Origin of the sequence: Nostoc sp. FACHB-892 (assembly GCF_014698795.1) — a bacterium.
Classification (GTDB): Bacteria; Cyanobacteriota; Cyanobacteriia; order Cyanobacteriales; family Nostocaceae; genus Nostoc.
In genome coordinates, this window is record NZ_JACJTR010000012.1 from 1 (window position 1) to 57,671 (window position 57,671).

53 protein-coding genes, 1 tRNA gene and 1 pseudogene are annotated in these 57,671 nt (G+C 41.5%); 32 read left to right on the top strand and 23 right to left on the bottom strand.

Going from position 1 to position 57,671, the window contains the following annotated elements:
• Window positions 1–891: 891 nt before the first annotated feature.
• On the top strand, window positions 892–1,263 hold the full coding sequence (locus tag H6G96_RS17245) for a DUF2237 domain-containing protein (RefSeq protein ID WP_190912592.1): 372 nt from the start codon (window positions 892–894) through the stop codon (window positions 1,261–1,263).
• A gap of 156 nt (window positions 1,264–1,419) precedes the next feature.
• Here the strand turns inward: H6G96_RS17245 and H6G96_RS17250 are convergent, their stop codons facing one another.
• Together H6G96_RS17250 and H6G96_RS17255 are read right to left on the bottom strand one after the other, a co-directional pair.
• Window positions 1,420–3,462 carry a response regulator gene (locus tag H6G96_RS17250; RefSeq protein ID WP_190912593.1) on the bottom strand — a complete coding sequence of 681 codons (2,043 nt, stop codon included), beginning with the start codon at window positions 3,460–3,462 and terminating at the stop codon, window positions 1,420–1,422.
• 4 nt (window positions 3,463–3,466) lie between these two features.
• Window positions 3,467–4,039, bottom strand: a complete 573-nt coding sequence (locus H6G96_RS17255; RefSeq protein WP_190912594.1) for a chemotaxis protein CheB — start codon at window positions 4,037–4,039, stop codon at window positions 3,467–3,469.
• A 701-nt stretch (window positions 4,040–4,740) separates the two neighbouring features.
• Between H6G96_RS17255 and H6G96_RS17260 the strand changes: the two genes are divergently transcribed.
• The 5 genes from H6G96_RS17260 (at window position 4,741) to H6G96_RS17280 (ending at window position 9,238) form a co-directional block, all read left to right on the top strand.
• A complete protein-coding gene (locus tag H6G96_RS17260) occupies window positions 4,741–5,241 on the top strand; it encodes a DUF2231 domain-containing protein (RefSeq protein WP_190912595.1) in 501 nt (166 codons plus the stop codon).
• Complete coding sequence (locus H6G96_RS17265) at window positions 5,238–5,855, top strand: DUF2231 domain-containing protein (RefSeq protein WP_190912596.1); 618 nt, start codon at window positions 5,238–5,240, stop codon at window positions 5,853–5,855. Before H6G96_RS17260 ends, H6G96_RS17265 begins: the two co-directional genes overlap by 4 nt.
• 80 nt (window positions 5,856–5,935) lie before the next feature.
• The gene (locus tag H6G96_RS17270; RefSeq protein ID WP_190912745.1) at window positions 5,936–6,862 is read left to right on the top strand and encodes a cytochrome c oxidase subunit II; all 927 of its coding nucleotides are present in this window, start codon (window positions 5,936–5,938) and stop codon (window positions 6,860–6,862) included.
• Between the two features lie 13 nt (window positions 6,863–6,875).
• The gene (gene ctaD, locus H6G96_RS17275; protein ID WP_190912597.1) at window positions 6,876–8,537 is read left to right on the top strand and encodes a cytochrome c oxidase subunit I; all 1,662 of its coding nucleotides are present in this window, start codon (window positions 6,876–6,878) and stop codon (window positions 8,535–8,537) included.
• 98 nt (window positions 8,538–8,635) lie between these two features.
• Entirely contained in the window at window positions 8,636–9,238 is a 603-nt protein-coding gene (locus tag H6G96_RS17280; RefSeq protein WP_190912598.1) for a heme-copper oxidase subunit III, read from the top strand.
• 145 nt (window positions 9,239–9,383) lie between these two features.
• Here H6G96_RS17280 and H6G96_RS17285 read toward each other — a convergent pair whose 3' ends face one another.
• From H6G96_RS17285 to H6G96_RS17300, 4 genes are all read right to left on the bottom strand, one after another.
• Window positions 9,384–10,163 carry a hypothetical protein gene (locus tag H6G96_RS17285; RefSeq protein ID WP_190912599.1) on the bottom strand — a complete coding sequence of 260 codons (780 nt, stop codon included), beginning with the start codon at window positions 10,161–10,163 and terminating at the stop codon, window positions 9,384–9,386.
• A 373-nt stretch (window positions 10,164–10,536) separates the two neighbouring features.
• Window positions 10,537–11,373 carry a protein-glutamate O-methyltransferase CheR gene (locus H6G96_RS17290; protein WP_190912746.1) on the bottom strand — a complete coding sequence of 279 codons (837 nt, stop codon included), beginning with the start codon at window positions 11,371–11,373 and terminating at the stop codon, window positions 10,537–10,539.
• 222 nt (window positions 11,374–11,595) lie between these two features.
• Window positions 11,596–12,132: a hypothetical protein gene (locus tag H6G96_RS17295; protein WP_190912600.1), complete on the bottom strand. Its 537-nt coding sequence runs from the start codon at window positions 12,130–12,132 to the stop codon at window positions 11,596–11,598.
• 248 nt (window positions 12,133–12,380) lie between these two features.
• Complete coding sequence (locus H6G96_RS17300; protein WP_190912601.1) at window positions 12,381–12,947, bottom strand: HD domain-containing protein; 567 nt, start codon at window positions 12,945–12,947, stop codon at window positions 12,381–12,383.
• A gap of 370 nt (window positions 12,948–13,317) precedes the next feature.
• On the opposite strand from H6G96_RS17300, the gene H6G96_RS17305 reads away from it, so the two are divergent.
• From H6G96_RS17305 to H6G96_RS17320, 4 genes are all read left to right on the top strand, one after another.
• The gene (locus H6G96_RS17305; protein WP_190912602.1) at window positions 13,318–14,058 is read left to right on the top strand and encodes a DUF2993 domain-containing protein; all 741 of its coding nucleotides are present in this window, start codon (window positions 13,318–13,320) and stop codon (window positions 14,056–14,058) included.
• A gap of 38 nt (window positions 14,059–14,096) precedes the next feature.
• The gene (locus H6G96_RS17310; protein ID WP_190728000.1) at window positions 14,097–14,648 is read left to right on the top strand and encodes a DUF2231 domain-containing protein; all 552 of its coding nucleotides are present in this window, start codon (window positions 14,097–14,099) and stop codon (window positions 14,646–14,648) included.
• 228 nt (window positions 14,649–14,876) lie between these two features.
• Window positions 14,877–15,293, top strand: a complete 417-nt coding sequence (locus tag H6G96_RS17315; RefSeq protein WP_190912747.1) for a DUF2809 domain-containing protein — start codon at window positions 14,877–14,879, stop codon at window positions 15,291–15,293.
• A complete protein-coding gene (locus tag H6G96_RS17320) occupies window positions 15,271–15,498 on the top strand; it encodes a DUF167 domain-containing protein (RefSeq protein ID WP_190912603.1) in 228 nt (75 codons plus the stop codon). Before H6G96_RS17315 ends, H6G96_RS17320 begins: the two co-directional genes overlap by 23 nt.
• Window positions 15,499–15,617: 119 nt before the next feature.
• Here H6G96_RS17320 and H6G96_RS17325 read toward each other — a convergent pair whose 3' ends face one another.
• Window positions 15,618–16,229, bottom strand: a complete 612-nt coding sequence (locus H6G96_RS17325) for a glutathione S-transferase family protein (RefSeq protein ID WP_190912604.1) — start codon at window positions 16,227–16,229, stop codon at window positions 15,618–15,620.
• Between the two features lie 196 nt (window positions 16,230–16,425).
• On the opposite strand from H6G96_RS17325, the gene H6G96_RS17330 reads away from it, so the two are divergent.
• The 5 genes from H6G96_RS17330 (at window position 16,426) to H6G96_RS17350 (ending at window position 20,340) form a co-directional block, all read left to right on the top strand.
• Entirely contained in the window at window positions 16,426–17,127 is a 702-nt protein-coding gene (locus H6G96_RS17330; RefSeq protein ID WP_190912605.1) for an SOS response-associated peptidase, read from the top strand.
• Window positions 17,128–17,262: 135 nt separating this feature from the next.
• Entirely contained in the window at window positions 17,263–17,784 is a 522-nt protein-coding gene (locus tag H6G96_RS17335) for a photosystem I assembly protein Ycf3 (protein ID WP_190728005.1), read from the top strand.
• A gap of 76 nt (window positions 17,785–17,860) precedes the next feature.
• A complete protein-coding gene (gatC, locus tag H6G96_RS17340) occupies window positions 17,861–18,151 on the top strand; it encodes an Asp-tRNA(Asn)/Glu-tRNA(Gln) amidotransferase subunit GatC (protein WP_190912606.1) in 291 nt (96 codons plus the stop codon).
• A gap of 56 nt (window positions 18,152–18,207) precedes the next feature.
• Entirely contained in the window at window positions 18,208–19,176 is a 969-nt protein-coding gene (locus H6G96_RS17345) for a glutathione S-transferase family protein (protein ID WP_190912607.1), read from the top strand.
• A gap of 651 nt (window positions 19,177–19,827) precedes the next feature.
• Complete coding sequence (locus tag H6G96_RS17350; protein WP_190912608.1) at window positions 19,828–20,340, top strand: hypothetical protein; 513 nt, start codon at window positions 19,828–19,830, stop codon at window positions 20,338–20,340.
• Between the two features lie 81 nt (window positions 20,341–20,421).
• Here H6G96_RS17350 and H6G96_RS17355 read toward each other — a convergent pair whose 3' ends face one another.
• Window positions 20,422–21,003 carry a thioredoxin family protein gene (locus tag H6G96_RS17355; protein WP_100898998.1) on the bottom strand — a complete coding sequence of 194 codons (582 nt, stop codon included), beginning with the start codon at window positions 21,001–21,003 and terminating at the stop codon, window positions 20,422–20,424.
• Window positions 21,004–21,149: 146 nt separating this feature from the next.
• Window positions 21,150–21,365, bottom strand: a complete 216-nt coding sequence (locus H6G96_RS17360) for a chlorophyll a/b-binding protein (RefSeq protein WP_190912609.1) — start codon at window positions 21,363–21,365, stop codon at window positions 21,150–21,152.
• 200 nt (window positions 21,366–21,565) lie between these two features.
• Here H6G96_RS17360 and thyX point away from each other — a divergent pair, with 200 nt between their 5' ends.
• Both thyX and H6G96_RS42835 read left to right on the top strand, forming a co-directional pair.
• Window positions 21,566–22,288, top strand: a complete 723-nt coding sequence (gene thyX, locus H6G96_RS17365; RefSeq protein WP_190728010.1) for an FAD-dependent thymidylate synthase — start codon at window positions 21,566–21,568, stop codon at window positions 22,286–22,288.
• 125 nt (window positions 22,289–22,413) lie between these two features.
• Window positions 22,414–22,734 (top strand): annotated as a pseudogene (locus H6G96_RS42835) (DUF2887 domain-containing protein); the annotation flags it as partial.
• A 209-nt stretch (window positions 22,735–22,943) separates the two neighbouring features.
• On the opposite strand, the gene dcd reads toward H6G96_RS42835, so the two are convergent.
• On the bottom strand, window positions 22,944–23,513 hold the full coding sequence (gene dcd / locus H6G96_RS17375) for a dCTP deaminase (RefSeq protein ID WP_199326633.1): 570 nt from the start codon (window positions 23,511–23,513) through the stop codon (window positions 22,944–22,946).
• A gap of 92 nt (window positions 23,514–23,605) precedes the next feature.
• The gene (locus H6G96_RS17380) at window positions 23,606–24,142 is read right to left on the bottom strand and encodes a P-loop NTPase family protein (protein ID WP_190912610.1); all 537 of its coding nucleotides are present in this window, start codon (window positions 24,140–24,142) and stop codon (window positions 23,606–23,608) included.
• A 331-nt stretch (window positions 24,143–24,473) separates the two neighbouring features.
• Between H6G96_RS17380 and H6G96_RS17385 the strand changes: the two genes are divergently transcribed.
• The 5 genes from H6G96_RS17385 (at window position 24,474) to H6G96_RS17405 (ending at window position 29,189) form a co-directional block, all read left to right on the top strand.
• The gene (locus tag H6G96_RS17385) at window positions 24,474–25,097 is read left to right on the top strand and encodes a nucleoside monophosphate kinase (RefSeq protein WP_190912611.1); all 624 of its coding nucleotides are present in this window, start codon (window positions 24,474–24,476) and stop codon (window positions 25,095–25,097) included.
• Between the two features lie 166 nt (window positions 25,098–25,263).
• On the top strand, window positions 25,264–26,007 hold the full coding sequence (gene rph / locus H6G96_RS17390) for a ribonuclease PH (RefSeq protein WP_190912612.1): 744 nt from the start codon (window positions 25,264–25,266) through the stop codon (window positions 26,005–26,007).
• A 273-nt stretch (window positions 26,008–26,280) separates the two neighbouring features.
• The gene (gene pgl, locus H6G96_RS17395; protein WP_190912613.1) at window positions 26,281–27,003 is read left to right on the top strand and encodes a 6-phosphogluconolactonase; all 723 of its coding nucleotides are present in this window, start codon (window positions 26,281–26,283) and stop codon (window positions 27,001–27,003) included.
• A gap of 234 nt (window positions 27,004–27,237) precedes the next feature.
• Window positions 27,238–28,104 carry an FHA domain-containing protein gene (locus H6G96_RS17400; RefSeq protein ID WP_190912614.1) on the top strand — a complete coding sequence of 289 codons (867 nt, stop codon included), beginning with the start codon at window positions 27,238–27,240 and terminating at the stop codon, window positions 28,102–28,104.
• 341 nt (window positions 28,105–28,445) lie between these two features.
• On the top strand, window positions 28,446–29,189 hold the full coding sequence (locus tag H6G96_RS17405; protein WP_190912615.1) for a M50 family metallopeptidase: 744 nt from the start codon (window positions 28,446–28,448) through the stop codon (window positions 29,187–29,189).
• Between the two features lie 136 nt (window positions 29,190–29,325).
• On the opposite strand, the gene H6G96_RS17410 is transcribed toward H6G96_RS17405, so the two are convergent.
• The gene (locus H6G96_RS17410) at window positions 29,326–30,330 is read right to left on the bottom strand and encodes a 2-hydroxyacid dehydrogenase (RefSeq protein ID WP_190912616.1); all 1,005 of its coding nucleotides are present in this window, start codon (window positions 30,328–30,330) and stop codon (window positions 29,326–29,328) included.
• 207 nt (window positions 30,331–30,537) lie between these two features.
• Between H6G96_RS17410 and H6G96_RS17415 the strand changes: the two genes are divergently transcribed.
• Together H6G96_RS17415 and H6G96_RS17420 are read left to right on the top strand one after the other, a co-directional pair.
• Window positions 30,538–30,622 (top strand) — tRNA-Ser (locus H6G96_RS17415).
• A 240-nt stretch (window positions 30,623–30,862) separates the two neighbouring features.
• Complete coding sequence (locus H6G96_RS17420) at window positions 30,863–32,035, top strand: CapA family protein (RefSeq protein ID WP_190912617.1); 1,173 nt, start codon at window positions 30,863–30,865, stop codon at window positions 32,033–32,035.
• A gap of 56 nt (window positions 32,036–32,091) precedes the next feature.
• Here the strand turns inward: H6G96_RS17420 and H6G96_RS17425 are convergent, their stop codons facing one another.
• On the bottom strand, window positions 32,092–33,702 hold the full coding sequence (locus tag H6G96_RS17425; RefSeq protein WP_190912748.1) for a serine/threonine-protein kinase: 1,611 nt from the start codon (window positions 33,700–33,702) through the stop codon (window positions 32,092–32,094).
• 378 nt (window positions 33,703–34,080) lie between these two features.
• Complete coding sequence (locus tag H6G96_RS17430; RefSeq protein WP_190912618.1) at window positions 34,081–36,159, bottom strand: outer membrane protein assembly factor; 2,079 nt, start codon at window positions 36,157–36,159, stop codon at window positions 34,081–34,083.
• Window positions 36,160–36,393: 234 nt separating this feature from the next.
• Between H6G96_RS17430 and H6G96_RS17435 the strand changes: the two genes are divergently transcribed.
• A complete protein-coding gene (locus H6G96_RS17435; RefSeq protein ID WP_190912619.1) occupies window positions 36,394–37,755 on the top strand; it encodes a lipid-A-disaccharide synthase-related protein in 1,362 nt (453 codons plus the stop codon).
• Window positions 37,756–37,848: 93 nt separating this feature from the next.
• Here H6G96_RS17435 and H6G96_RS17440 read toward each other — a convergent pair whose 3' ends face one another.
• The gene (locus H6G96_RS17440) at window positions 37,849–38,574 is read right to left on the bottom strand and encodes a response regulator transcription factor (RefSeq protein WP_190912620.1); all 726 of its coding nucleotides are present in this window, start codon (window positions 38,572–38,574) and stop codon (window positions 37,849–37,851) included.
• A gap of 1,050 nt (window positions 38,575–39,624) precedes the next feature.
• On the opposite strand from H6G96_RS17440, the gene H6G96_RS17445 reads away from it, so the two are divergent.
• Window positions 39,625–40,920: an ATP-binding protein gene (locus H6G96_RS17445; RefSeq protein ID WP_190912621.1), complete on the top strand. Its 1,296-nt coding sequence runs from the start codon at window positions 39,625–39,627 to the stop codon at window positions 40,918–40,920.
• Between the two features lie 68 nt (window positions 40,921–40,988).
• Complete coding sequence (locus H6G96_RS17450) at window positions 40,989–42,113, top strand: hybrid sensor histidine kinase/response regulator (RefSeq protein WP_190912622.1); 1,125 nt, start codon at window positions 40,989–40,991, stop codon at window positions 42,111–42,113.
• A 38-nt stretch (window positions 42,114–42,151) separates the two neighbouring features.
• On the opposite strand, the gene H6G96_RS17455 is transcribed toward H6G96_RS17450, so the two are convergent.
• Window positions 42,152–42,607, bottom strand: a complete 456-nt coding sequence (locus H6G96_RS17455) for a response regulator (RefSeq protein WP_190912623.1) — start codon at window positions 42,605–42,607, stop codon at window positions 42,152–42,154.
• Between the two features lie 1,309 nt (window positions 42,608–43,916).
• Window positions 43,917–44,039 carry a hypothetical protein gene (locus H6G96_RS42395; RefSeq protein WP_277932928.1) on the bottom strand — a complete coding sequence of 41 codons (123 nt, stop codon included), beginning with the start codon at window positions 44,037–44,039 and terminating at the stop codon, window positions 43,917–43,919.
• Between the two features lie 742 nt (window positions 44,040–44,781).
• Here H6G96_RS42395 and H6G96_RS17460 point away from each other — a divergent pair.
• The 4 genes from H6G96_RS17460 to H6G96_RS17475 all read left to right on the top strand — a co-directional run bounded on the left by H6G96_RS17460 (window position 44,782) and on the right by H6G96_RS17475 (window position 49,247).
• Window positions 44,782–44,976, top strand: coding sequence for a heavy-metal-associated domain-containing protein (locus H6G96_RS17460; RefSeq protein ID WP_190912624.1), 195 nt, complete (start codon window positions 44,782–44,784; stop codon window positions 44,974–44,976).
• 104 nt (window positions 44,977–45,080) lie between these two features.
• On the top strand, window positions 45,081–47,411 hold the full coding sequence (locus H6G96_RS17465; RefSeq protein WP_190912625.1) for a heavy metal translocating P-type ATPase: 2,331 nt from the start codon (window positions 45,081–45,083) through the stop codon (window positions 47,409–47,411).
• Window positions 47,412–47,430: 19 nt separating this feature from the next.
• Window positions 47,431–47,658: a hypothetical protein gene (locus tag H6G96_RS17470; protein ID WP_190912626.1), complete on the top strand. Its 228-nt coding sequence runs from the start codon at window positions 47,431–47,433 to the stop codon at window positions 47,656–47,658.
• A 500-nt stretch (window positions 47,659–48,158) separates the two neighbouring features.
• Entirely contained in the window at window positions 48,159–49,247 is a 1,089-nt protein-coding gene (locus tag H6G96_RS17475) for an aromatic ring-hydroxylating dioxygenase subunit alpha (protein WP_190912627.1), read from the top strand.
• Window positions 49,248–49,665: 418 nt separating this feature from the next.
• On the opposite strand, the gene H6G96_RS17480 is transcribed toward H6G96_RS17475, so the two are convergent.
• The 3 genes from H6G96_RS17480 to H6G96_RS17490 all read right to left on the bottom strand — a co-directional run bounded on the left by H6G96_RS17480 (window position 49,666) and on the right by H6G96_RS17490 (window position 52,778).
• Window positions 49,666–49,911, bottom strand: a complete 246-nt coding sequence (locus H6G96_RS17480) for a hypothetical protein (protein ID WP_190912628.1) — start codon at window positions 49,909–49,911, stop codon at window positions 49,666–49,668.
• Between the two features lie 86 nt (window positions 49,912–49,997).
• A complete protein-coding gene (locus H6G96_RS41415) occupies window positions 49,998–50,420 on the bottom strand; it encodes a hypothetical protein (RefSeq protein WP_242063304.1) in 423 nt (140 codons plus the stop codon).
• A gap of 363 nt (window positions 50,421–50,783) precedes the next feature.
• Window positions 50,784–52,778, bottom strand: coding sequence for a heavy metal translocating P-type ATPase (locus H6G96_RS17490; RefSeq protein ID WP_190912629.1), 1,995 nt, complete (start codon window positions 52,776–52,778; stop codon window positions 50,784–50,786).
• A gap of 537 nt (window positions 52,779–53,315) precedes the next feature.
• Here H6G96_RS17490 and H6G96_RS17495 point away from each other — a divergent pair.
• A complete protein-coding gene (locus H6G96_RS17495) occupies window positions 53,316–53,690 on the top strand; it encodes a hypothetical protein (RefSeq protein ID WP_190912630.1) in 375 nt (124 codons plus the stop codon).
• Window positions 53,691–53,799: 109 nt separating this feature from the next.
• On the opposite strand, the gene H6G96_RS17500 is transcribed toward H6G96_RS17495, so the two are convergent.
• The 3 genes from H6G96_RS17500 to proC all read right to left on the bottom strand — a co-directional run bounded on the left by H6G96_RS17500 (window position 53,800) and on the right by proC (window position 57,608).
• A complete protein-coding gene (locus tag H6G96_RS17500; RefSeq protein ID WP_190912631.1) occupies window positions 53,800–53,976 on the bottom strand; it encodes a hypothetical protein in 177 nt (58 codons plus the stop codon).
• Window positions 53,973–56,648: a DEAD/DEAH box helicase gene (locus tag H6G96_RS17505; protein WP_190912632.1), complete on the bottom strand. Its 2,676-nt coding sequence runs from the start codon at window positions 56,646–56,648 to the stop codon at window positions 53,973–53,975. Before H6G96_RS17505 ends, H6G96_RS17500 begins: the two co-directional genes overlap by 4 nt.
• A gap of 141 nt (window positions 56,649–56,789) precedes the next feature.
• A complete protein-coding gene (gene proC, locus H6G96_RS17510) occupies window positions 56,790–57,608 on the bottom strand; it encodes a pyrroline-5-carboxylate reductase (protein ID WP_190912633.1) in 819 nt (272 codons plus the stop codon).
• Between the last annotated feature and the right edge of the window lie 63 nt (window positions 57,609–57,671).

The window sequence follows — 57,671 nt, forward strand, 5'->3', positions numbered from 1 at the left end:
GTTGGCGCTTGAGCGCTGTTGTAAGGTTGCTGTCATGGTTTTATAAGTGCGGTTAGTTATTTATAAATCAGGCGGTTTTGTTTTTGCCTGTGAAACTACTTTACAATGCTTTACATTTTTTAATCAACTTTTATTACTTTAGTAAAGCTGATATAGCTTATTACTTTTTCTTATTTAAGAGTAAACAACGAGGTCAGGGTATACCGAAACCTCTTTTCCCGGATTTATTAACAAATTTATGAAACTCAAGTCCAGAGGCTGTAGGGGCGAGTTCACGAGATATTCGTGAATGATTGAAGCATATTTGTGAACCCGCCCCTACCGTTTTGTGAGAAATGCGGGTTTTGTATGACATCACAATGTAAAATTCTGATTCTGTTGCTTACTGACTCTAGGAATAATAGCTTTGTAGATTAGCGCTATTCCAAAAAACTAACCCCCAGTTTACCACCTACGGTGTGTACACAAGTTCTAAAATCCTTGTTTGGTGAGATATAAGTCTTATGGGGCAAGGTTTTGAGTTAAATCTTACTAATTATCAATAGTGTCAGATTATTGATAGAGGTATAACGGAAAATCAAGGATCTTAAAAATAATTTTCCGTTCTTTTCTGTCCATTTGATTCTCGACTCGACTTGTGTATACACGGTAGGGTTTACCACTGGGGGCTTCTTTGTTTGGCAAAATGGCATATCTCTGAATTAGACCGTTGCTATGGTATTTGAGTAGGATACATTCCATGCGAAAAAGTACTGACTTGCATTACCCCTGGCTAATTACCAGGGGTTTTTATTGGAACTTTTACTGAAATATTGCACCATTCTTAGATAGTGATTTTAAGTCAATATAGGCTTATATTGAGACCAAAAAATCAACTACAACGAATTAATCATGACGGAAGCTAAAAACGTAATCGGTGGAAACCTAGAAGTCTGCTGCACTTCTCCTATAACCGGGTTTTACCGCGACGGTTTTTGTCGCACAGGTGGTCAGGATTTCGGGTCGCACGTCGTATGTGCCGAAGTGACATTAGAATTCCTGGAGTTCACCAAATTACGGGGAAACGACCTGAGTACACCTGTTCCTGATTTTAATTTTCCTGGATTGAAGCCTGGCGATCGCTGGTGTTTATGTGCTTCTCGCTGGCAAGAAGCTCTCGAAGCTGGCGTTGCTCCACCTGTTATCCTGTCTGCAACCCATGCTAGAGCTCTGGAAATGGTTTCCCTAGACGAACTCAAAAAACATGCCTTAACTTCTTCTTGATTTGAAATTGGGCATTGGGCATGGGGCATAGGGCATTGGTCAATAATTAATAGTTATTCTTCGTTATTTTTCCTCTGCTCCCCCTGCTCCCCCTGCTCCCTCATCTCCCGCCACTCCCCACTCCCCACTCCCCACTCCCCACTCCCCAATTCAAAATCAACTCACTGCAACTTCCACAGGCAGCTTTAATACATTGACAACCATAGCAATTAATTTAGTGGGGTCTATTGGCTTAGATAAATGCTGCTGAAACCCGGCTGAAAGCGCTTCTAAGCGGTCTTCTTCTCGCGTGTATGCTGTTAAAGCGATCGCTGGAATACATCCGCCTTTTTCTGGTTCTAAAGAGCGTAGTTTCCGAATCAGCGTATAACCATTTTTCTCAGACATACCGATGTCGCTAATCAGGATATCTGGTTTTGCTTGTTCAAGTATTGCTAGGGCTTCATCAACTGATGCTACCGCAGTGGCACAAGCCCCATACTCTTCAAACATAAAACTGAGAAAGTTACGGGTATCTGTTTCATCATCTACAACTAAAACTCTTAATCCAGCAAGGGGTGTCGATGCCACAGGGGAGGAAATTTCTCCTGTGGTTTCTCTACTCGCTCTGCTACCCCTATTGTCTTGTAGCAGTGGCAGTTTCACAGTAAAGGTTGCTCCTTCTCCTGTACCTGGACTTTGGGCAAAGATTGTACCCTTGTGCAGTTCCACTAAATGACGGACGATCGCTAATCCTAGTCCTAGCCCATTGTGCGATCGCGTTGTGGTGCTGTCTGCTTGCCGGAAACGCTCAAATACTTTGGGTAAGAACTCGGAACTGATACCAATGCCGGTATCGATTACTTGAATTTGGGCGTATTTATGAGTTGTTTGTTCTTCACCACAAATTACTGACAGATTCACATCTACCCTGCCACCCTTAGGAGTAAACTTAATAGCATTAGTTAGTAAGTTCCAGACAATTTGCTGTAACCGGGCTGGATCGCCATAAACTGACCCTACCGAAGTATCCAAGGCGATATTCAACTTAATATCTTTTGGTTCTGCTAGGGGACGCACTGCCTCTAAGGCTGCCTCCATTACCGTGATCAGATTCACCGCAGATACATTTAACCGCAGTTGACCTCGGATAATCCGGGATACATCTAAGATATCTTCAATTAGTTGCATCTGAGATGTAGCGTTGCGTTCAATCGCCTCTAAGGCGCGGGAAGTGGCTTTTTCGTCAAGTTTCTTAGATCGGAGGATTTTTGACCAGCCTAGCATTGAGGTTAGGGGCGTGCGGAGTTCGTGGGAAAGAACGGCGAGAAACTCGTCTTTCATCCGATTTGCTGCTTCTGCTTCGGCTCTTGCCGTCTGTTCTCGAATTACTTGAGCGCGGACTTCTTCTGCTTGCTTGCGTTCAGTGATATCTTCGAGAGTGCCTACATATCCTAGCAATTCCCCTTGACCGGAAAGCATCGGTGATGAGCGAACTTGAACCCAACGGACGATACCGTGAGCAGTTTGAAAGCGAAACTCTTCAGAGTAATCACGACCTTGATAAATGTAGTTAGACCAACTGGCGATTGCTCGTTCTCTATCTTCTGGATGAACAGATTCTAGCCATCTTTTTTCTAAACTCTCTGCTGCTTTCAAACCACAAATTGCCTGATAGCGGGGATTAGTATACCTACATCCCCCTTCAGTATCAATTTCAAAAATCCCAACGGGTGAACAGGTACTCAGTGATCGAAATCGTTCTTCACTTTGTCTGAGTTCTGCATTCACAGCTACCAGTTGCGCTGCTTGTTGCTTGACAGCTTCTGTTTTCTTAAATAGTTCTACGAATACTGTGACTTTAGAAGTCAAAATATTGGGGTCTAATGGTTTGAGCAAGTAATCAACTGCACCCAAGGCATAGCCTTTAAAAAGCATTTGATCGCTGCTGCTAAAGGCGGTGAGAAAGATAATTGGAGTGTGACGCGATCGCCCCCGATTGCGAATCAAGGTTGCAGTTTCAAAGCCATCCATCCCTGGCATTTGCACATCTAGCAAAATCACTGCAAAGTCTTGATGTAGCAGACACCTCAAAGCTTCTTCCCCAGAAGTAGCTCTCACCAAATTCTCTCCCAGTTTTTCCAGGATTGCTTCTAGTGCCAGCAAATTTTCTAGTTTATCATCCACTAGGAGGATGTTTACTTTGGGTTCCATCTGCATGGGTTTATTTCCGTGATGAGTGACAAAGCTTGACCATTTGGGAAGCAATGTTTGAGAGTGTCAAAATCCAGTCTACAGCAACAGCAGAAATTGCTGCTTCTGGCATAACTTCGCTCTCAGCTGTGGCAGGTTCTTGTACGATAGTTAGCCCTCCTAACGATTTTATTTTCTTAAGACCTTCCATACCATCTTGGTTTGCTCCTGTCAATATTACACCAATAACTTGCTGGGTGTAGACATCGGCTGCTGACTCAAACAGCACATCAATTGATGGTCTAGCATAAGAAACAGGTTCATCAGTAGAGAGAGCAAAATGACCTGGTTCAACCAACAAGTGATAATCTGCTGGAGCTAGGTAGATATGTCCTGGTAATATTTCGTCTTTGTCTTCCACTTCTCGAATCGGCAACGAAGTATATTCTTGTAATAACTCCTGGAGTGTGTTGTTAGACTCCTTGTGACGGTGTTGCACAATCGCGATCGGCACTAGGAAGTCGGCTGGTAAGTTTTGCAGAAGAATTTTTAAGGCTGATAATCCGCCCAAAGAAGTACCAATCACCACAATTTTAAATGCCACTTGTTTAGTCCTCACACCTGTTATGTGACTTGATGGCTTTTGACATCCTTTCAGCATTCTCCAGTTCCACCACAGCTACTAAATTACCTTGACTTGCTTTTATACCCATTAACCAAAATTATATATTTTTGTTATTTACATTACAATTAAAGATTTTATCATTGTGAAATATTTTACATAAAAAATATAGTTTCTATGGTTTTTTTGAATTTTAGTTAATGCCAGAATCGATACATTATAAAAATATATTTTTGCTAAATTACTAACTTTTAAAATTTTAATTATTATTGTTTTGACAATTCATAAAAATTTACTTAAGCTAAAGATAGGTTAAGCAAATCAACAAACGACAGCGATTTGGTTTAGCTACATCAAAAATTGCTGTTGCAGACTATTGGCATGAGGAAATAATCGCAACAAAAGTCTTTCCATAAAGGCAATTTTACTAAATTTGCCTACAAAAAGCTAAGACATGATTAAGCGTATTGCGCCGCGCACATATTGAACAGATTGCGGTCAATTATGGATAGATACTTGTAGTGGTGTTAGTGAGTATCCATCAATTATTGAAGTTGAACTAGCAATTTTGGATTCAGGTCTTCTGGTTTATATCTCGTCAGGGATGGAATAAATCGAAAATCCAAAATTGGCAATCCTTAATTAATTGACCAAAGTGCGGTAGATATGTCCAGGAGAATACAATGCTTGAGTATTTTACATCATTGAACGACCACAATTTACCTTATCCAGATACGATTCATCCCATCGTTGTCCACTTCGTAATTGCGATGGTGTTGTTTTCCTTTTTCTGCGATGTAGTTGGCTATTTTACTGGTAAATCCAGTCTTTTTGAGGTGAGTTGGTGGAACATGGTAGTTGCCACGATCGCCATCTTCGTTGCAATTATTTTTGGTCAGTTTGAAGCGGGTTTAGCACAGCCTTACAGCCTAGCTAAATCGGTGCTGAATTTGCATACACTGATTGGTTGGTCGCTTTCGGGAATCATCACGGCAATTACAGCTTGGCGCTATGTAATTCGTGCCCGCAACCCGCAAAAACTACCAATTTATTATTTGGGAACCGGGCTAGTTTTAACTTTGATAGTTGGCTTGCAAGTATATCTCGGAGATGAACTTGTTTGGGTGTATGGATTGCATACAGTGCCAGTTGTGGAAGCAGTAAAGGATGGTCTGTTGCGATGAACTCAGAATTAATTGATCAATTGAGCGGCTCTTTAGGCGCAAACGGATTACCTTACACAATTCCCATTCATCCCAACTTAGTTCATCTAACAATAGGTTTGTTCATCATTGGAATGACCTTTGATATTGTTGGTGTTCTGTTTCCCTTTGAAAAATGGGTCTTCAAATTTTTAGCAATTACTGTGGAACGTAACAACTTATTTGATGTTGGCTGGTACAACATGCTAGCTGCCAGCATCATCACATTTTTCACAGTAGCAGCAGGCTTTTACGAAATGCTGTTGGCAACACCACCAGCTGATATGAAAAGTGCCTGGGGATTGCAGGCAATGGAAACTATGCTTTGGCATGGTGTGGGTGGTGTGTTCTTATTAGCGCTGATTGTTGTCTTGACCATCTGGAGAGGATGGCAGCGCTTCGTTTGGGCCAAACAAGAATATAAACAGACAGATAGAGAAGTGCAATGGATCTATCTGTTGGCAGGCATAGCAATCATGTTCATTCTCTACGTCCACGGGACACTAGGGGCGCAAATGGCTGCCGAGTTTGGCGTACACAATACAGCAGATAATTTGCTGCGATCGCACCAAGACCTCAATACAACACTCAAATAGTCATTTGTCAATTGTCCTTTGTCATTTGACTAATGCCCCATGCCCAATGCCCAATAACCAATGCCCAATGACCAATGACCATGAAAATCCAGAAGATTTTAAATATTTTGACGCTGCTTACAGGCGCGATCGCAGTGACTATTACGAGTCTCTGGATCGGGCAGCAGGCTTACTCCTGGCTTCCCCCCCAAGCAGCAGCCGAATCCGTACTAATTGATGATTTGATTAGCTTCTTAGTAACCCTCGGCGCTTTCATCTTCTTGGGAGTAACAAGTACTCTGATGTATTCTGTGATCTTCCATCGGGCAGTCAAAGATGACTTTACCGACGGCCCCCCAATTGAAGGTAATATCACCTTAGAAGTTGTCTGGACAGCAATTCCAATTCTGTTAGTGTTGTGGATTGCGGGCTACAGCTACCAAGTTTACGAACAAATGGGGATTCAAGGCCCATCGGAAATAGTTCACTTGCATAATCCATTGGGAATGGAATCGGCTTATGCAGAACCAAAAGATGCACCAGCTAATGCTTTAGCGGAACCTGTAGAAAAAATCGACGTACTAGCTAAACAGTGGGCGTGGGTTTTTCATTACCCAGAAAGAGATATTACCAGTACCGAATTGCATTTACCGAGCGATCGCCGGATACGTTTAGCGCTGAAATCACAAGACGTTCTCCACGGCTTCTATATACCTGCATTTCGCCTCAAGCAGGATATTATTCCTAACCATGCGATCGACTTTGAATTTACTCCCATCCGCGCTGGCAAATACCGATTGACCGATTCCCAATATAGCGGTACATACTTTGCGACGATGCAGGCGAATGTGGTTGTCGAATCTCCTGAAGATTATCAGCAATGGCTAGCACAAGCTGCAACCCAAAAACCATCCGTAGCAAATAATCAGGCAGCTTCTGAGTATGCCCAAACATCCAATCAATCAGTTCAAACTGGTTGGGTTACAGTTCCACCTGCTGCACCTCCTCTAGTCAATTCACCTGGTTGAAAGGAAACTAACCATGACTAATGTTCCTATTGAAGGTATCCTTCTCCCTGATGAGAAGCATAACCACGAATCTCCAAGTAACTGGAAAGAATACTTCAGCTTTAGTACTGACCACAAGGTAATTGGTATCCAGTATCTCGTTACCTCCTTCTTCTTCTTTCTCGTCGGCGGTATCTTTGCGATGGTGATGCGGGGAGAACTGATGACACCCGAATCAGATTTAGTCGATCGCACCATCTACAACGGTATGTTCACCATGCACGGCACTGTGATGCTGTTTTTGTGGACATTTCCCTCACTCGTTGGTTTTGCCAACTATTTAGTACCCCTGATGATTGGGGCGCGAGATATGGCATTTCCCCGCCTCAACGCCGTCGCCTTTTGGATGGTGCCAGTAGTCGGAATTATCATGATGGGTAGCTTCTTTGTCCCTGGTGGCCCAGCCCAAGCCGGTTGGTGGTCTTATCCGCCAGTCAGTCTTCAGAATCCCACAGGTAACTTGATTAATGGTCAAGTTCTCTGGCTCTTAGCGGTGGCAATATCCGGCGTATCCTCAATTATGGGGGCAGTGAACTTTGTCACCACAATCGTGAAGATGCGGGCCCCAGGAATGGGTTTCTTCAAAATGCCCTTGTTTGTCTGGGCAGTATTTAGCGCCCAGATTATCCAACTATTCGGACTACCTGCATTGACAGCTGGTGCGGTGATGCTGCTACTCGATCTCACAGCAGGCACTGCCTTTTTTGACCCCGCCAAGGGTGGTAATCCAGTAATGTTTGAGCATTACTTCTGGTTCTACTCCCACCCCGCTGTTTACGTGATTATTTTGCCCATCTTCGGCATTTTCTCGGAAATATTTCCAGTTTATTCACGTAAACCCTTATTTGGTTACAGAGTAGTTGCCGTTTCATCCATTTTGATTGCGATCGTCAGTGGTATTGTTTGGGTACACCACATGTACGTCAGTGGTACACCCGGCTGGATGCGGTTGATTTTCATGCTGACGACGATGTTTGTATCTGTCCCCACAGGAATTAAAGTATTTGCTTGGGTAGCAACTATTTGGGGCGGTAAACTGCGGCTAAATACCCCCATGCTGTTTGCCTTGGGTGCATTAATCATGTTTGTCTTCGCAGGAATCACAGGCATCATGCTTTCTTCCGTGCCCGTTGATGTCCACGTTAACAATACCTACTTTGTAGTGGGACACTTCCACTACGTCCTCTACGGCACAGTGACGATGGGCTTGTATGCTGCCATCTACCACTGGTTCCCCAAAATGACCGGGCGAATGTACTCCGAAAGCTGGGGTAAAATCCACTTCTGGTTAGCCTTCATCGGCACCAACCTCAACTTTTTGCCCATGCACCCATTAGGATTGCAAGGAATGCTACGCCGAGTTGCTTCCTACGCCCCAGAGTACACATCCTGGAATATCATCGCCAGCCTGGGCGGATTTCTCTTAGGAATGTCCACCTTGCCCTTTATATTCAACATGGTGATTTCTTGGATGCAAGGCGAGAAAGCACCCGCTAACCCTTGGCGGGCAATCGGACTAGAGTGGTTAGTTTCTTCACCCCCCCCAGTAGAAAACTTTGAAGAAATCCCCATCATCATCTCCGAACCCTACGGCTACGGCAAATCAGAACCCTTAACATCCAACCTCCCAGAATAAACGCAAACTATCGGGAAGACGCAAAAACCCTCCGCGTCCCTCTGCGCTTCCCTCCGCGTCCCTCTGCGTTTCAAACTCCCCCTCAAACCAACACCAAAATGGACACCTATATCAATCCCCACGAACTGCACCACACACCCGCAGAACATACCCACGACGAAGAAGGCAACAAAATGTTTGGCTTCATTGTCTTCCTCCTCTCAGAAAGCGTCATTTTCTTAAGTTTCTTCGCCGGATATGCCATCTACAAAACAACAACCCCTAACTGGCTACCAGCTGGTGTTTCTGGGCTAGAAGTAAAAGAACCGACAATCAACACAGTAATTCTTGTCGCCAGTAGCTTTGTAATTTACTTAGCAGAACGCGCCCTTCAACGCCATGACTTAGTAAAATTTCGCCTGTTTCTCTTGACAACAATGGCGATGGGTACTTACTTTTTGGTTGGGCAAGCGATTGAATGGAACGGCCTCGATTTTGGCTTCACCACAGGGGTATTTGGCGGGACGTTTTACCTGCTAACAGGTTTCCACGGTTTGCACGTTTTCACCGGCATTCTGTTGCAGTCAATTATTTTGGTACGTTCTTTCATTCCTGGCAACTACGACACAGGCCACTTCGGTGTCAACGCGACTTCGTTGTTCTGGCACTTCGTCGATGTTATCTGGATTATTTTGTTTATCCTAATCTACGTTTGGCAGTAAATGAGAACGAGGGAGTAATTTCTCCCTCTACTTATTTCTCTTTATGCCAATTCAATTAATCATTGCAACACATCCTTGGGTAAAGACGCAATGAATCGCGTCTCTACAAATGGTCTATTTCTCGCATTCTTTTTTCAAATTGGTATTAAACTAAATAACTCGTATTTGGCACGATCGCAAAAAAGGCATACTCATACCAAGCAGTCCAAATGAAACTGCGAATCCATCGCTGGCGCTTTTCGGGACTCAATTCATATTCAAACGCGCCACTAGATACATCAATGGAAGATAGGTGAGAGTTACAACCACAGCCGTGTTGATAAGTAAAACCGTATTTAGAAGCAATACTTTGCACCTTCATTTGAATCGCAAACACTTTACCTGCATGCAGTATGGCATCCCAAGCCCGTTTGTGTTCGATATCGCGCTGATCAAATCTTAAGGCGCGTTCTTCAAAAACATGATCGCGGTAAATTGGTGCTAGATGCACATGATAAAAGCTGGCAGGTAGTTCATAACCAAACTCGTTGAATAAATCTATGCCAATGCGAGCGACTTTTACTTCATCAGCATAGTCTGTGCCCTTTGACTCCACATCACGGAGAATTTCTATAAAGTTTGGATAGCTGTGTTTGAGAAAGTCTTGCCCAAAAAACTCTAGGGTTTCCCATGCCAATTGTGTAAATAGCTGGGAGAATGATGGTATTAAGTGAGCTAGTTGGGGGCGATCGCTAAATAAGTCAACGTCACCATGCTGTAATTTGTATAGGAACAATTGTGCCATCTCAACATAGCTTTGGGAATGGGAAAGTCCGACACTCGTGGTTCCCCTAGCAATGTCTTGCCATGTAGAAGGTAGTTGAGAAACGTGAACCGCATTTTCTCCGGCAATGACTGCAACAGGAGGACATTCGAGAAGCTGCATCGACAATCTCCTTTAAGGCTTTAATGTATAATTTACCTTAAGCGATCGCTGTATCTATCTTCTGAACACAATTAAAAATGTTTGACAGACTGTCTTTTGACAGCGACCATAGCTTTATTCATAATATTTTTTCTGAAAAACATTTAGTGCTAATTAAAATATACTTTTAGTGAGACTCTATACTTTACGGTCAAATCCACCTAAATCAACGTGAGTTCGACAGGTCAGAAAGACCTCTCCCTGCTTTTGCTGTGCAAAACTTGTCCCTCTCCGAGTCGGAGAGGGACAGACTTAAAATTTAGTTTAAGTCAGGGAGAGGTTTGTCGAACTCGCGTTAAATCATGTTCATCTAATGGTTCAAACGGTCTAGATTTTAAGTAGCAGCTATTTTCTTATATATTTTTTCACCTTTGACTATCTCTTCATAGTACTGCTCATACGGGGTGAACCTGATAGATTCTTGTCTACCTAAACCCAAAATGCCAAAGTTGCCAAGGCTATTATAAAAGAGTTCGTGTACTCGCTTTTGAAGTACCTGATTGAAATATATAAGGACGTTACGACAAAGGATGACATTAAACTCATTAAAAGAGCTATCAGTTGCTAAATTATGCTGGGCAAAAACAACATTCTCTCTTAAAGATGCTCGAAAAATAGCATTGTCATAAGCTGCTGTATAATATTCTGAGAAAGACTTTTTACCGCCTGCTTTTAGATAAAGCTGAGTATATTCCTGCATCATTTTTAGAGAGAAAATTCCACTTTTGGCACTTTGTAATACCTTTTCATTAGTATCAGTCGCATATATGCGGCAACGGTGATAAAGCCCTTCTTCTTGTAGTAGAATTGCCATTGAGTAAACTTCTTCACCAGTTGAGCATCCAGCGTGCCAAATGCGAATAAACGGATAGGTTTGCAAGAAAGGGATAACTTGATTTCTGAAGGCGTGATAAAAGCTGGGATCACGAAACATTGATGTTACATTCACTGTCAGAGCAAGCAAAAATCTTTCCAAATAGGCACGGTTGTGAAGTAATTGTTCTTGCAATGCAGATACATTTGCTAACCCCTCTAATTGCATGAAGCCCTGAATACGGCGCTTGAGTGAGGAGAGAGCATAATTACGAAAGTCATAACCATAATACTGATAGATTCCTTCCAAGAGCAGATGTATTTCTATATCCTCCAAGGTAGGCTTGGGCAAAGTCATAGTAGGAATTAGCATATATGTTGAGCCAGTTATTTAAATGTGCTGGCAATAAAACGAGGTAAGCTGTTTGAAGTTATCCAAATAAATATTCCCCAAAACACCTAATGGAGAAAAATTTAAATAAATTTTCAACTAGTAGGTTTTTTATAGCCCAAGTGAATCTTACGCCGAAAATAGCTTGCTGGCTCGATTAAATTTGATAACTGTGCTATATATTGACTTTCAATTTAACCTAGTAGCTGTTATTCCTAAAATAGCGATCGCTATTATTGAAATACCAGCTAGCAATCTGACTTGAGAGCGTAGATTTTTAACCTCTTGGCTTAAATTTTCTCTCTGTGGGATGGGATATGGTTGAAGTTCTGCAACTTCAACAGCTACTTCTTGGTGTTTATTTTGGATACTTTCAAAAGTCACCTGCGTGTGTAGCCAATTAGTAATGAGTTGAGGACAGTTTTTCTTAAACCAATTTAAAGCCAAGGCTCTAAAAACTGGTTTGGACATTCGCGCAATTAATTTCATCACCCTGTTCACGGGTTTCAAGCGAAGCTTTTGGTTGATCAGGTTGACTGAGCCAACATCATACAGACAATCCAGAATTAGTTTAACAGTGGCTTCTTCACTGTTAATTAAGTTTTTCAGTAAAAGCAGAACATCGCGCATACGCTCTGCTTCAATAATTTTTTCTGTCAAGGTTTCTGGAGAATTTACTGAAGAACTTACGGTTGTATTTAGGGCGTTTTGTCTTACTATCGTCATATTAGTAACATAGCAGCCATAATAATGTAAGTATACCTGTCTATCGGGAGAAAGATTTTTTATCTAGAGAAATAATCTAAAAGCCAAAACTTTTTCGTGAGATACATGATTAGATCGTATCTGTAAAAAAAGCCATTTCTAGTTTCCATGAAACTTTTATTTACTTTTGAATAATTGAACTAAAGCTGTAAAGTAGAACCTGCTAGGTTCAATGGAAGTATAGGTTTTATAAAATATATCTTCATTTTTTATTTAGATGCTAATACCTCAATTTGTGCAACGACCCGTTCTAAGTCGTCAATAATTATAATAGTTCCAGTCTTCTTGAAGGTATCCACAAGCGCCCGATAATACCAAAGAGTTCCTTCTTTACCCCCATGAAAACGTTCCCAAAGTGAGTCGCCCAAAACGCGATAATCTTTAAGAATAGATTGGGCGTTGTAGAGTTTATCTGCTAATGACACGAGCAGCACTGATGGCGAAGCGGTAGGAATATGAGCAATGTAAGCCTCCTTTCGTTCTCGCCAAGAGGGTTTTGGAGTTGTATCAGCGTCAGTACAACCATCTACAATTGCCGTTACATTGTTACCAAAGCGGCGGCGAATTTCTTCCCGTGTTGCAGCGCCACCTTGGTCTTCGATCGCATCGTGTAACAGAGCTGCGATCGCTTCATCTTCATTTGCTCCATATTCTAAGGCAATACTGGCAACACCTAATAAATGAGCAATGTAGGGAACACCTGAACCTTTACGAACTTGGTTGGCGTGCAGTTGAGTAGCGTAGGTAAGGGCTGTGGTAAAGCGTTCTGAAAGCATTGTTTTGAAAGAATAATAATGTAAATGCGTAACAGCTTGTAGCTAGCGTACTGCTATTAACGTCAATTTTATAACAAACCACTCCAGACACAAACAATGTAGTCAGTACAGAAGTAATTGAATCTCAGCCTAAATTATCAAGACAACATCTTTCTTTTGAGCGATATTTAACGAGAAGCTGCTCTAAGTCTGCACTGCAAAACTTTTGCATAGAAAAGTCAAAGTTTTTATTAGATATAAACTGTAATTATACTTTTAGATAGACAATACTTGAAACCTAGATTCCATCGCCAGATAGATAAGATTTCAATGATTCAATGATTAAAATTAGTCAAGAATTTGCTATTTTAAAGTAGGAGTTAGTTTAATAATGCCAGACAATCCTGGATTAGGAGAGCAGGCGCTGAATAAAGCGGCAGAAATAGGATTATCTAGCCAATTAGATGAAGTAGAAAATTTAGATGTAGACATCAAAACTGATCCCTTAAAACTGGTTCAGGGAGAGGTGGATGCAGTCACGATTCAAGGTGAAGGCTTGGTTATGCAGAAAGACCTCCGTATGGAGGAACTGCAAATGCAAATGAATAGTGTTGCCATCAATCCTCTGAGTGTGGCTTTTGGCAAAATTGAACTTACTAAACCTACTGAAGCTAAAGCACAGGTTGTGTTAACCGAAGCTGATATTAATCGCGCCTTCAACTCAGAATATGTGCGATCGCAACTGCAAAGCCAAAAAATCCACGTTAACGGGCAACTAAGGACAATCGAACCTCAAAATGTAGACTTTCGACTACCGGGTAATGGGAAAGTAGCACTAAATGCCAGAATGAAATTAGTAGAAACTGGTGAAAATCAGCAAGTTGCTTTTTCCGCAGTCCCCAAGATCAGTGGCAATGGAAAAACTGTTACTCTGGAAAATGTCGAGTATGGCGAAAGTGAGGAAATATCGCCAGACCTGACACAAGCTTTGATAGATCAAACTAGCAAAATTCTAAATTTGAGTAACTTCGATTTAGATGGAATGAGTCTGCAAGTTAACCAACTAAAAGTAGAAGTAGGCAAACTAACCCTACAAGCTGAAGCTTATGTAGAAAAAATTCCTTCAGCTTAAAAATAAATAGGACGTTAATAAATTCAGGATACTAAATAATGGAAACTACAGACACAACGCAAACAGGTTCAACACCTTTCCCTAATATTCCACCAGTTATTGAAAGTAACGACAGTGAGTATGTTGATAGCGGCGTACCTAGCACAGTTGCGATCGCAGGACATCCCCTACATCCCTTAACTGTGATCTTCCCCATTGCCTTTTTAGCCGCCGCCTTGGGAAGTGACTTTGGCTACTGGTTAACTCGTGATTTCTTTTGGGCTAGGGCTTCATTCTGGTTAATCGGACTCGGATTAGGTTTAGGCTTGATTGCAGCAGCAACCGGTCTGAGCGACTTTTTGAAAATTGAACGAGTTCGCAAGCGCACCGCCGGTTGGGTGCATTTGATACTTAACGTTTCTATCCTGGTTTTATCACTCATCAACTTTCTCCTGCGTTTGGGCGACGCTGAGTCTAGAATACTCCCTTGGGGACTGTTGATTTCCTTGGTTGTTGGTACCCTGACTAGCGCTTCCGGCTGGTTCGGAGCTGAACTCTCCTATCGCCACAAAATCGGTGTAGTAGGCGCTGGTAGCAGAAGATATCCATAATGAACGCTGTGTGCAATTTTTACTCGAACCTAACCCCCCAGCCTACCAGGGAAGGGGGAGAATTCAAAGCCTCTCTCCTTGCAGGAGAGAGGTTTGGAGAGAGGTCAAAAATTAAGTTGCACATCGCGTTAATGATGAAGTAATTCGTAATTAAAATTTAAAATCACGAATTATTAAGAAAGAGCAATGCAGAGGCTAAAATTTTCGTTAGTCTTTAGCCTTGATACAATGCGCCGAAACCTTAACCAAACAGTATTTATTATTCTTTCTCTGCTCATCGTTGTACCGATGGGCTTTTTGTTTAAGTACTACACTGGGTCTGCCCATCAGTGGTTTAATGACTACGGAGCAGCGATATTTTATGAAATATTTTGGTGTCTGTTCGCATTTTTGTTTCTCAGAAATCGGGCGGCGATAATCCAAATTCCTATATGGGTTTTTGTCATCACCTGTATACTAGAATTCTTGCAACTTTGGCATCCGCCCCTATTAGAGGAGATTCGCGCCACCTTGATAGGTAAATTATTACTTGGTACTACCTTTGTTTGGTGGGATTTTCCTCATTATGTATTGGGTTCTGTTTTAGGTTGGTTGTGGCTGCGACAATTACAGAAAATAGATTATGCAAAAAAAAGTCAAAGTTAAACCTAATTCAAAACAGCAAAAAATTGAAGAACAACCTGATGGCAGTTTGACTGTGTATTTAAAATCGCCCCCAGTTGATGGTAAAGCTAATGAAGAATTAATTAAACTACTAGCAAAAAAATTTGATGTAGCCAAATCTGATATTAAAATTAAGTTAGGTTTGTCTTCTCGGCAAAAACTGATAGAAATTGACACAAATATCTAGTTACTGCTTAGTAATATCTTTTTAGTAATATCTTCGGGGAAAATGCCTCCTCCTGAATGTGAGGTGATATCCTACTCAATACATCTGCTAGCAGAGCCAAGAAACGAGAGACACAAACTTTATGGTTGTGTAATACTGATATACCTTGGTTGAGCTTTGACTCTTTCTACCCAAGCTTGAATAGCAGGAAATTCTGTTAAATCAAACCCACCTTCATCAGCTACATGAGTGTACGCGAACAAGGCGATATCAGCAATTGTGTAACGCTCTCCTACGAAAAAAGTGTGAGAAGTTAAGTATTTTTCCATCAGGCTAAGTGCTGCATAGCCTGGTTCACGTTTTTGCTTTATAGCTTCACTATATTCTTCAGCTTTACCTAAAATAGAAATCCAAAATCTTGATGTAGCAATAAAAGGTTCATGGCTATATTGTTCAAAAAATAACCATTGCAGCACCTGCGCTCGTAAAAAGCGGTCATAGGGAAAAAATTCTGTACCTTCGCTCAGATATACCAATATGGCATTTGATTCTGCCAAGTATTTCCCTGGCTCGATTTCAATAATAGGTATCTTCCCATTGGGATTTTTACTTAAAAACTCTGGTGTTCGAGTCTCGCCTTTCAAAATGTTAAGCTCTACCCTCTCAAAAGGCATACCTAGTTGTGTTAATAAAAGACGTATCTTATAGCCATTACCAGAAGGTAAAAAATCGTACAAACGCAGTAGTTCCATGCTAAAATACAGTTAAGAATATGTTGATAAGTAGAGGTTCAAAATACTATATCTTACCAAAATATTTTCCTAAAACCGGATGATTTTTTTGAAGATTTAGCTTAGAAATAATAAAGAAAATTATCTGAAAAAATAAAAAACATTCTTCATTTCTAGATTGAGATATTTAATTTAGTTAGTGGTCGAGAATAAAAGTATGTGTGGAAGATTTACTCTAAATCAGTCAGCAACAGCTTTAGCTCAAGTTTTTCATGTCGAGCCAGTTGTGGATTTAGCAGCCGGATATAACATCGCACCTACTCAAATGGTGGCAACGGTGTTACAAAATCCTGAAAGCGAAAAGCGTGAATTTAAGCAGTTGCATTGGGGATTAATTCCTTCATGGGCGAAAGATGTAGGGATGGGGGCAAAGCTGATTAACGCTAGGGCTGAAACTGTTGCCGAAAAGCCCGCTTTTCGTTCGGCTTTTAAGCATCGACGCTGTTTAGTCCTAGCTGATGGCTTTTATGAGTGGCAACGGCAACAAGGCAAAAAGCAGCCATTTTATTTTCGCCTTCAAGATGGGCAGCCCTTCGGCTTTGCAGGTTTGTGGGAGAAATGGCGGTCGCCTATTAACGAAGAAATAATTTCTTGTACAATTTTGACAACGGCAGCTAACGAATTACTCCAACCTATCCACGAGCGGATGCCAGTGATTCTAGAGCCAGAAGATTACGATTTATGGCTAGATTCCCAGGTGCAAACGCCCCAAACCTTACAGCAGCTATTGCGTCCCTATCCAGCGCCAGCAATGACTGCGTATCCAGTTAGCACCTTAGTAAATAATTCTCGGCATAATAGTCCAGAGTGCATCATCCCACTCAGTGAGAAGAATGCCCCCACAGATCAGTTAAATTAACTATTGAGCGTGCTAAAGGATTGGGGAAATGAAGGAGCAGGGGAAGCAGGGGAAGAAAAAATATTGATTAATGCCCCATGCCCCATGCCCAATGCCCCATGCCCCATGCCCAATGCCCCATACCCAGAGACAAATATGCCAAGAACACAAAAGAACGATAATTTTGTTGACAAATCCTTTACAGTGATGGCGGATATCATCCTGAAGATCCTGCCAACCAACAAAAAAGCTAAAGAAGCATTTGTTTATTATCGAGATGGTATGTCAGCCCAAGCAGAAGGGGAATATGCTGAAGCATTGGAATATTATGAAGAGGCTTTAACGCTAGAGGAAGATACCAACGATCGCGGCTATATTCTCTACAATATGGGGCTAATCTATGCCAGCAACGGCGACCACAGCAAAGCTTTAGAACTGTATCATCAGGCAGTTGAGTTAAACCCACGGATGCCCCAAGCCTTGAACAACATCGCCGTGATTTATCACTATCAAGGTGAAAAGGAGAAAGAAGCTGGAGATAACGAGGCTGGCGAAGCACTGTTTGACCAAGCAGCAGACTATTGGATTCGAGCCATTCGCATGGCTCCCAATAACTACATCGAAGCTCAAAACTGGCTGAAAACCACCGGGCGATCGCAAATTGACGTATTCTTTTAGTCATTAGTCATTAGTTCTTTGTCATTTGCTAAGGACTAATGACCAATGACCAATGACCAATGACAAATGAAAAAATATGATTGACCAAGAACAAGTTCATAAAGTAGCTAATCTTGCCCGTTTAGAATTGACTCCAGAAGAAGAGGAACAATTCACTACTCAGTTAGGAAGTATTTTGGATTATATTCAACAGTTGGATGAACTTGATGTTAGTAATGTGCCCCCAACAACGCGGGCAATTGATGTCAGTAACATCACACGAGAGGATGAATTGCAACCCTATCCTGACCGTGAAAGCATCCTCAACAGTGCGCCTGAGCAGGAAAGTGATTTTTTCAAAGTTCCAAAAATCCTCAACGCTGAATAGTCAAAAGTCAAAAGTTTTAGATTCTTGACTTTTGACTAATAACTAAGGAGATAATTATGGGTTTGGGAATTCTTAAGGATGGTCAGTGGATATCTCGAAGGGAACAAGAAGACTCAGAAGGTAAATTTATCCGCCCATCAACTACTTTCCGCAACCACATTACAGCTGATGGTTCTGGTGGGTTGAAAGCTGAAGCGGGGCGCTATCATCTGTATATTTCTTGGGCTTGCCCTTGGGCGTGTCGCACCGCTATTATCCGTCAATTGAAAGGACTCCAAGATGTTATTGGGTTATCGGTCGTTGCAGCAGAAATTGATCAAAATAGCTGGGAATTTAGTGATGAACCAGGGTGCATTCCCGATACAGTCAACGGTACTCAATATCTTTGGCAACTGTATCTGAAGGCTGACCCTAGCTATAGCGGCCGCGTGACAGTTCCAGTTTTATGGGATATCCAAAATGGGACAATTATAAATAATGAATCCCGCGAAATCATTCGGATGTTTGATACAGAATTCAATGCTTTCGCTAAACAAAATATTAACTTTTATCCAGAACATTTACAAAAAGTAATTGACGAGACAATTGATACAATTTATCAACCAATAAATAACGGTGTTTACCGGGCGGGATTTGCTACTACTCAGTCAGCTTATGATGAAGCGGTAACGGAACTATTCACGGCTCTCGACTACTGGGAAAAAGTATTGGGAAATCAACGCTATCTTTGCGGAAATCAAATTACTGAGGCGGATTGGTGTATGTTCACTACTCTGTTTCGTTTCGATGTAGTTTATTATGTGCATTTCAAATGCAACTTATGCAGAATTGTAGATTATCCAAATCTGTGGAACTATCTTAAAGAACTTTACCAACTGCCGGGAGTCAAAGAGACTTGCAATCTTGACCACGTCAAACGGCATTATTACAGAAGCCATCCCCAAGTTAACCCAACTCGCATCGTCCCAAAAGGCCCACTAATTGATTTTGATGCACCCCACAACCGGGATAAAATTTTTGCTTGATTAATACTGCTGACCTTTAACTGTTTTGTTCGCTTGTTGCGTCATCGCTTCATGAGTACTATAAGTAACCTGAGTTCGGGATAAGCTGAAACCCTCATTACACCGTTGCTTGATTCTGAGATATGTCTACGTGTTTGCACCGTTTCAGTCAACTAACGCTGAATAAATCTTCTTAACCTGAACTGACGTTGATTAATTTTCTTCCAAATTTCTACGGTTATAACAGAAGCCGACATTAGGATACACTGGCTTTTGAATAGACCAGAAGTTCAGCAGCGACTTTGTTTATTACTGGTGGTGACTTACTGCCTAGTATCCTATCGCTTTTTACTGTATGAAACTTACTCCAGCCTACGGTAAGTCTCCCTGAAAAAGGTTTCTTAACATCTACAACAACTCCCACTGTTTTGAGGTTATAGCCTTAGAATATTTACAAGCTTTACTTACGAATTAGCTCTCTCTAGAGAAAGTACCGTTTTACTGTCTAAGCTGACATTCTACCTGTTTCTATTGGAATTTGTGTAGCTTAACAAATTAGCGGATTCATTAATATTAAGCCTGTTTTACTATTTAGTTTCTTACTTTGACCTAATTAGACAGCTAGAGTGTTCATTTCACTTTGTTCAATAGCTTTTAGCCCTTATCGCTCCCATGCTGACTCATCACCGCAAGCCCGTGTGCTTATCACTTATTTCCACTGACCTACCAATTTGGTCTGTTGTAGAAACTGCCGCGACATTGTATCAAAAAGATACTGATAGATTCCATTTGCTGCTGACCGCACCACCTGTAATTAGCTGTGAAGTCGGAAGTGTTGTAAGTCCAGAGGAAACACTTCCCCAAAGTAAGAGCAAAGCTTACGCCCCTAATAGTCCCAGAATTTTGTGGTTGGAGATTTCACCTTACCGGGTTATCATGACTATGCAAGGTAATGCTCAAGTGAGTTACCGTCACTTTTGGGAACAGGGCGTTTATGGCATTAGTCGCTATTGGTTACCAACTGAGTCATTGCAACCTAACGATCCTATTCGTTTACGAAATTTTACTAGTAGCCTAACTCTTAACGGACATCCCTTACCAGAACATTTGCGTCTGGAATATGAATTGTGGGCAGAAAAAGTCCAACTAGGATGCTACATACTTAATTTGGAAATTAAACACTGAATATTTATGGGGAGTAAAGAGTAGGGAGTAGAGAAAAGTTTTCTCAATACTCAATGCCCCATGCCTAATTCCAAATCCCTTTCAACCAAAATAACTGGGTTGGTTTCCAGGTTTCCATTTAATATTGCAACCAACACTCGGCTTTTGCTCGCTTGTAACAGGTTTACCTGCTAGCACTGCTTCAATAGCTGCTCGTAAATCTGCGCCTGTTACGGGTTTACCATTACTGGGGCGGCTATCATCTAATTGTCCGCGATAAACAAGTTGGCGTTGGTCATCAAATACAAAAAAATCTGGTGTGCAAGCTGCTGTGTAGGCTTTTGCGGTTTCCTGGCTCTCGTCGTAGCATAAGGTAAAATTAAACCCTTGTTCTGTTGCAAATGCTTGTAACGATTCTGGCGCATCATCTGGATAATTTTTTGCATCGTTAGCACTGATGGCAACGATCGCTAAATCACTTGTAAAATAATCTTTTCCTAACTGCACTAATTCTTGTTGAATGTGCTTGACAAATGGGCAATGCCGACAAATAAACATTACCAACAGCGCTTTTTTATCTGCGAAGGTAGAAAGCGAAGTTGCCTTTCCAGATACTACTTCCGGTAGATTAAAATCTGGCGCTTTTGTGCCCAATGGCAACATAGTTGAAGCAGTTAAAGCCATAATTTACCTAATAACTTTACGCTGATAACTAACGGCTTTTGCTATCAGTATATTTTTACTCTAGCACTAAGTTTTCCATAAATTAAGAGACGGTAAATTTACCGTCTCTTATCATTTGTTGAGAATTAAGTTATAGAAATTAGTTTTTACAGACTTGCCAAAACACCAATGATGCCGTGTCCTGTGAATACTTCTAATGCTATCAGAGAGACAAAACCAATCATTGCTAAACGACCATTGAGCATTTCTGCATAGGGAGTGAAACCAGTGCGATCGCCTTGCTCATCTATGTAAACCTTTGGCTCGATCGCAAAGTTGTTCAGTTTGCCTTGGTCGTCAATTATAGCAGTGTTTGTACGCATAGATTTTTCCCTGTCTTCTCTTTGTGTAAATAACTGTAACGAAAATATTAACATTTGTAAAGTATTTTAATTTGATCAGCTAGAAGTCCAAGCCAGAGAAGAGATATGATGATGAATCGAGTTCAAAGCCATGTTTAAGCAACAGGCTCCGCTCCTTGTTCGTAAGCACTTTCAATCACAAATCCATCCCCCAACAGCTAATGCATCGATTTCGAGTAGAGGTTATTGCCAAAACACCAAACCCGCAGCAGGTGATTTATGCCGCGATGCATCAGGACTATACTGATGGGTTCGTGTTTGATGAGCGCGACTCTTGGCCCTCGGAGTCACAAAGCGGCGAAGTTATTGTTAAGCGACTTTTAGCGGGTGAAAGGGGACACTATGGGCCTCTAGAGCATCCCCAGATTGTTTTCAATTGTGGCTACTTTCCCCACAGTGTGATGCAGCAGGCTCGTACTCATCGTGTAGGCGTATCATTTGATGTTCAGTCTTTTAGATACACAGGCAACCAATTTATTGATGTAGTAGAAGGTAAGAAAGACATAGAAGATGTTTTTTATCTACGTCCCGTTGGTTATTACACTGATAGGCAAGGAAAAAAGTACCATTATTCGCCAGAGCAACGAGCAGCAGATTTGCAGTGGTGTCTAGAAGCAGCTAAACGATATAAAGCTGATTTTGAGGGTGGAATGTCTGAAGAACATGCAAGAGGTAAAGTGCCTTTTGATTATCGCCAGCATTTTGTAGTTAGCTTCAATTTAAGGTCTTTCTTGCATTTTTGTGACCTGAGAAATAAGAAAGATGCTCAACTTGAAATTCAAAAATTGTGTGAAATGATGTGGCCTCATTTTGAAGATTGGACACCTGCGATCGCACAATGGTATGAAAAGCAGCGTCTGGGTAAAGCTAGACTTGCACCATAATCATATTTTGGGGCAATTAATTCATACTGAATTCTGACCGGAGGCGGAGCATTTCCGGCTCCGCTCCTGAGTTCTAAATTATTCTTATAAAAAATTCATCAAATGCTTTCATGCGTTGAGATTCAATATTTTACAAACTGTTTCAACAGTCTCCCACTTTGCTCTTTGAACTAGTGGCAAATCCTCCAAGCAATGCAGATAGTTATCGTTTTGATTCAGTAGCCGTCAAATAACCTAAATTTGAAATTGACGGAGTATTTCTACCACCTGAAAGCGATGATGCTGGAGTTGTATATTTTTGTGAGGTGCAGTTCCAGAAAGATGAACAACTTTATGAGAGAGTATGGGCTGAATCTTCGTTATATTTCTACCGCAACCGTGCCAGATTTAGCGACTGGCAAGCAGTGATAATTTACCCGTCGTGCAGTATCGAACAAAGTGAAGTAGTACGGTCTTGGGTCCTCCCCAACTGGAGTAACTTAAACTATCTCAGTATAGACATTTGCAGAGGTAGGAAAATAGCACAGATGGTTATCAAACCAGTTTTATCAGTTTCCATCAAAGCTATAAAAGAACTGGATATAACTTCTAAAAGTTCAGGAGGATTTAGCTCAACAGGAACATGAATTAAATTGAGTTATTTAAAAACGTTCCATTATACCTTTGCTAATGTAACAATCTCTAGTTGATCCTGATATTTACCTTGACGGGCTTCATAACTAATAGCGCAGGGTTCGCCTTCTAAAAATAGCAATTGCACTACGCCTTCATTAGCATAGATGCGACAGTCAGCACTAGAAGAGTTGGAAAATTCTAAAGTTAAATGGCCTCGCCATGCAGCTTCAGCAGGCGTTAGGTTTGCTATTATGCCACAACGCGCATACGTAGATTTACCGATGCAAATTACAGTAATATTCTCAGGAACCTCTAGTTTTTCTAGAGCAACCCCAAGTCCGTATGAATGAGCAGGTAAAATAAAATAACTGCCATTGACATCTGTGTGCAGTGCTGTTGGCTCCAAATTTTGGGGATTAAAGTTTTTGGGATCAACTACAGTTCCGGGAATGTGGCGAAAAATACGGAACTCAGCCGAGGAAAGGCGTATATCGTAGCCATAAGAAGACAAACCGTAGCTAATTACAGGTTGAACCGCTACAGACTCATCTTTTTGTACTTTTCGGATTAAACTTGGCTCAAAGGGCGAAATCAAACCCTGTTGAGCCATTTCAGTAATCCAGATATCGTTCTTAATCACAAGTTCGCTACTAATGTTAATTTAAACAGACTTGATATATTAGCACGACTTGAGTATTTTCTTTAAGGTCGATAACTACGGCGTATTTCTGTAATTTGATCTGCTACATTCAAAATAGATTTCGGCATCTCCGGCCCTGTGAGAATGATATCGACGTGGGGAGGGCGTTTTGCCAGAAACGCTAAAACTTCCGTTTCAGGAATTAAACCAAAGTTAATCGCTAAACTTAACTCATCTAAGACAACGAGAGAATACTTACTTTCACACACTACTTGTTGTGTATATTGCCACAGCTTTTGTAAAGCTTGGTTTTCCGTATCGTCTAAATGTGGTGTATCAATACAACGAGGCAAATCACAGCGAATCCAATCTAAATTTTGTCCTAATTGTATGGGTCGATCCTGCCCTTGACGAATACCTCCTTTAAGAAACTGGACTATTAATACTGGCGTTCCTTGTCCAGCTATCCTCAGTGCTTGCGCCATAACGCTCGTAAAAAAGTTGCGATGGGAACTAGTGAAAACTTGCACTAGTCCTTCAACTGGATATGGTAAGGTTAGAGTTGAATTTATACTTGGAGTCTCTAGCTGGGCAACCATAGGGTTAAGTTCAAAAATTTACAATAAATTAGAAGTTTATGCTGGCGGTACTTATTACAAATCTGCCTGTATGCTCAATCTGTTTTTCACAGGTTTGATGAATTTGGCAAATTGCATTCTTAGTCAAACACTACGTTTGTGCTGAAGTCAAGAGTCATTTTCTTTTTTCTCTGAAAGCAGTTGTAAAAATAAAAACACATGAGTTGGAGTTCCAATTATTTAAAAAAGCTGGGCATAACGGCTGAAAATCTCTAAATGTTAGAGTTATCGGTTGTTTGGGCAAAGCAGACTTAGCAGGTAGTGAATTTGACAAGATGAGGAGCTAATTTTTGTGAGATTGGTGATTCTGGGAGGTTCAGGATCGGGTAAAAGTACTCAAGCGCAAAGGCTTTGCAGATACTTTGATATTCCTTTGATTTCTACAGGTGAGATTTTACGGGAAGCGATATTTGGCGATAAGCTCCTCCCGGACTTCCAAAGCTCACAAGCCGATCCCCGGACTTCTCTTTCGGTTTACACTAGCCTGAGTGAACTAGGTTACCACGCACGGCCATATGTGGAAACTGGGGAGTTGGTTCCGGATGAAATGATCATTGAATTAATCAGAATTCGCCTTAGACAACCAGATATTAATTGCAATTGGGTCTTAGAAGGCTATCCCCGTACTGCTTTCCAAGCTGAAGAATTAGATTTTTTATTGGATAATTTAGCGCAAAAGCTAGATTGGGCGATTTATCTACAAGTCCCTGAAGCAGTCATGGTTAGCCGATCTTTGGGGCGATCGCTACCAGATGACCAACCAGAAATCGTGCAACGGCGTGTAGAATTATTCTATGATCGCACCATTCCCATCCTAGAATATTACGACCGTCGTCGCTGCCTATTAACCATCAACGGCGACCAGTCACCAGATATGGTGCAGCAAAATATTTTGACTCTGCTTTCAGTTCCTTAGATAAACAAGCAGGGGGAGTAAATCAATTCAAAATTCAAAATTCAAAATTAAAGAACTTCTGCCTCCTCTTTACAATGCCCAATGCTCAATGTCTAATTCCCCAAAAAGATGATTTGCAACACTAAGGTAATCTTAAGGCAGTATTGTAAATCTTGAGGCAACTCCAATGGCTTGGCAGCGTCCTGACGGTCGTCTTGCTTACGAACTACGTCCGATCAGCTTTTATCCCAGTTTCACCCGCTTTGCCCCCGGTTCTGTTCTCGCAAGATGCGGTGATACTCAAGTACTTTGTACCGTTAGCGTTAATAAGGGAGTTCCTAAGTTTCTCGAAGGAACGGGTAAAGGCTGGCTAACTGCTGAGTATCGAATGCTACCATCTGCTACCCAAAAACGCCAAGAAAGGGAATTATTGAAATTATCTGGAAGGACGCAAGAAATTCAACGTTTAATTGGCCGCAGCTTACGCGCAGCAGTGGATTTTGAGGCACTGGGAGAACGCACGCTAACTGTGGATGCCGATGTTTTGCAAGCAGACGCTGGAACCCGGACAACAGCCATTACAGGATCGTTTGTAGCATTGGCTCATGCGATTTCTAAATTGTTGCAAGAGGGAGCATTGGAGCGATCGCCTCTGTGTGGACAAGTAGCAGCAGTTTCCGTAGGATTACTGGAGGGAGAGCCATTTTTGGATCTAAATTATATCGAAGATGTGGCTGCAACTGTAGATTTTAACGTGGTGATGAATCAACAACTAGGAATTATTGAAGTCCAAGGAACAGCCGAAGAAGGCAGCTTTAGCCGAACTCAGTTGGATCAGCTGCTAGATGTCGCCCAAAAAGGAATTCAGGAATTGTTAATTGCCCAACGCGAAGCGATCGCTGACTGGGAAGCGCTGTTTATAATTAATTAGGTTTATTAATTTTTAATAAGAATTAATAAATGTATCCTTTGTGGCGATCATCAACAAAGTATCAAGTAACTGGGTGTAAATAAAAATAATCATCAGAGGAGTTAGTAGTTAGTATGACTCACTACTGACAACTTCCCATTGAAAGTGATAATGAGCATCTACGTTTTTCCAGCCTACTTAATCTACGATGTTAAATGTTTCAAAAGTTAAAAAGGGGGATTGTAATAAGTTCGGTATGGTATTGCTGGAAGCCAGCAATATGATGATGAAGTCATGAACAAAACTGTTGAAGTTCTACCGGATCAGCCAGCGCTGGTTGCACGAGCGCTAGAATTAATATTGTCTAAGTTAGAAACTGCCATTGAGCAACGGGGGCAGTTTACTATTGCCTTATCGGGCGGCAGTACACCTAAACCGTTATACGAAGCGATCGCTACTCAAAAACTGCCTTGGGAAAAAATTCATATATTTTGGGGCGATGAGCGTTACGTACCACCAGATCACCCCGATAGCAATGAACTGATGACGCGTCGGGCATGGCTAGATCGCATTGACATCCCAGCAGCTAACATTCACCCTGTACCCACCTTGGAAGCCAATCCAGAACTAGCTGCTGCTAAGTATGAACAACATCTCAAAGAATTTTTCAATTCTTCTGGGGTCGAGTTTCCCTCATTGGATGTAGTATTACTAGGAATGGGTGATGATGCACATACCGCATCTTTGTTTCCCCACACAGAGGCTCTCAAAGTACGCGATCGCCTAGTTACCGTGGGTAACAAAGACGGAAATCCCCGGATAAGTTTCACATATCCCTTCATCAACTCTGGTCGCAGTGTGATTTTTCTGGTTGCTGGTGCTAATAAACGACCAGCTTTGGCGCAAGTCTTTGCACCTGTAGCCGATGATTTCGCTTACCCATCCCGCTTAATTCGGCCACAAGGAGAACTTCGGTGGTTGCTAGATGCGGCAGCAGGTTTAGAACTTCAACATTAATGAGGAATTGGGCATTGGGGATTGGGCATTGGGCATTGGGCATGGCTCAATAGCGCTCCCCCTGCTTCCCCTGCTTCCCCTGCCCCCCCTGCTTCCCCTGCCCCCTGCCCCTCCCACAAGTGTCCAATTCATCCTTCCATCAGCAGTAATTGCTAGAATCTAAAGTTAGGGCCGCCTTCTGCTTGCCAGTCCTACCTAATATTTATGATGATCTTGAACAAAGGCTAAATATCGATGATCGTCTGCCCTAATTGCAACCATCCCAACCCTGATGGCGCTGTCCAGTGTGAAGCTTGCTATACACCGTTACCCGCGACTACTAATTGTCCCAGTTGTGGGGCAACTGTGCAGGCAGATGCTGCATTCTGCGGTCAGTGTGGCTATAACCTTCACTCAGCAGGAGTTCCACACGTTCATACTACGGTAGCTACAACAGTTACTCCCGATGTTCCTGTGGAAGTACCGCCGTTAGTACCACCCGATCCCCTGTTAGAACTTTTACAACCAGATGCTTTGGGAATGAGCAGTTCTACTAACTCCCATCCTCCCATATCATCTTTACCAGCAACAGAGGTGGCAGCTCCCCCAGAACCAGCGCCACAGGTATCTGTTACAGAAATCAGCCCCGCAGAACCCGTAGCTCAACCCGTAGTCTCTGTACAAAGTATTCCTACTCCACCACCGTTGGAACCAGCGCCAGCCTCTGAAGCCAAAGTAGCCCCACCAGCAGCACCAGCACCAACTGGAACGGTTGCCAGAACGCAATTGCAGCAGGTTATAGCGCGGTTAATCCACGTTCAAACTGATCGGCTAATTGAATTGCCGCAAAATCTCTCTGTGATTCATATCGGCAAGCCTAATGACCGAATTCCCCCAGATATAGACGTTTCGGGATTTCCCAATTCAGAAGTTGTCTCGCGGATTCATGCAGATATTCGCGTTGAGGGAGACGCTCACTATGTAGAAGATGTGGGAAGCTCTAATGGCACTTACATTAATAACTTGCCCCTTTTACCAGGGAATCGTCATCGATTGCGACCAGGCGATCGCATTAGCTTGGGTAAAGGAGACTTAATGACGTTCCTTTTTCAACTTGCTTAACTGATTTTTCATTAATTGTGACATCAGTCTAGGCATCTTTTGCCCATCCTCCGGCATCCCTTTTGGAGGAAAACAAATGAACCGCATCAAACAAGCGACGGATAACTATGTTGTTCTTGATAACCCTATAGTTGTCAGCCGTCGCTTCAAGGTGCGAATTGTTGCATTGTTTAGCAATTAAAGATTGAAAAATAAATAACTTCAAGTCAAGTGCAGCAAGTATTTTAACTGTTGACTACATCTAATTTAAATGCTTGTCAGTTTAAGTACATTAGGATAGAGAAAATACACTATCAATTTAAGATTTTGAATTTTCCAGAAAATCTAAAATAGAGCGACCTATGAGGGAACCGAGCAGAAATTTTGAACCCTTGCTTACCAAAGAAGCTCCGCCAGTTGTTGAGCGCATGGGGCTAACCTGGCTAATTGCAGCAGCGATCGCAACTGCTTTACTATGGCAAGTTCCGGGAGGGGATTATATCTTATACCCATTTACAATTTTGGCAACTTGGTTTCATGAAATGGGTCACGGCTTAATGGCAGTTTTATTAGGGGGACAGTTTCAGAAATTAGAGATTTTTGGCAATGGCTCCGGTGTTGCAACTTATGGCATCCGGTCGTCATTGGGGCCAATTGGCCCGGCAATGGTCGCAGCAGCAGGTCCAATGGGGCCGCCTCTTGCCGGTGCAGCTTTGATTTTGGCTTCCCGCAGTTTTACAGCAGCAACTCTCTGTTTAAAAATATTAGGGAGTTTTTTGCTATTTTCCACATTAATCTGGGTACGTTCCTGGTTTGGATTGGTGGCAATTCCCTTGCTGGGTTTAACAATCTTAGGTATCGCTCTGAAAGCGCCTCGTTGGGCGCAAGGATTTGCTATTCAATTCTTGGGTGTACAAGCTTGTGTGAGTACGTTCCATCAACTTGATTATCTATTTAGTAGTTCTGCTGGTTCCCTTGGACTCTCGGATACAGCGCAAATGCAAAGGTATTTGCTATTACCTTACTGGTTTTGGGGCGGGTTAATGGCGATCGCATCTTTGGTGATTTTAGTCCAAAGTCTCCGCGTTGCCTATCGTTCATATTGATTGACAACTCTCACCGCTAAAACTGCTGCATAATCATTGTGACGAAGATTTTCAGACGCTAATTACTGAGGAAATGGAGAATTTGCCTGATGATGAGTGATTTTAGTTCAAAGTAATTGCGATCGCCAACCATTACCTAAGCTGACACTTGAGCGCGAATTTCATTGGCGCAAGGTCGACCATGTTCAACATCAGCAATATTAGCAAAAGTTGTTTCTGCAATATTGTGGAGAGCTTCTGCTGTAAAAAAGGCTTGATGTCCAGTAATGAGTACATTGGGGAACGTCGTCAGACGCTGGAAAATATCATCTTGAATAATTGCACCAGATAAATCCTCAAAGAACAATTCCGATTCTTGTTCGTAGACATCCACACCAAGATAACCAATCTTGCCAGACTTCAATCCCTCAATCACTGCTTGGGTATCAATCAGCGCTCCTCGACTAGTATTAATTAGCATCACGCCTGACTTAATCTGTTCTATAGCCTCAGCGTTAATCAAGTGATGCGTTTCGGCAGTCAAGGGGCAATGTAGAGAGATAATATCCGAGTTGGCAAATAGCTCAGGCAATTCTACATACTTTCCACCCAGCGCCTCCAATTCTGGATTTCGATAAACATCATAGGCGAGTAGGTTACAGCCAAACCCCTTCATAATCTGTCCTAAAATCAGACCGATTTTGCCTGTGCCGACAATGCCTATTGTGCGCTCATGCAAATTAAATCCCAACAGTCCATCTAGGGAAAAATTGCCTTCTCGAACACGGTTATAGGCACGATGAATTTTGCGATTCAGACTTAAAATCAATCCCACAGCGTGTTCTGCTACCCCATAGGGTGAATAGGCGGGAACACGCACAACGGTTATTCCTAAATCCGCTGCGGCTTGTAAGTCTACATTGTTAAACCCTGCACAGCGCAGGACAACCAGTCGAGTTCCCCGTGAGGCGAGAAGCTCTAAAGTTGGCGCGTCAACTTGGTCATGTACAAATACGCAAACCGCCGGAAATCCGGCGGCGAGGATAGCGGTATCCCGATTTAAGCGGGGTTCAAAAAATACTAGCTCGTGTTGAGTGGAAGAATTTGCAGCTGACAAAAACTTCCGATCATAGGCTTTTGTACTGAAGACTGCTACTTTCATGCAAAACCTCAAGCTGTATACTGCATAATGTTCGACTACATAATACCTTGGCAGTTACAGAAGCGATGTCTACGACGAGCCTATGCGGTACTTTTGAAGCATTTCCTTACGCAGATAAACCGATAATGTTATAGTAATATAGGAGATGTCCTAAGATTTCCCTTACTTCACGGCATTTGAACGCTCAAATGTGTGGATTATATAGCTGGAGAGGTGTCCGAGCGGTTCATGGTGACGCACTCGAAATGCGTTTTGGGGAAACCCAACGGGGGTTCGAATCCCCCCCTCTCCGTTGAAAATGATTACTAAAGAACTAGATAAGCCGATCGTGTTCGGCTTCATAGATTTTACTTATGATTATTTGCAAGTAAGGGCGCATAGCTATGCGCCCCTAACTATATAAAGGATGTTGTGTGGAACGGTATTATATTTGCGTATTTACTTAGTCAAATATTGTACAATTTGCATTAAAATATACACTAATAGCACAGATTTATGGGATAAACTAATGCCATCATGTGAGGAGTGAACGATGGCAAACCGCAGCATGGGTAAAGCGCTCTCATTTAGTTTTATCAGCGTCAGTTTATATCTAGGCATTAGTATAGGAGTCGTTATCAGGCTTGGGCAATCACAGCGATTAAACGCTGCTATTACACCTACTGAGCCTGTGCAATTTCCATTAGTTATCCCTGAACTTACGCCATCAACAACAGAAGAACAAACCTTTCCAGAGACTATTACTATCAAAGCCGTTGGAGATATTATTCCCGGCACTAATTTCCCTAACCATAGATTACCCCGGTTTCGAGATAAATTATTACCAAAGTCAGTGAGAACTCACTTGCAAGGATCTGATATCTTGTTTGGTAACTTTGAAAGTAGCTTAACTAATTATCCCTACACTGCCAAAGATATTAGTCGAGGACAAGTCTTTGCCTTTCGCTCCCCACCTGGATATGCTCGGCTATTTGCTGAAGCTGGTTTTAATGTATTTAATATGGCGAATAACCATGCAATGGACTTTGGCCCGGTAGGGTTCAAAGATACAAAGAAAAATCTTGAGGCTGTGGGCATTGCAACATTAGGCCATAAAAATCAAATTCTTTATCTGGAAGCTAACAATATCCCGGTGGCAATGATCGGGTTTTCTCCTTATGAAATGTATAATTCCATTCATAATTTAGGAACAGCCCAAGCACTCGTAGCAGAAGCTAAAAATAAGGCCAACATTGTAGTAGTATCAATGCACGCTGGAGCCGAAGGAACGGGGGCGCTACACGTTAAAAATCAGACAGAGTTTTTTTATGGAGAAAATCGAGGTAATTCGATTAAGTTCGCTCGAAACATGATTGATGCGGGAGCAGACTTAGTACTAGGACATGGGCCTCATGTTCCGAGAGCGATGGAAATTTATAAGGGCAAAATGATCGCCTATTCTTTAGGAAACTTCTTAGGATATAGAACTTTATCTACAAATGCCCAGACGGGTGACTCAATGATTTTAGAAGTTAAACTCAACTCGGTGGGAGATTTGGTATCAAGTAAAGTTATCCCCGTGCGGATGGATAAGCAGGGAATACCTCATATTGATCAGCGTTTTCGGACTGTGAAGCTTATGCGTTATTTGAATGCTCAAGCTTTTCCTAAAAACCCAGTGAAGATTAATAAGAAGGGGGAAGTTCTTGTACAGAAGATGAAATAAGGCAATTTCCGTTATTCAATTTTAGATTTTGGATTTTGGATTTTAGATTGAAAAATTTAATAATTATTGTCATCTTGTAGCTTGTCCTGAAATTTCTGATTATTCTGGGGTTGAATATCAGTCGGTGAATTTTGCTTTTCTAATGTTGGTACTACTACAGCAGAAGGATCTGACTGTTTAGATTCTATCGGTGGCGCTACTGGTGGTATAACCACAGAATTTGACGGAATCACCGGTTGAGGCGAAGCAGAATTTTGATTAGAAGTGGGTGAGTTATTTTGTGGTAATGGTGCGGGGGAAGCATTACGAGATGAACGGATAGCCCGTAGTTTCTCCACTAGCGAGGGTGTGGGAGAAACGTTAGGTGAAGGTGCGGATTGTTCGGAATCGCCACGTTGTGATTCTTGTGTAGCGCTGCTGGGAGTTTCTTGCGGGGAAGAACGACGATAGCGCCGACGCTGCTTGGAATTAGGAACAGGTGCTGATTCGGTTCTTGAGGTGGTGTTAGTCTCTTCACCACTCTCTGAGTTAGGTACTTTCGCGGCTGGTTGTTGAGTTGGCTGTTCAAAAAGGGGCTTTGCACTTGGCTGCGGTTGAAACTTGGGTAAGATGCTAGTGATGCTAAAACCTGCCGTAGCAGCAACTAGAGCTACACCTATACCAATGAATATTTTAGATGAACCCTGTTTTTTAGCCGCTACATTTTCCTTAGCGATACCTGAGTTGGGCTGCGCCAACCTAGATGGTCTATGAATGCCATTTTGGACAGTTTTTCCAATTAAAGTTGCTGCCTGTTGAGCAGATAAATTGACAGTTGGCACTGCATAAGTGGGTAAGGCTTGCGGTGTCATATTCACCCCATTTCCAGGTAGCAGTTGTAACCATTCAGCAACTGTCGCTGGACGAAAACGAGATTCCACCGCCATACCGCGCATTATGGCTTGGTTGACAGAAGCACTCAAATGTGGTTGCAATTCGCGGGGGGAAGGCATTTGTTCGCGATCGCGCAATAATGCTGGCATCGGAACCTGTGCTGTTAACAGTGAATACAAAGTTGCCGCTAAACCATAAACATCGGTGGCGGGTGTGCGCGGTGCTTGTGTCAAGTACTGCTCAATGGGAGAATAACCTTCAGAAACCATACCGGTGTGAGTCTGCCTGACACCGCCATTAAATTCCCTGGCAATGCCAAAATCAATCAGTACTACTTCCTGGGTTCCTTGACGAAGAATAATATTATCTGGTTTGACATCTCGATGTAGCAAACCGTTATTATGCACTACCTGTAAGGCTGCCCCAATTTGCCGGATGTAATGAATTGCTGTAGCTTCAGGTAATGGTATCCCTGGTAATACAAATGCATCTCCCAAGGTTTCGCCACGAATATATTCCATCACCATGTAAGGCAGTCCGGCTTCCACAAAAAAGTCACTAACTCGGACTATATTTGGGTGGATACACGTAGCTAATCGTCTGGCTTCATCTTGGAATTGGCGCTCAAATTTCGCGAAATCAGGATGTTGTCGCAGCCGTTCATTGATGGTTTTCATCACCACCTCCTGACCCAAGTAGTGATGCGTAGCTTTAAAGGTTATACCAAAGCCACCCCGCCCTATTTCTTGAATTAGGGTATATTTTCCATCCTGCAAAATTGTGCCTGCTAACATAGAGAGTCCTGAGTCTTGAGTGAGCAGATAAGTAGCGAGTTTTGAGTTTTGGGGGATTTGCAAAAAATTTTCCCTATCATATATGTACATAGGACAGGGTTTTTGCCTGTCTATCTTACGGGATGGGATGATTTAGTTGTTGGAACTCTCCAAGTGAGAAAGACCTCCCCATGATTACAAGAGTTTTATCTTTATAGGATAACGCGAGAGTCAATAAATTCTGGAGTAGAAAACAGACTCAATTTGTCTCCCAAATTTGTGATGTTAGCGAGGAAGGACGGCTTGATTGGCTACTTGTTACAAAGGCAAAGAGCAATTCAATGATTTGGCTTTAGAACACGAATTTAGTCATCTTTAATACTCTGAATGCTGACTTTCTTAAAATCGCTGCCCGATGCCTAGATGGACTTTGCTTTCTCCCTGGTCATTAATGCCATAGTCAGCCCGGATTAAACCCAAGGGTGAATTTACTCGTACTCCAGCCCCATAACCAAAACCATAACCTGGTTTGTCTCGCACACCTGCTGGATTTCCCAATACAGTATCACCAGAACCTAAGTCTGAGGCAAAGTCGGCAAATAATACACCCCCTACTATTGGTAAGACGGGAAAGCGATATTCTGCGGAAGCTAACACATAACTGCGACCACTCCCTACATCTCCAGAATCGTAACCGCGTACTGAGTTGGAACCACCCAAGTTAAAGCTTTCGTAGGGCGGTAAATTTCCAAGGACAGTACCAGCTTGGACATTCACCGCAAATACTTGTGGCTGTTTGGTGTTAAATAACTGCACTGGCAAATATTGGCTGTAATTGGCTTTAAGGCGATTGAGAGAAATATTTCCTTGACCGATGGGCACAGATTGTTCTGTACTCAGACTCACGACGGAACCTTTAGTGGGATTGAGGGAATTATCCCGTTGGTCTTTGGTGGCGGTGAAGGATACGGTAGTTAGGTCGTCAACGCCAGTTCCACTCGCAGATAGGGGATTGCCTTGAGCGTCAGTTGAAGTAATATTACCTTGGCGATCGCGAATGCTAGTTCGGGTATAGTTTAATCCTAATGAGGTCTTCCAGTCGTCAATTGGTCGCTGTAAGCTGACACTTGTGCCAACTTTACCTTCCCGCACTTTGTCGCCGTTAGCTAGCTTAATAGTGTCGTCAAAGGTTTCCGAAACTTGCTGATTACGAAAACCATTCACAGTGTACCCCAAGCGATCGGGGTTTGTTGTCCGATAGGGACTGATAAATTTAGTATTAAACTGCAAGTCTCGGCTACTTACACCAATATTCACACCTAAAGTATCATTAACACCACCAACATTCTGATCTTGATAGCTGATTGTGCCTACTAATCCCTGATCAGCATTGTAACTACCACCTAAGTTAACACCACGCGCCCCAGTTTCTTTGAGTTGGTAGACTAAATCTAATTTTGTCGCATCCCCTTCTAAGGCAACATTCACACTTTCAAATAAACCAGTCTGATATAGCTGTTGTATGTCTTGTTTAACTACATTTTCTTGGAAGATTTGACCAGTTTTTAGTTTTAGTTGCTGTTGCAGGAAATCTGGTTTGGTGCGTCCCCCCACGGGATTACCCTTGCTATCAACAGTTTTACCCTCATCGTTGATAAAGCGAAATTTGATATTACTCACCAAGCCTTCAGCGACATTCACAGTGAGAATACCTTGAGAACTGGGTTTAATTGATAGCACTCGTGCTAAGTTATAACCATTGTCGGCGTACCACTTATTAATTTGTGCTACTGCTTGTTGGAGTCTGGCAGGACTGATGGTGGTTCCGATTTGAGATTGGAACTGTTGTTGAGCTACTTGGTAAGTGAGAACTTTAGCGCCAGATAGTTGCAGCGATCGCACAATCACTGGTTGCACTTGATAAACTACATTTAATCCAGCCTTTGTACTAAAGCTATTCACACTAACATTGCTAAATAAACCTATATCCGAAATTGCAGCTACATCTTTTTGTAGCTGACTTTGGCTAGTTTCTCCACCCACCTGGGTTTTAATTACCTGGCGAATAATTTGTTGCAATTCTTGATTAGCTCCCACTATCTGTACATCTGTAGCTGTGACTACTAAATTGCTTGCAGTAGTAGAGGTTTTGGGAGATGGGGGAGCAGAGGAGGTGGGGGAAACAGGGAGGATGACTTGGGAATTTAATTGTTGTGCTGACTTTAAGACTACGCTGGAATTTTTGTTTGCACCTGTTTGCACGGCGACAGGATTTTGAGAAAATTGTTGTGCAACTATAGTTTCTGGGGAAGCAATCGTCTCTATCCGTGCGGGAGTGTCTTCAATTATTGGGACTACCAAGTTACCAGCTTTTGGAGTTAGAGTAACGGTTTTGGCAGTTGCAGCCGTTGCTTGCTGAGTGGCATTGGCAGCAGCTAAAGTAGCTAAAGTAAAAATTGCAGTAGCAGAAACTCGCATAATATTTAACCTAATTAACTGGGAGTTATATCAATTTTGGATTTTAGATTTTAGATTAAAAGATTTGACTAAAAGGCTGTTCCAAGAATTTGAAACAATACATTTTTTCCGAATTTGATTTTAGTTGTAGAAAAGTAAAGAAATAGCGATAATACTAACTTCCAGTTTCTTCGCCGATTTCCCTATTTATACCTCTTACCCAAACAGACAGTTAATTTTGATATTTTGTTTCTTATGAGTAATGTATCCCGTTTATCCCTAGCTTCTAACTCTCAAGCTGCCACTTCTCCTTTACGGTTACTTGTATTAAGTAATGGTCATGGAGAGGATGTCATTGCAGTTCGGATTTTGCAAGAACTCCAACGACAAGCAAACCCACCAGAGATTTTTGCTTTACCTCTGGTGGGTGAAGGACGTGCTTACCAACAGTTGGATATCCCCCTTATCGGTTCAGTTCGCACTATGCCTTCTGGCGGCTTTGTTTATATGGATGGCCGCCAATTGGCGAGGGATGTACGCGGTGGTTTATTGCAACTTACCCTTAGCCAGATTAAAGCTATCCGTCGTTGGGTAAGTTCTCAAAAAAGATTAGGTCAGAAAAGAGCGATTTTAGCAGTGGGAGATATTCTCCCCCTGTTGTTTGCAACTTTTAGCGGCGCTAATTATGCTTTTGTGGGTACGGCAAAATCTGAATATTATGTGCGTGACGAGGCTGGATTATTACCACAGAAATCTAAAGATATGCGTTGGGAAAACTTTTCCGGTTCAGTTTATCATCCTTGGGAACGTTGGTTGATGAGTCGTCGCCGTTGTAAGGCGGTGTTTCTTAGAGATGCGCTGACGACGGAAATATTAAAGCAATGGCCAATTCCAGCTTTTAATTTGGGTAATCCGATGATGGATGGTCTGCAACCAACTTTTTCACGCCAACAATTCTATAGTCAAAATAGTCAACAGCAAGAGACGGTTCGGCCTTTTATGGTAACTCTTCTTCCTGGTTCCCGTCCGCCAGAGGCATATAGTAACTGGGAAACAATTATGATTGCCGTATCTGCGTTAATGGCAAGTTTTCAGGAGCGAGATTCGGTGTTTTACACTTCTGGCACAGTTATGTTTTTAGGTGCGATCGCTCCGGGTTTAGACTCTAATATTTTATCCCAAAGTGTCCAATCCCAAGGTTGGCGCACTGAATCAGTATGTCCTATCCAAATTGCTGATCCAAATGTTTTGACATTTAAACAAAGAAATGCATATCTACTGCTGACACAAAAAGCTTATAATGATTGCTTGCATTTGGGAGATTTAGCGATCGCAATGGCCGGTACAGCCACAGAACAGTTTATCGGTTTAGGAAAACCTGCGATCGCGATTCCCGGTAATGGGCCTCAATATAACCGTGGCTTTGCTGAAGGTCAAAGTCGTCTTCTAGGCTCATCTTTGATTTTAGTTGAGCAGCCAGCAGAAGTTGCCAGAATCGTACAGTCCCTATTTAAAGATCCTGATATTTTGCAAATTATTGCTGAAAATGGTATGCGACGCATGGGAAAATCCGGAGCAGCACTACGCATTGCAGAATGTTTACAAGAACGATTTTGATTGGGCATTGGGTATTGGTCAACAATCAATAGTTCTTCTTTCCCCTGCTCCCCCTATTCCCCCTGCTTCTCCTGCTCCCTCATCCCCAGTCCTTTATGCTACCAACCCCGAACGTAAGGCCCTTACAGCAGCTTGGGTACGGTCATCAGCACATAATTTATTTAAAATATTACGAACATGGGTCTTCACAGTACCAACTGTAATGTAGAGTTTCTCAGCAATTTGCCCATTGCTACACCCAGCTACAATCAATTCCAAAATTTCCAGCTCCCGTTGAGTCAGGGGGTATGTTTCCAAAACTTGCTCGTATTCTGACGCTAATGCCTCAATTTTTACAGTCTTCGGCGTTTTCTCAGAACTTTGGTTTTCTCCAGGAATACCTTGCCGCATCTTCTGCAATACCACGTTGGCAATTGCCGGATCAATCCAAGAATTACCGCCGTGAGTTGCTTGAATCGCGTCAGTCAATTTACTGATGCTTGTTTCCTTCATGTAATAAGAATCAGCACCTGCGGCGAAAGCTGCAAGTACAGCATCCTCTGTGTGATCCATTGTCAGAATCAAAATCTTGGTTGTTGTCTGTCCAGTTTCAGCTTGGTGGCGTTTGAATTTACGCGTGAGTTCAATGCCATCCATGTCAGGCAAACCAATATCCACAACAGCTACATCTGGCTTTGCCGTTTCTAAAAGTTTTAGTCCTTGGGTAGCATTTGCGGCTTCCCCAACTACTTTTAATGCACTATGAGCCTGTAACGCTGCTCGTAGCCCCATTCGCGTTAAGTCATGATCTTCAATTAAAATAATGCTAATTTCACTCATAGCTACACTCGCTCTTATGCTGTTTGCATCTTTCAATGTATTACTTTTTGTAAGCGTTATCTTTTATTTTCCCAAACCAAAGATAGATGATATTTCAACCAGTCTGCATCCACCGATAGAAATAACAAGTATCCTATCTTTTCACATTTAGATAGAGGACATATCTAGCTGGAGATATATGGATACTTACACAAAAGGTATGAAATATTAAGACTGATACAAAATTGCTCCTTTTTAGCTCAAAATTCAGCTTTCATTTGCCATATTCCATTAGTCAATTACTATTATCTTGCACAAAGCTTATAAAAATGGACAAATTGCAAAAGGTTAACACAGGTCTAGCGATCGCTAAGAAAATTGTCGAAATTTCAGGAGGGAAGATGACTTCATCTCCACAAATCGGTATAAGGAGTTACTTTTTTGTTTAACTAATCTAACAAATCTGATGAGTAAAACTACTCAAACGTATAGCACGCAACGATGGGGTGTAACTCTCACCAATGACTGAGGACGGTCGCTTGCTGACTCAATTACAATTGTTTTTAAGCTTAGTAAAGTATTTTATTTTACTTTATCTCAACTATGTTTGCTCTCTTCAGGTCGATAGTTTTCAGTTTGTTCATTACTTACTAATTTTTTGGAATCCTTGGTCATTTGCTTGGAGTTTAATTTTAATACTCTGGTAAATTAGCCAGATTGAGTATATAACAGACTGAATTTAACCCAAGGAAATGCTCAAAAGAGTGATTAACATACTATTAATGGAGGACAACGAAGTTGATGTTATGGATGTCAAAGAGGCATTCAATGAAATTAAGATTATTAATTGGTTTCTTAAATCTAGCTTAAAGATATTCTGAAGCTTTTGACTTTCCTTAACTTTGTAGAGATTATAGCAAGGCTCAACAAAGATTGGATATTATGCAAAATGCCTTAGTCAGTAAAGTTACAGATTTTAGATATCTAAAAATTTTATATTATTTACTTAGATAATCTCAAAAGAAAAATTGTTATACATCAACCTATGTTTAGCGGCAAAAATAAAAACCGATGGAAAAGACGCTGAAAATTTTGGTTGTAGATGATGAACTAGACCGGATGGCAGTCCGTTGTGCCTTGACTCAAACAGGTATTCAAATGGAATTATCTGAAGTAGGCGATAGCAGTGATGCGTTTTCTATTTTAAGTACTACTGCCTATGATTGTGTTTTCCTCGGTGATCGCTTACTAGGCCAGGATAGACTAAACTTAATTCATCAGCTACGTTCTTCAAGAATTAAAGTTCCTTTAGTAGTTCTAATTGCTCAAGAAGATAAACTTGCTGTCGAATTACTGAAAGCTGGCGCTACAGACTATCTCTCTAAGTCTAGGATATCCCCAGAAAACTTGGCACAGGTTTTGCGGAGTGTGATTAGGGTTTATCGGGCTGAAATGCAGGCAGATTTGGCAAAAGACCAGCTTAGAGAAAGTCATCAACAACTTATTCATAAGAACCAAGAATTGGAGAAACAACGGCAACAGCTTCAAATGCAAAACTTCAAGCTATCGGAGGCATCAGTACTAAAATCACATTTTTTGGCAACTATGTCCCACGAACTCAGAACGCCGATGAATGCGATTATTGGTTTTTCGCAAATACTACTGCGTCCTAAATTTGGTCAATTAACGCACCAACAAGCAGATATGGTTGAGCGAATCTTGAATAATGGGAAACATTTGCTGATGCTAGTCAATGAAATTCTTGACTTTTCTAAGCTGGAGGCAGGACGATTAGACTTAAAAGCGGAAATATTTGATGTATCAAAGGTAATAAATCTTGTTGTAGATGAAATGCGTTCTCTAGCTGAGGCCAAAAACTTATCATTGCTAGTACGAACCGATTTGCAAAATAGTTTGATATTTAATGATCCAGTTCGTGTGAAACAGATTTTAATTAACCTGCTTTCCAACGCCATTAAGTTCACAGAGTCTGGTGAAATTTCGGTTGAAGTGAAAGAACTATCTGCAAATCGAGTGACAATTATTATTCGGGATACAGGTATTGGCATAGCACCCAAAGATTTTAAACATATTTTTGAAGCATTTTGGCAAGTCGATCAAACTCTGACTCGGAAATATCCAGGTACAGGTCTGGGTTTGGCAATTGTAAATTTATTAGTGCGAATGATGGACGGCAAAATTTTTCTTGAGAGCAAAGTAGGGGTTGGTTCAATGTTTAAAATTGAATTGCCGCGTCAAATCACATTATCGGCTCTAGGAAACGATGATCTACCCTTACAATTAGATAGAGATCGGTTTTTTTTCTCCGTTAAAAATCCGCATCATTCGTCCTCTCAAGCTAGGTAATCATCAATAGGATATCCTAAATTTAAACTATAAATTACTTTAAAAAAACTAATAAAACTTAATAAATTATGTCTGTAGCTGAAAATAATAGAATTTATCGCATCCTCGCAGTTGACGATACTCTCGATAATCTCATTTTGGTTCAAGCAATTTTAGAAAGTGAGGGATATGAAATTCATTTGGTTTCGGATGGAATAAAAGCTTTGCAGCAAGTTGAACAATCTCCACCCGATCTGATTCTGCTAGATGTGATGATGCCAGGAATCGATGGTTATGAAGTCACACGTCGGATTAGGAATAACCCAGCAATTAGTTATATTCCAATTTTGCTGATTACTGCCTTTCACGAATCCAGTGTTGTCGAAGGTTTGGATGCTGGTGCTGACGATTTTATTCGTAAACCATTTGATACTGATGAACTATTGGCAAGGGTGCGATCGCTGTTACGTCTCAAGCACAGTCTAGACGAACAGCAAAAAATGGCCCGCCAACGCGAAGATTTTGTTTCTCGCCTAACTCATGATTTGCGAACTCCCCTAGTAGCCGCTGATCGCATGCTGGGTTTATTTGAGATGGAAACATTCTGCAAAATTTCGCCAGAAATGAAACAGGCGATCGCAGTTATGATTCGCAGTAACCAAAATTTGATGGACATGGTAAACACCCTCCTAGAAGTCTATCGCTTCGAGGCAGGTAAAAAAACGTTGAATTGGGAGGAATGTGATTTACGTGAGATATCTCAAGAAGTAGTCAGTGAACTCAGCCCTCTAACTAGTGAAAAAGGGTTAATTATGAAAATAGACACTAGTGGCTTAGATCCACTGAGTAAAAACCCTGCTGTTATTATGGGCGATCGCTTGGAACTACGGCGGGTGATAAACAACCTGATTGCAAATGCCATCAAATTTACAGATACAGGAGGCATCACAATCCGCATTTTTGAAACATCATCTCATCCTGGAAATCCAGATTCGGTAACAATCGAGATAGAAGATACAGGATATGGGATTGCGCCCGAAGATCAGGCAACAATTTTTGAACGATTTCGCCAAGGCAAACATAAACGCTCAGGTAGTGGTTTAGGGCTACATCTATCGCACCGAATTATAGAAGCGCACGCAGGAACTATCCAGGTCACTTCTGAACTAGGTAAAGGTAGTCTGTTTACTATGCAACTACCTAAAAATATTTAAGTTCTTCTCCTCCACATACATATTTATCTGCTGGACTGCTAATCCTGACAAAGCTCCAAAGCTGGATAAGGGGCGAATTTTCTTGCCAGCCCACGCTGAATTATAGCCTCTAATTCCTCAAGCATATAAGGTTTGCTGATGTAATCATTAAATCCTGCTTTGAGGATACGCTCACGATCCTCCGTGCTAGCTAAAGCTGTGACTGCTACCACTGGTATTTTGCAAGTTAGGGGTTCTTGCTTTAGAAGATGCACAACATCGATACCACTAAGACCTGGTAACAAAATATCCAATAAGATTAAGTCTGGTTGATATTCTTTAGCCACCAGTACAGTTGTAGAACAATCTGTTTGGCAAATGAATCTACAACCCATTGACTCAAGAGCATAACTAATGAGCAGGAGACTATCATCATGGTCTTCCACTGCCAAAATCAAAGGCTGGTGAGAGTTTTGCTTCTTTTCATCACTCATGAATGAATGTGCCAAATACATCTCTTCTCCAGAAGATTTTATTAAGATTAATCGTCTTTAACTTAGGAGATACAGACGAGGCTTACCGCGAAGAATACAATAGTGTTCAGTTAAGATTGACTTGTGTTTTACTTTTGTCTAATTGATAATTTTAATCCATGCAGAAATAGCTGAGGTAAGAAAACCTTAAGCTGATAGTTTTAGCAGATACTTTTAGATTATACGCAAAATTACAGAAGATTTTATCAATGAGTTGATAGTAACTTTGTCTACAACTGGCTATGCCTACGCAGAAATTTCTTTATAAATTATTAATATTTTATTTAGTATTCTATGCTAAAAAATACCAATAAATAGAAGAATCAAACCTTAAGCTAGCAGGTAAGGAGGAAAGTAAGAGTTAGGTTTTCAATAAAGCGCAATCTATCAGAAACTTGGTAAGTAGTCCAATTTAATCAAAGGTAAAATATGAACTCTGCTTCGTAGTGGCTACTTAAGAATTCAGAATAATAATTTTTAATAATTTCTATAAAATTTTGTTGATTTATCCTGATCTAGTTGTTAGTGATCGCAAGATTATCTTTATGAGATTTTCTCATAATTACATTTATTTTTTCGCAACGCAATACTCATGTCAGCTTAATATTATCTGCTGGCTTTTTACGCCTTCAGTCGATTTTGTAAACATACTATAGATAGATGAAGTGAAATGCAATTAACTCTAAATTATTAGCTATGTTAAACACTTGGTATATATAGGGCGTGGCTTTTAGCCATGCCTTTTTTGTTAGTAAGATCAAGTGAGTAAAACATATAGATATAGCGGTTATCACTTTGGTATAATTCAGTCTAAACATCACTCAAACCTATCTTCTTGCTTAAGAAACTGGTTAGAGGTGAGGTTTAAAAATGTATTTTATGCGAACGAGAACTGCTATACTTAATAAAATACTTACTCTGCAATCTCTGAATTTAACTTTATATTAAAATTAGGTTGCAAAATCTTTGTATTAATGATAAAGGAATAGAAAATATTATCCAACTTTACTAAGTTAGCTTTATAAAATACCATCTATAAATAGACCAAGCAGCAAAATACTACTACCATATATGGAGCAATATTCGTATCATTCTATGGATAGTAGAAATAACTATTTTACAAAGTTATTATTCAGCCTGTTAATGCCTGAAAAACGTGTATGTGCCCTGGAATAATAACCAGGGTCTTTTTTTGTTAAAATTTAGGCAATTTTGTTTTAGCCAGTCCTTTTATATAGAACTCATATTTGATTTTTGAAAAAACTCTGTACAACTTGAAAAGGCTGATTTTCTATTCCCTACCCCCTACCCCCTGCCTATCGCGCTTGCGCTGCGCTTCTGTGCGAGACGCTTCTCTTTGTAGAGTGGCTTCTCTTTCAGAGATGCGAACGCGCACCACGTAATACCATTTCACTTTAATAATGATACAAATACGCTCTTTTGGGGCATGGCAATGCCATGCCCTTACGAGAAATCTATATGTATCAGGATTTTTGGGAATTGGTATAAACAAGTATGGCTGCGCCACACTGTGCGAACAGAAATCAAAGCGGATTCCTATATTAAGCTTTTGACGGTGGGTAAACTCACATCTAATTAGCTGATTGCAAAATAAGCATCAAACTTATGAGGTAATTGCATTAATACGGATTTAGTATAGCTTCACAGATGCGATTCTAATTGAGGGAATAAAGATGGATACCCCTGGTGTTGACCAGGGGCTTTTTATTTAACGTGAGTTCGACGGTTAGAAAAAGGCAAAAAGCTTGCTAGATATGCAAAGCGTGAGCGAGTGAGGGATTCTCGACTTTATCAACTCGCTGCACTTTTACAAATGATTGCTGCCGCCATCGCGTACTAGTTCAATATTGGGAACCAATTCTTCAGACGCAAGTTTCCAGTTACCATCCATTGAACCACTTAATGCGTTTGCTCTCTTGAGCAAGTTGTTGCATTTTTGCGATTTCTGTACTCATGCTGTAAAGAAATTTGAAGTTTAGCTAAAAACTTTAAAAATTCTCTAGACTCTCTAGCCGAGTGGAGAGTCTAGGATAAATTCAAGGCGACTCTCTTTCCAGTTATTTCTGACTGTTGAAGGATATCTCCCAGTCATCCACTTTGGTTTGGCTAGCTTTTCCACTCTATCCCGTAAATCTATGACTCTCCAACTCACAGTTCCCAACATGGCTTGTTCTGTTTGTGCAAACACCATCACCAAAGCACTTCAGGCAGTCGATGCCAATGCTAGCGTTCAGGCTGATCCAACAACCAAGCTTGTCAGTGTAGAAACTCAAGCATCAGAAACAGCCATTAAGGAAGCGTTGGCTGCTGCTGGCTATCCAGTTGCCTAAAGAAAGGGGACTGGGGACTAGGAACTGGGTGCTGAAATTCTTCTCTATACCCAATCCCTAATACCCAATTCCCAATCCCCAATCCCTAATCCCCAATTCCCAGTATGGATACTCTCACACTTAAACTTCGAGGCATGAGTTGCGCTGCTTGCGCCAACAACATCGAAAAGGCAATTCGCTCTGTTTCTGGAGTAATTGACTGCAATGTTAACTTTGGAGCAGAGCAAGCCACTATTAAGTATAATCGCTCTTTAGCCAATTTAGAAAAAATTCAAAGTGCGATCGCTGCTGCGGGATACTCTTCCTACTCACTTAAAGAAGAATTGCTCACCGAAGAAGATGATGCAGAGATTGCGAGTAGGCAAGCATTACAACGCCAACTCTCTCTCAAGGTAGCGGTAGGAGGTGTAATCAGCATTTTCCTATTTTTGGGTTCGTTGCCCATGATGACTGGGCTAAATTTACCCTTTATTCCAAGTTTCCTGGAAAATCCTTGGATACAATTACTGCTAACAACACCCGTCGTGTTCTGGTGTGGTGGATCTTTTTTCCGCAATGGCTGGAAATCTCTCAAGCGCCATACAGCGACGATGGACACGCTGATTGCTTTGGGTACAAGTGCAGCATATCTATATTCTTTGTTTGTCACTGTTTTCCCGAAATTTTTTATTGCTCAGGGCTTGATACCTCATATTTATTATGAAGTTGCCGCCATTGTCATTACCTTAATTTTGTTGGGGCGGTTGTTGGAAAATCGCGCTAGGGGACAAACTTCTGAAGCCATCCGCAAACTCATTGGACTACAAGCCAGAGATGCCAGAGTTATCCGTGATGGAATAGAAATTGATGTTCCCATCGCCGAAGTCAGAATCAACGATGTGATTTTGGTGCGTCCTGGTGAAAAGATTCCCGTAGATGGCGAAGTGATTACAGGTGCTTCGACGGTAGATGAAGCGATGGTGACGGGTGAAAGTTTGCCAGTCAAAAAGCAGCCAGGAGATGAGGTGATTGGGGCGACGATTAACGGTGCGGGTGCTTTTCAGTTTCGGGTGACACGAGTTGGAAATGATACATTTTTGGCTCAAATCGTCAAATTAGTGCAACAAGCACAAGGTTCTAAAGCACCAATTCAACGCTTGGCAGATCAAGTGACAGGATGGTTTGTACCAGCTGTAATTGCGATCGCGATCGCCACTTTCGTCATTTGGTTTAATTTCACTGGCAACCTCACCCTAGCAACAATGACAACGGTGGGTGTACTAATTATTGCTTGTCCCTGTGCTTTGGGTTTAGCTACCCCCACTTCTGTAATGGTGGGGACAGGCAAAGGTGCAGAAAATGGGATTTTGATTAAGGGTGCAGACAGCTTAGAACTAGCACACAAAATTCAAACCATCGTTCTAGATAAAACTGGCACTTTAACTCAGGGGAAACCTACAGTTACAGACTTTGTGACTGTTAACGGTACAGCTAATGGTAATGAAATCAAGCTTTTACAGTTAGCAGCAACGGTGGAACATAATTCTGAGCATCCTTTAGCGTCAGCAGTGGTGAAATATGCCCAGTCTCAAGAAGTGAGTTTAACACAGGTCAAAAACTTTCAGGCGATCGCCGGTAGTGGGGTGCAAGCATTTGTTTCAGATAGCCTTGTGCAAATTGGTACACAACGCTGGTTAACAGAACTTGGAATTAACACCATAAGTCTCCAGCAGTATAAAGATACATGGGAAGCTGCTGGTAAAACAGTCATTTTGATTGCTGTAGATGGCGAATTGCAAGGAATAATGGGTATTGCTGATGCCCTCAAACCTTCATCAGCAGCAGTGGTGAAAGCTTTACAGAAGTTAGGTTTAGAAGTAATAATGCTCACCGGAGATAATCGTAAAACTGCCGAAGCGATCGCAAAGCAAGTTGGCATTCAGCGAATATTTGCCGAAGTGCGTCCAGATCAAAAAGCAGCGATTATCCAATCCCTTCAAAGAGAGCAAAGGAAGCAGGGGGAGCAAGCGAATAATTATTATTCTCCCTCATTCCCCCACTCTCCACTCCCCACTCCCCACTCCCTTGTTGCAATGGTAGGTGATGGCATAAATGATGCCCCAGCCTTAGCACAAGCTGATGTGGGAATTGCTATTGGGACGGGAACAGATGTTGCGATCGCAGCTAGCGATATCACTCTAATTTCTGGAGATTTGCAAGGAATTGTCACAGCAATTCAACTTAGTCGCACCACGATCAACAATATCAAGCAAAATCTTTTCTTTGCCTTTATTTACAACGTCATTGGTATTCCTATTGCGGCTGGAATTCTGTTTCCTATCTTTGGTTGGTTACTTAATCCAATTATTGCCGGCGCTGCAATGGCTCTTTCTTCGGTGTCTGTTGTTAGCAATGCCCTCAGATTGCGTAAATTTCAACCAAAAGCTATCTCATAATTGCAGGGTAATTTAGGAAATGTTCAGTAAAAAAATGCTTTGGGGAAGCCTTACAGCTTTAATGCTTCTCACTGGATCATCAGGTGTAACATTAGCAGAAATGTCAGCCCACTCATCAGAGCAAACCAGCCAATTTCACCGTATCGAGCAACCTTTGGGTTTAAAAGTTGGGGTTGCGATCGCTGGTTTAGCCTTGGTCGGATTAGAGTTGTGGTGGTTTCTTCTCTATAAAAATCCTGATTCTTAACCAGATGATTTGTCAGAAAAAGTTCTATCAAAGCGCCTAATGCACCGTGTTACATGACGGCGCATTAGGCTAAAGCCGTAACACACCCTAAATTTTGATTTACTTCATTAATAAACTTTAAATAGTTGAAATTTTGCTCTAATTAAAGATATTACTAAGTTTTTATTTTCAAAATATCTATTTTAAACTGAATAAGCTAATGCGTGCCTAAATTGTATAAACACTCTTTACATCTGTTAACTGTTAACTATTGACGGTTACCAGTTATCAGTATTAATGTAAATTTTCTAGTCAAATGCGTAACAGCTTATTAGCTTACATAAGCTGATATTTAACTAGTTTAATTTTAACACTTTTAATAAATTCCATTCAATATTTTACTTCTCTAATTTGCTCTATTTATTGGGCAACTGTTTCTCATGGTACTGAAAGTAACTGTTTTTTTCTAGTTTTCATGTTACTTCTAGATCAACTGCTTCACCTCAAGTGAAACCATAAAAATGAATCTTAACTCGCAGACTTTTAGCTCAATCCGTAAACCTAAAAATTTTAATAATCCAGAGCGTTTTATTGAGGGATGGTATTGGGTAATACCTTCTCAAAATCTGCGGGTGGGTGAAGTAAAACCTGTCACGATTTTGGGCAGAGAACTAGTAATTTATCGTGGTAAAGACAAAAGAGTTGTTACCTTTGATGCTTACTGTCCCCACATGGGCGCTCACCTTGCTGAAGGCCAAGTTGAGGGTAATGGACTACGTTGTTTTTTCCATCACTGGAAGTTTGATGCTGAGGGGATGTGTGTTGATATCCCATGTTTAGATACGCCGCCTTCCTTGAAATTACAAACTTGGCCCACTGCTGAAAAGTACGGAATGATTTGGGTTTGGACTGGAGAAATACCACAACAACCCCTACCTTTTGTTCCAGAGTTGGAACACAAAGAGTGTGATGTTGCTATCCATTCTCACTTTATAATGAACTGTCACCCTAATGTGGTGATGATTAATGCGATTGATGCTCAACACCTCAATGTAGTTCACAAACTGCCAATAGATATTATTTTTGAAAAACAGGAACTAAACGAAAATGCGATTATCTTCAACAACACTACACCTATTCAAGAAAATTCCTTTTTGATCAAGCTCATCCGTCTTTTTTATAAAAATGCCATAACTTACAGTATTTGCTATTGGTTCGGTAGCATTGGCATTGTGACAGTTGGCCCTGATTTCTTCCATGTCCACATGATGTTTGCAGTTCGCCTTCACGAAGGGGGAAAAACTGAAGGCCAAATCTTGTTAATTACTAAGAAGCGTAAAGGGTTTTTTAGTTGGTTATGCAATCGAATTGTGCTATGGCTGACTAAGATTGCAGGTAAGTTCTTTCTTGTGGGTGATATTAAGATTGTCCAAACAATTAAGTTTGATTTGAAAACTCCCATCAAAGCAGATCAGTCAATCATGCAGTTTATTAACCATGTTGAAAAACAGCAATCTTTAATGTGGGGAACTTGGCAAGAAGGGCGATCGCGTGATCTAGAGAGCAAGCCCAAGCGTGAGAGATGGCAAGATACAATGAGTAATGATTAACATCATGTCTATTGACTAGAATTCCGTCAAACTACTTGGTCAATTAAACATTCACAAAATCATCCCATTGTCAACAATCTTTGCAACAAATGAATCGGCTTTAGGGGTGTACAGCTGTACGTCCCTAAAAATGTAGGTGTAGCAGTTATTTTGCCAAATGGTATAACAATTAATAAAAGTTCGACTAAATTAGTTTTAACTTTTAATTTATTTTTTACTGGGCTACCAGAATAAATAAAAAGAAGTGGCAAAGCCACTTCCTAATTCCCAGGTAGAACCTAAGTCATGAGTATAACCACTAGAAAAATTTGAAATAGTATAAACAAACACCAATTAACTTAATATCTATGTTTTTCTCGTTTTCTGGGTTAGGCAATCCTGATTTTCATCAGTCGAATAACTGTATATTTACATAGCCTTATAATTGCAATGCAGACTCAATTTTATCCAGTTCATTGCTAAGATGTGCCAGTTTTGCCTCTTCATCAACAAGCTGCTGTTCTAATTGAAACTTGACTGCTGTACCAGCTTCAACTGCTACAGCTTTCTTCATCTGCTTAAACTTCTCGCTGCGGATGTCAAATTCTGCCTGAAGTGCATCTAGTTTTTGTTGCGATCGCTGTCGCCCTCCAGCAGTTAAGCTAGTAGAAAGCTGTTGGAACAACAGTGAATATACTACAGAACAAGCTGCCTACGGAATTGCTTTTTTAGGTCTTAGCAAGCAAACTGATGTTTAGCATTAGCGTACCACTACTGACTTGGGTTGAGTACAACGATTATTTCTGCTAGCCTGATTCCCAGAGGTTTCCAATTGGGATTGCTAGAAGAAAAAGTGCGATCGCCTGACACTGCTTTGTAGTCATTGGGATATTTCTGTGCAGCATTGGGAGCAGTATCTACTCGCAGGATGAGTTTGCCCTGATAGCTAGATAATTTGCTACTATCCAGCAAAATAGTACCGCCATAGTCCCACGCCAATCCATAGAGTTTAAAGTCACCTAACTTTTTGCGTAACTCGCTCAATTCTGTTCCAATACCGATACCTTCACGGGTTTTCCAAGCTGAACCCAGGTTACGCACATCTAGAGGTTTGGTACGAGTATTATCACTCCAAACTACCAAGAGAGAACGTCCCCGATTTAGGTTTACCTGAGTAGCTGCGAAACTACCCATTCCTTCAGGGCCAGAAATGGTTTTATCAATGAGGCGGGATGCACCGAACAGCTTAACTAAATCTTGCTTGGTAGTTGTGCGTGTTATCGGGCCAACTCGTTCGCCAGGAACGATTAAGGTGTCTTTTAAAGGTTGCGTTCGCGCATCGGTTGGGGGTTAATTGGTTTTCTGGGGTAATGCAACTACTGAAATTGCTAAAGTTAACACCAAAGCTAACGCAGCTGTAACGATACCTTTAATAGATGCTTTCATAGTCTACCTTTACGGGAATTCGATTTGGGAGTGTTCAATATATTCAATTATTACTTTTCAGTTTTAACTTCTACAGTTTCCCAATTACGGATTCCCGATTTCCCAATAGCTTTATTTCATTACTCTAGTTGCGTTGAAAATTGCTAGTAACGCTACTCCCACATCAGCGAATACAGCTTCCCACATTGTTGCTATGCCTAAAATACCCAAGCCAATAAATACACCTTTAATTGCTAATGCAAAACCGATATTTTGCCAAACAATTTGCCTTGTTTGTCTAGCGATTTGTATTGCTTCTGCCACTTTTGATGGTGCATCTGTCATGATCACAATATCGGCAGTTTCTATCGCCGCATCTGAGCCTAATCCGCCCATCGCTATGCCAACATCTGCTCTAGCAATCACTGGCGCATCATTAATACCATCCCCAACAAAGGCAACTTTATTATGTTTACCAACGGTGTTAAGTAACTTCTCAATGGCATTGACTTTTTCTTCTGGTAATAACTCTGCTTCGTAAGTATCTATGCCTAGCTGTTGAGCAATCTGAGATGCGATCGCTTGATTATCTCCTGTTAACATTACTGTTCTCTCTACACCCATTCTTTTGAGTGCATGAATAGCTTGTCTTGCATCTTCTTTCAACTCATCAGCAATGACAATATACCCAGCGTAAATATTATCTACTGCTAGATGAATAACTGTTCCCTCTAATTGGCAATTATCATGAGCAATATTCTCTTTGCGGAGTAAGCGATCGCTTCCCGCGATCACTACCCTATTTTCAAGCTTGGCTTTAATTCCATAGCCTGCTATCTCTTCATAATCCCTCACCTCAAAATCATCGATTTTTCCACCATAAGCCTTGCGGATAGATTGAGCGATGGGATGATTTGAGTGCGATTCTACTTTGGCAGCTAATTCCAGCAATTCGTATTCAACATAGCCATTTGATGCTACTATTTTTGCTACTTTAAATACCCCGTGAGTTAGGGTTCCAGTTTTATCAAAAACAACTGTATTGACTGCATTTAAAGTATCTAGAAAAGTAGAGCCTTTAACCAATATCCCGCGTCTAGCTGCACCTCCCACACCTCCAAAGTAACCTAATGGAATACTGATAACCAGTCCACACGGACAGGAAATAACTAATAAAATTAAGGCACGATAAACCCATTCTGAAGAAGTTGCACCAGAAATGAATAAAGGAGGTAATATTGCGACTGCTAAAGATATAAAAACTACTATTGGTGTATAATATCGGGCAAATTTAGTAATAAATTTTTCTGTTTCTGCTTTTTTACTTTTGGCATTTTGTACCAAGTCTAAAATCTTAGCAATGGAAGAGTCATCAAAAAGTTTTGTTACTCTAATGCTGATCACACCCATTTTATTGATCATCCCAGCTAAAACTGTCTCTCCCAGTCTTACTGTTCGCGGTACAGATTCTCCAGTTAATGCAGATGTATCGACTTGGGAATTTCCATCTATAATCTCACCATCTAAGGGAATCTTTTCTCCAGGCTTTACAACGATAATATCTCCAATATTTACTGTGTCTGGTGGTACTTTTTTTAGTTCTCCCTCTGTTTGAATATTTGCATAGTCTGGGCGGACTTCTAATAAGGCTTTAATAGAATTACGGGAACGACTAACGGCAATATCTTGAAACAATTCCCCAATTTTATAAAACAACATAACTCCGACAGCTTCGGGTAATTTATGAATTGCGATCGCACCCAGTGTAGCTACTGTCATCAAAAATGTTTCATCGAATATTTTACCTCTGAGTATATTGCGCCCGGCAGTATGTAAAACACTCCATCCACTTAATAAATAGGCAGGAATGAAAAGTAGATATTCACCTATTGAATAGAATGTATTGTGTAGTTGATCTTCAAAAATTACACCAGGCACATATAAACTTAAAATTACTACTAAAGGCAATACCTCATTTTTCAGATTGAATTCTCCATCGTGGTCGTGATTATGGTCATGGTTATGATTCTCTTCATGATTATGATTATGAACATGGTTATGATTCTCGTGATGCTCATGTTCACAGTTGCAACAACCTGAAGATTCTGAATGTATTTTTCGTTTCATTTTTATGTTTAGGCTAGTAAATTACTTGGTATATGAGCCTTTTTCCGAATGTAATGAAAAAAATAACTTTTTACAAGTCAAATATTTAAGAATCAAAATCTATATCAGTTTAATTGCTAAATATTTATACTATTTTTTGGTTAACATTAAGATTTTTAAATTTTAAAAATAGCGATCGCGGTTATTCATTTTATATAAGAATATAAAATATAACTTTGTTCGTAGTGAGCGATTTGTCGCTCTACATAAGATTTCAAAAGGCTATAACTGCTTAAATCAAACAAACAATTATTATCTTAGGAATATAAAGCTGATTTAAATTTTGTAAAGTAGACTACTTAGGTCTTAAAGCCAAACATCAAGCTTGTTTGCTGCTGAATCTGCTGTAGCAACTAATTGCCGTTCAAACTAACTGGATAGATATGGAACTTTCTTAGATAATAGCTGTCAAGCTAGCTATTCTTAGAGGAAATTAACTTGAAGTTTGAAAGTAAATCGAATACCCTAAGCTAGTAAACAATTTTCTCAAAGAAATCTATGAACAAAAAAATTATTTTGAATTTGCTTTCCAGTTCCTCAATTTTTGTGTCGCTGATGTCTACGCTGGCGGTATTGAATCCTGCTCATGCTAGTATTACTCAGCGATTAATGCACACACAAGACGGTCGTACCTGTATCACTAACCCACATGGTGGAAAAGATTTTGTGTGCATTCGAGATTCAGAGAGAAAGCAACCCTATGCCTCTACACGTTCCTCAAGCATTGTCACATCAGTATCAGATGACAATATTGCTATGTTGAACTTTACTGAGGAAGAAAGTGATGCTGCAATCCAGACATTTGGCTGTGACTGTCCCTACTGTGTAAATTCTTTGCGTCAGTTGCGCGGTACTGGAAATTTAGTGTACTAAGATTGAATAGCGCTTATAGCGGCTATAACTTCTGTTAGATACACTTGATTAATCACGTATAGAAGATATACGAAACTAATAAAGCATTTTTAATTAGATACCACTACTATTATTTGGTCAAAAGTAAATTCATTGAAAGCGGCGGGAAACTCCATCCCCAGGTGTCTGTAGAGGGATAGTCGCCCCGTCGCTTGGGGCATAGGGCATTGGTAACTTCTTCCCCATGCCCCATTCCCCATTCCCCATGCCCAAAAACTCCATCCCAAAAGTGGGTGGAGTTTTTCATTCAACCACCTCATTCACAGGGAATCGATCAATCAACTGCATCGCCCGATAGGCATTACGCTGGAAAGAGTCTGGCAAATGCGGAACATGAGGTATTTGCGATAATAAATCCAACGTTCGCCGGAGAATTCTTACCACATCGCCTTCATCTAAAGTGGTGTTTTCGCAGAGTTCTACCCACTCCATTCCTAGCGCCCATTGTTCCACGATCGCAATTAATTCAAACTCCAACCATATAGGCAGTGCTACATTATACCGACGTTGTAGTTGGAACATTTGGCGACGAATTCCCCGCAATTTTGCTAAGGCTTCTGCCACTTCATTACTAAGCTCAAAGTTAACCTTGCTATCTGGACGGGGGGTTTCCATCACCAAAGCGGCGGCGGCGGCGGCTAAATGGTGCGGGTCTAAGTTATCCAATTCACCACTAGCGAATACTAAACCTAACCACAACTCATTCTCACCCCGAATTGCGGCAGCGATTCGCCCTAATTCTGTGGGCACTAAGTTATCTAAAGCGCCGAAGTGTTGCAGAATTGAGATTAAATTGATAAATTCTTCCCAATGACGTTGTGAGTGTTGGTCTACTTGTCCTTGCAACTGTTCAAGTTCGGCTTCTAGTTCGACATAGCGGGCGCGGCGCTTGAAAAGCGTAGCAGCATTGCCTGATTGATGCAGAGGATGAGCTTCTAATTGCTCTTGGACGGCAGTAGCCCGGCTGAGTTGTTCTGCTACTTCTGGTGCTAGATGCAAAGATTCTATCGGATCAGGAATACGTGCTGCGATCGCAAATGTTTCTTGGTTACCACGGCGCGACTGTCCTGGCTTCAAGGGCATCTCTGGCGGTGGTAGTAAATCAGGTGGCACCTCAATTCGCGGCAGTTCAGCATACAAATCGACTACATCTCCTGTCGTTGCTACATACCAGCGATTATCGTGCCCCAAGCATACCAAGTAAGGAGCTTGACCAGAACCCGGCGATTTTCCCACTAACACTGCGGTTACAGGTACAGACACTGTGATGTTTTTACCCTTGAGACTCAACAGAGTTCCTGACACTGCAAATCCCAACATCATCCCCAACTCTTCTTGTCTATCTTCCTGCGCTTGCTCTTGCAAGGTTTTCAATATCTGGCGTTCTACTTTCAGGCGTTGCCGCAATTTCTCATAAACAGCCAGTTCATTTTCATCAACTGCGGCGATTTGCTCATGGAGTTGAGCTAATTGTCTCTCCAGTTCGGCAATCTCATCGTATTCTGGCCTTAAATGCAAGGTAGCCATATACTGCCCAAAGCTGCGTTCTATCAGTTCCCTAGTTTGCTCTAGGGTATGTGTTTGCAGCAAGTTGAGTACCATGCCATAACTGGGCGTAAACTGGCTTACAAGGGGGTCTGGCTTGGATATTGCCAAATACGCTGCCTCTTTGGCTCCTTCAAAGGGAGTTTGGACTGTTACAACATAACCTTGTTTATCCATCCCCCGGCGGCCGGCTCGTCCCGCCATTTGCAAGAATTCAGAAGCATTTAACAGGCGGTGTCCGGTGTCAGTCCGCTTAGAAAGGGTGGAAATTACTGTTGTCCGGGCGGGCATATTAATTCCCGCAGCCAGCGTCTCAGTGGCGAATACGACTTTAATCAGCCCTTGCTGAAATAGTTCTTCTACTAATGCTTTCCAAGCAGGCAAAATTCCGGCGTGGTGAGCAGCAATTCCTCGGTATAGGGGTGCAATTTGTCCAGAACGCCCGGCTTCGGGATTGCGGGCTAAAAAGTCATCAATCTGTTGCCGCAAAATCTGGGACTCTTCATTATTTACCAGCCATAAATCACCTACTTCTGCCACTGCTTTATCACATCCCCGGCGGCTGAAGATGAAGTAAATGGCTGGTAGCATATCACGTTGCTCTAACTGGCTCAAGGTATAAATTATTCCCGGAGCTTCGGGTCTACCACTTCTTCCCCTCTCCTTTTCTCCCCCTCTCCCCTTCTTTTTCTGAAGGCGGGGGTTAATTTTGGTTTTGCTATCATTCAGCAGGGGAAATAACCCTTTGGGATTGCAAAAGTGAAATTCCAAGGGGACTGGGCGAAAATCGGAGTAAATCAGGTCTGTTGGGCCATGAACGCGATTTAACCAGTCCGTGAGTTGATCACTGTTAGCAACCGTTGCTGAGAGGGCTGCCAGTTGCACTTCCCGGGGACAATAGATGATTGATTCTTCCCAAACTGTACCGCGCTGGCGATCGTTCATATAGTGGCACTCATCAAGTATTACGGCTTCAACGTCTACTAATGAGATGCCTATTTGCCCAATGGGTGTGCCATAGAGCATATTTCGGAAAATTTCTGTGGTCATCACCAAAATCGGTGCATCTCTGTTGATGGAGGCATCTCCAGTTAACAGTCCGACTTGATCAAACCCGAATTTTTCTCGAAAGTCACGTAATTTTTGATTCGACAACGCCTTTAGGGGAGTAGTATAAAATACACGTTTTCCTCGCGCCAGGGCGCGATAAATGGCGTATTCCCCAACCAATGTTTTGCCCGAACCTGTGGGCGCACACACGACTACTGAGCGTCCGGCGTTTAGGGACGCGATCGCTTCTTTTTGAAACTGATCCAGATCAAAGGGAAATATAGACCCTAAGTCAAGTTCTGGAGACGGCGCAGGATAATTCACTCAATCACATTTGCAACCAGATTGTTTATTATATTAACGAGTCTTTTGTCAACTTCGTTAATAGTCATTTGTCATTGGTCATTAGTCATTAGTTTTTCACAAAGGATAAAGGATAAAGGACAAATGACAAAGGACTCTTTATTATTTTCCCAGTTCTTGCGATCGCTCTGCGGCAGCTTTTACTGCTTCAATTAAAGCTGAACGAAATCCTGCCTGTTCTAACTTGGCAATCCCCGCAATGGTTGTACCTCCGGGACTGGTAACCCGATCTTTGAGTTCTGCTGGGTGCATTTTGGTTTCATGTAACAGTTTCGCTGTTCCTAGTACGGTTTGTAAAGCTAATTGATTGGCAATTGCTCTAGGTAAACCTGCGGATACTCCACCATCAGCAAGTGCTTCTATCAAGAGCGCCACGTAAGCGGGGCCGCTACCAGATAGCCCTGTTACTGCATCCATCAGCGCTTCTGACACTTCCACTACTTCTCCCACAGCAGAAAAAACTTGCTGTGCTATTTGGTGATGCTTGGGGCTGGTGTATGCACCTGAACAAATTGCTGTAACTCCCGCTCCCACTGTAGCTGGAGTGTTGGGCATTGCTCTTATAACTGGCAATTGCACAAATGCAGCTTCTAGCTGGCTTAAAGGCACACCCGCCAAGATGGAAATGATCAGGGGTGAGTGTTCTTTATTAAGAATATCAATATCTGCTAATTCTTGGGCGATCGCACTAAACACCTGCGGTTTTATTGCCAAAAAGACAACTTCTTTTACCTGCGTGAAAACCTCGGTATTATCTGTCGTTACAGCAACATCGTATTGCTGTTTTAAAAAATCTAGGCGTGAAGGTAGCGGTTCGCTAACTATAACTTCTGATGATTGATAAATTCCACGCGCTATAAGGCGGGATAAGAGCGCTTCTCCCATTACCCCACCACCAATTAAGCCAAATTTTATAGTCATTGCTAATTAGTCATTAGTCACTCGTCGTTTGTCATTAGTCATTTGTCACTATTATCAAGACTC

Coding starts and splice junctions, on each gene's coding strand:
- H6G96_RS17245 (WP_190912592.1), top strand. CDS start 892: ATGACGGAAGCTAAAAACGTAATCGGTGGAAACCTAGAAGTCTGCTGC.
- H6G96_RS17250 (WP_190912593.1), bottom strand. CDS start 3,462: ATGCAGATGGAACCCAAAGTAAACATCCTCCTAGTGGATGATAAACTA.
- H6G96_RS17260 (WP_190912595.1), top strand. CDS start 4,741: ATGCTTGAGTATTTTACATCATTGAACGACCACAATTTACCTTATCCA.
- H6G96_RS17265 (WP_190912596.1), top strand. CDS start 5,238: ATGAACTCAGAATTAATTGATCAATTGAGCGGCTCTTTAGGCGCAAAC.
- H6G96_RS17270 (WP_190912745.1), top strand. CDS start 5,936: ATGAAAATCCAGAAGATTTTAAATATTTTGACGCTGCTTACAGGCGCG.
- ctaD (WP_190912597.1), top strand. CDS start 6,876: ATGACTAATGTTCCTATTGAAGGTATCCTTCTCCCTGATGAGAAGCAT.
- H6G96_RS17280 (WP_190912598.1), top strand. CDS start 8,636: ATGGACACCTATATCAATCCCCACGAACTGCACCACACACCCGCAGAA.
- H6G96_RS17285 (WP_190912599.1), bottom strand. CDS start 10,163: ATGCAGCTTCTCGAATGTCCTCCTGTTGCAGTCATTGCCGGAGAAAAT.
- H6G96_RS17290 (WP_190912746.1), bottom strand. CDS start 11,373: ATGACTTTGCCCAAGCCTACCTTGGAGGATATAGAAATACATCTGCTC.
- H6G96_RS17295 (WP_190912600.1), bottom strand. CDS start 12,132: ATGACGATAGTAAGACAAAACGCCCTAAATACAACCGTAAGTTCTTCA.
- H6G96_RS17300 (WP_190912601.1), bottom strand. CDS start 12,947: ATGCTTTCAGAACGCTTTACCACAGCCCTTACCTACGCTACTCAACTG.
- H6G96_RS17305 (WP_190912602.1), top strand. CDS start 13,318: ATGCCAGACAATCCTGGATTAGGAGAGCAGGCGCTGAATAAAGCGGCA.
- H6G96_RS17310 (WP_190728000.1), top strand. CDS start 14,097: ATGGAAACTACAGACACAACGCAAACAGGTTCAACACCTTTCCCTAAT.
- H6G96_RS17315 (WP_190912747.1), top strand. CDS start 14,877: ATGCGCCGAAACCTTAACCAAACAGTATTTATTATTCTTTCTCTGCTC.
- H6G96_RS17320 (WP_190912603.1), top strand. CDS start 15,271: ATGCAAAAAAAAGTCAAAGTTAAACCTAATTCAAAACAGCAAAAAATT.
- H6G96_RS17325 (WP_190912604.1), bottom strand. CDS start 16,229: ATGGAACTACTGCGTTTGTACGATTTTTTACCTTCTGGTAATGGCTAT.
- H6G96_RS17330 (WP_190912605.1), top strand. CDS start 16,426: ATGTGTGGAAGATTTACTCTAAATCAGTCAGCAACAGCTTTAGCTCAA.
- H6G96_RS17335 (WP_190728005.1), top strand. CDS start 17,263: ATGCCAAGAACACAAAAGAACGATAATTTTGTTGACAAATCCTTTACA.
- gatC (WP_190912606.1), top strand. CDS start 17,861: ATGATTGACCAAGAACAAGTTCATAAAGTAGCTAATCTTGCCCGTTTA.
- H6G96_RS17345 (WP_190912607.1), top strand. CDS start 18,208: ATGGGTTTGGGAATTCTTAAGGATGGTCAGTGGATATCTCGAAGGGAA.
- H6G96_RS17350 (WP_190912608.1), top strand. CDS start 19,828: ATGCTGACTCATCACCGCAAGCCCGTGTGCTTATCACTTATTTCCACT.
- H6G96_RS17355 (WP_100898998.1), bottom strand. CDS start 21,003: ATGGCTTTAACTGCTTCAACTATGTTGCCATTGGGCACAAAAGCGCCA.
- H6G96_RS17360 (WP_190912609.1), bottom strand. CDS start 21,365: ATGCGTACAAACACTGCTATAATTGACGACCAAGGCAAACTGAACAAC.
- thyX (WP_190728010.1), top strand. CDS start 21,566: ATGCATCGATTTCGAGTAGAGGTTATTGCCAAAACACCAAACCCGCAG.
- dcd (WP_199326633.1), bottom strand. CDS start 23,513: ATGGCTCAACAGGGTTTGATTTCGCCCTTTGAGCCAAGTTTAATCCGA.
- H6G96_RS17380 (WP_190912610.1), bottom strand. CDS start 24,142: ATGGTTGCCCAGCTAGAGACTCCAAGTATAAATTCAACTCTAACCTTA.
- rph (WP_190912612.1), top strand. CDS start 25,264: ATGGCTTGGCAGCGTCCTGACGGTCGTCTTGCTTACGAACTACGTCCG.
- pgl (WP_190912613.1), top strand. CDS start 26,281: ATGAACAAAACTGTTGAAGTTCTACCGGATCAGCCAGCGCTGGTTGCA.
- H6G96_RS17400 (WP_190912614.1), top strand. CDS start 27,238: ATGATCGTCTGCCCTAATTGCAACCATCCCAACCCTGATGGCGCTGTC.
- H6G96_RS17405 (WP_190912615.1), top strand. CDS start 28,446: ATGAGGGAACCGAGCAGAAATTTTGAACCCTTGCTTACCAAAGAAGCT.
- H6G96_RS17410 (WP_190912616.1), bottom strand. CDS start 30,330: ATGAAAGTAGCAGTCTTCAGTACAAAAGCCTATGATCGGAAGTTTTTG.
- H6G96_RS17420 (WP_190912617.1), top strand. CDS start 30,863: ATGGCAAACCGCAGCATGGGTAAAGCGCTCTCATTTAGTTTTATCAGC.
- H6G96_RS17425 (WP_190912748.1), bottom strand. CDS start 33,702: ATGTTAGCAGGCACAATTTTGCAGGATGGAAAATATACCCTAATTCAA.
- H6G96_RS17430 (WP_190912618.1), bottom strand. CDS start 36,159: ATGCGAGTTTCTGCTACTGCAATTTTTACTTTAGCTACTTTAGCTGCT.
- H6G96_RS17435 (WP_190912619.1), top strand. CDS start 36,394: ATGAGTAATGTATCCCGTTTATCCCTAGCTTCTAACTCTCAAGCTGCC.
- H6G96_RS17440 (WP_190912620.1), bottom strand. CDS start 38,574: ATGAGTGAAATTAGCATTATTTTAATTGAAGATCATGACTTAACGCGA.
- H6G96_RS17445 (WP_190912621.1), top strand. CDS start 39,625: ATGGAAAAGACGCTGAAAATTTTGGTTGTAGATGATGAACTAGACCGG.
- H6G96_RS17450 (WP_190912622.1), top strand. CDS start 40,989: ATGTCTGTAGCTGAAAATAATAGAATTTATCGCATCCTCGCAGTTGAC.
- H6G96_RS17455 (WP_190912623.1), bottom strand. CDS start 42,607: ATGTATTTGGCACATTCATTCATGAGTGATGAAAAGAAGCAAAACTCT.
- H6G96_RS17460 (WP_190912624.1), top strand. CDS start 44,782: ATGACTCTCCAACTCACAGTTCCCAACATGGCTTGTTCTGTTTGTGCA.
- H6G96_RS17465 (WP_190912625.1), top strand. CDS start 45,081: ATGGATACTCTCACACTTAAACTTCGAGGCATGAGTTGCGCTGCTTGC.
- H6G96_RS17470 (WP_190912626.1), top strand. CDS start 47,431: ATGTTCAGTAAAAAAATGCTTTGGGGAAGCCTTACAGCTTTAATGCTT.
- H6G96_RS17475 (WP_190912627.1), top strand. CDS start 48,159: ATGAATCTTAACTCGCAGACTTTTAGCTCAATCCGTAAACCTAAAAAT.
- H6G96_RS41415 (WP_242063304.1), bottom strand. CDS start 50,420: ATGGGTAGTTTCGCAGCTACTCAGGTAAACCTAAATCGGGGACGTTCT.
- H6G96_RS17490 (WP_190912629.1), bottom strand. CDS start 52,778: ATGAAACGAAAAATACATTCAGAATCTTCAGGTTGTTGCAACTGTGAA.
- H6G96_RS17495 (WP_190912630.1), top strand. CDS start 53,316: ATGAACAAAAAAATTATTTTGAATTTGCTTTCCAGTTCCTCAATTTTT.
- H6G96_RS17500 (WP_190912631.1), bottom strand. CDS start 53,976: ATGAAAAACTCCACCCACTTTTGGGATGGAGTTTTTGGGCATGGGGAA.
- proC (WP_190912633.1), bottom strand. CDS start 57,608: ATGACTATAAAATTTGGCTTAATTGGTGGTGGGGTAATGGGAGAAGCG.